This is a genomic window from Megasphaera sp. AM44-1BH (assembly GCF_003467125.1).
Lineage (GTDB): Bacteria > Bacillota > Negativicutes > Veillonellales > Megasphaeraceae > Megasphaera.
The window spans coordinates 240-57910 of sequence record NZ_QSFA01000016.1 but is presented as its reverse complement, the minus strand read 5'-3'; the positions used below and the strand labels follow the sequence as shown (position 1 = coordinate 57910).

Genomic DNA, 57671 nt, shown 5'->3' with positions numbered 1-57671 from the left:
TCCACATTATGGCCGAGATGAACGAGATTATCGATTTTTGTTCCCCGTTTGACAACGGTACTGTCCAGTGTCCCATTGTCGATGCAGGTGCAGGCCCCGATTTCCACGTCGTCCCCGATTTTTACATTGCCAATCTGGGGAATCCGCGTATGACGGCCTTCATTGGTAGCAAAACCAAAGCCTTCGCCGCCGATGACCGCATGGGCCCGGACGACAAGGCGGTCGCCAAGCTGGCAGTTTTCATGGATGACGGCACCGGGATAAATGACGGCGTCATCGCCGATGGTAACATTATCGCCAATGAAAACATAGGGATAAATGACGCAGTTTTTCCCTATTCTGACATTTCTGCCAATGACCGCATAGGCCATGACAGCCGCATTATCCCCCAGGACAGCGTTGTCATCGACAACAGCCGTAGGATGAATACCCCGGGCCACGGTCTGACGGGGATGGAAGAGTACCAGGAGCTGTGAAAAAGCCAGGCGCGGATTTTTTACCAATACGAGCGTATTATCTCCGGCGGGGACTTCTTTTTCTACAATGACGGCACCGGCGTGGACCTGAGGCAGATATTCCGTGTATGGATCTACTGCAAAGGTAATATCCTGCATTCCTGCTTCCTGCAAGCCTTTGATATCCTCAATTTCCCGTGTACCATCACCGATCACCATACCGCCCAGGATGGCGGCCAACTCCTGTACTGTCTTCTTCAACATAGTCAACCCCTTTATTGTAATTTCGCAATCAAATCATCGGTCACATCAACGCCGCCGTTGGGAACGACTTCTTTGTAGACGATGATGCCGACGTTTTTATCCTTGGCGATATCACCCAGTTTGCTCTGGATATCCGTCATGAACTGACGTTGCATGCTGGCTGCGAATATCTGCCGTTCCTGCAATGCCTGCTGCTGCTTTTTCTGGAAATCTTCAGCCGACATGGACTGCTGGGCCTGCTGCAGCTCTGCATCGAGAGATTTGCTCTTTTCTTCTATCTTCTGCTGATACTGCTGTACTGCCGGCGCTTCTTTCTGCACGCGGTTCATATCTACATAGCCTACTTTATCTTCACTGCCGCAGCCGCTCAGTACGCCAACTGCCGCAATCATGCACAAGGCAGCAGCCAATCGTTTACCTATCCGTTTCATTCGTATAATGCCTCCTGTTATGCCAGCTTGACAATAATATCATCGGTCACATCCAGCGCCGTACCGATGCCTTCATATTCAGAGAATATGATATCAATTCCCTGTTCTTCAGCAACATCCGCCGCTTTATCCCGGATATCTGCCAGGATGGCTTCTTTCTGATCCTTCATTTCTTTTTCTTTTGCTTCGAGTTTTTCTTTCCAGGCCGCATTCCAGACAGCCGGTTCCGGACGATGCCCCAGAGAATCCATTTGTTTCGTGAACAATTCCCGGCTGGATTGCTGCCGGGCCGTCAGTTCGTCTTTTACCTGAAGCGCATACGCCTGCAGTTCTTTCTGTGCTTTTTCCTTATCGGAAGCCATGGCAGATGCAATATCTGCTGCCGCAGCCGTGTCCGTCTGGTGATCACCGCCGCTTTTACGCAACAGTGCCTGCAATTCCTGTTCTGCTGCCTGCCGTTCTGACTGGGACAGTGCCAGCGCCGCCAGTTTCAGCCGGAGATTGACAATCTTCAGATTATCCTCATCGGAAAGAGACGGCTGGACCTTTCTGCGTTCCTGGAGAAGCGCCTGATACCGCTGTTCCAGCGCTGCATTCAACTCATTCTGTTTAATGGCCACCCGGGCCTGTAATTCCTGATCGAGAGCCGCTGATGACAAGGCGTCAGTCATAGAAAAGTCCTTCACCGCCTGCCCCTGGGATGCGGCCTGTTGTGAGTAATGCCACTGTTCAAACTGGTACTGGGCAACCATCGCATTATATTCCAGTTCCAGACGATGGTACTGGCTGTATGATGGATGACTCATCATGATGTGTTCCACATCGGCACAGGCAATGACCGGCCCCTTTTCTGTGACAGGTACTGCCGGCGTCCGGCTGTGCATCACCCAGAAGGCTGCAGCCAGACAAACGGCCAGCACTACGGCACCAGCAGCTGCCGCATATTTACGCTTCATGGTAATATCCTTACTTGGACTGGGATTCGCTCAATTTTTTAGAAACTTGTTCGGTAATATCCTGGCCGCCATAGAGAACAGCGCGCTTATCGACGACAAGGCTCAGTCCCTTCGTGCTGGCAACGCTGCCAACGGCTTCATCGACTTTATCCTTGACGCCTTTATAAATATCTTCCTGTTTCTTTGTCATTTCTTCCTGGATCTGCTGATAGAGCTGGCTCTTCTGTTCGTCCGTCATACCCTGGGACTGTTCGTCAAATTTTTTCTTGGCATCTTCTGAAGCCTGCTGCATTTCTTTCTGTGCATTGACTACATCCTGATTATCCGGCGGAATGACCTTGCTCATATCGACGACGCCGATATTGCTGGACGGCGCCGCACTGACGGGGTTCCCCATCTGCATGACGGCAATGCCGGCAACACTCAGTACAAAAATCGCTGCAATGACAGCGGAAAAAATCTTTACATTTTTTTTCTTACCCATTTCTGACATCATAGTAACATTACTCCTTTGCAATTCCTATAAATAGCCAATAACCCGCAGCCACGTATCGTGGCCGGAAATGATATATTCCAAACCGACGTATTCATGGAGACGGTACAAGAGTCCCGCCTCTTCATCATGGTTTGTCAGATCTTTATCGAACCGGAAGGACCAGCGGCCGCCGAGTTGCTGCCGCAGCCAGATATGATGACTGTCATCCTGGCTTTCAAAATCATATCCCAGCCAGGTCCCCTTGCGGGGCTGATACCCGTAACCGGGAATAAAATTCCAGTCTACCGAAGCCGGCATGAATTCCACATCGGTGTACAATTCATGATGTCTGCCGATTTTTCTGCCCACATGGGCCCTCAGGACCGTATTGTCTTCTTTGTCGTGGTGAGCATCACCATCCCTGCTGACATCGATATACGCCAGGGCACGGACATCATAAAAATCCGTTTCCGATTTCAGGTTGATGTCCATATTCTCTGCAAGAGAAAGACTGGGAAGAACGCGCAGTTTATATTTTTTTATGACCCACTGCTCATTCAGATGCTGCTGCAGGTCGCGTTCCACATCCTTCTGATGACGGCGCACAAATGCAACAGGCAGGCCATTCAGGCCTGCATAGCGGTCTTCCATATGCTTGCGCGTGCTGAGGAAAATGACTTTAGGGAGATTATCGGCATCGACGCGGACATTGACATTGCGCACGACGGGAAGTTTCGGCAGAAAATACACTTCTACTGTCGTATCTGCCCCGGGCGTAATGACAATATGGGGATAAAATTCCGGAAGTTCTGTCTCCAGTTCTGATTCCATTACCGATTTGACCGTACCGTTTGCCCAGTCCAGGGCATCGACAGGAAGACCGGTCAGCAGGTTTTCAATGAAAGATGCCGCTCCCGTCAGATCCGTATTGGCCATTTCCTGTCCCAGAGCCGGAAGAGATCCATAATCAAACCGGACGTGTACCCGGCGTATGGTATCCCCCCAGGGACGGATCTGTACGGCCAGCGTCGTTTCCGGCCCGGGCACGAGTTCGATATGTTCTACAGTATATCCGATGAGCACGCGGTCAATAATATCGTAAACCATGCGGGTATATTCATCGTGCCGGCTCCGCACAACGCCGTCGTCGGCACCGAGAAATACATGGTTCCCAATCGTCTCAATGCTGGCGCTTATCCTCTTCTCGACAAGAGGCGGTATGGCCTCTTCCAGAGAAGAGACGCGTACCGCCACGTGAGTTACGGGTGCCGCTATGGCACTACTTAGACTAGCACAGACAAAGAGAATCGTCAATAAACAAGTGCGAAACACGACGTATCCCACCTATCGTCTGCATGCATCAGAATTTACCACCAAAGCTGAAGTGGAATTTGCCGCCGTCATCACCGACGCCGTAATCCAGGCGGATAGGCCCGATAGGTGTCGTAATCCGGAAACCGAGACCGGTGGAAACGTGGATGCTGTCATCGTTCTGATACCAGGGGATATTTCCCGTGCCATCCCAGGCCGAGCCGGCATCGACGAAGAAGACACCCTGGATTTTCTTGGCAATCGGATAACGGTATTCTACGGTAGCCGCATACATCTTGTTGCCACGGAATTCGTCATCTTCATAGCCGCGCAGGTTATCGGCGCCGCCTAAGGTGAAGAGATCGTAGTAAGGCATATCGCCGTTGGCATAACCGCCCATGAAGCGCAGGGCAATGACGTGCTTGCGGCCTACTTTATAGTACAGACGGTTTTCAAAGGTCAGTTTATAGTAATCGAAGTCGCCGCCCAGGCCGTGGCCGGCAATAGCTGCCGTATAGGAAATCCGCTTGCCCCGGGTCGGATCATAGACATTATCGCGGTTATCGAAAACATGGGACCAGGTCAGGCTGTTTGTCCGGCCAAAGTTCTTGCCGAGGTAATCCATGTCTTTAAAGTTATACACTTTGCCATGACGAGTCTGGCCATTTTCTCTATAATCGAACCCGCTGTTCCAGTCGTCGTATTTCGTCTTCTTCGTTTCCAGTGTGACATAATCGCTGACGTATTCACTGCGGACACGGCCATAGGTGAAGTTGAAGCCCGTCGTTACCCGGTCATAGTCGGCAACGGAATTGCCTTTTTCATCATAGTCTTCGTAGTCGTAATCGCGGTTGAACAGGCTGAAGCCGATGGAATCGCCATGGTCATTGAGCCACGGATGAGTATAGGAGAAGGTATAGTTGTGATTGGAATCGGTTTCCCCGCCGAATTCCCAGTTGATGGCCACTTTATCACCGGTACCGCGGAAATTGCTTTCCGATAAGCCCAGGAGGCCTACGAGGCCGTTGGACTGGGAATAGCCGCCGCCGATGGAAATCTGGCCCGTCTTGGATTCGACGACGTCGATTTCCATAATGACATCATTGGGATTCTTTTTGCCCGGCAGCATGCGGACGTTGATATCTTCAAAGTAGCCCGTATTGTAAATTCGTTCCACGCTGCGGCTGGCTGCGGCACGGTTGAATACGTCGCCCTTCTTCATGCGCACTTCACGGGTTACGACGCGGGTCTTTGTCTTCGTATTGCCACGGACGACGACATCTTCCAGATGGCATTCCGTAATGCCGATATGGAGGATACCTTTGCTGTCCAGTGTCGCGTTGGATACATGGCTGTACATATATCCGTCTTTTGCATAGAGGTTATTGATATTGGCTACGTCTTTACTGATGATGGTGCTGTTCAGGGGAGAGCCCGGGACGAACTGGATCATCTGCTGGAGCGCATCCGTTTTATAGACTTTATTGCCTGTGATTTCTACGCCATTGATGACGGGATTGAGCTGAACGGCATAGTTCAGGGCCACCCCTTCCGGCACGTTGGTAAAAGCAGGCTGGACCGTCGAAAAGAGGCCTGTCGAACCGATGATATTGACATCATGACGGACGTAATCGGCACTGACCGTATCCCCGACACGCATAGCGAGTTTCGGCAGCAGATAGGCCTCAATAGCCGGATCCGGCACGGGGCCGACATTGACCGCCGTCGTCACTTTATTGGCGTAGGGAGCAATGGATTCATCCGTAACGGCATTGCCATAGGGCATGGTGCTTTCCTGCCCTGCTTCCAGTACAGCCATAGGATACTTGGGCACCGTCGTATCGATCTGTACATCGCCCAGGCCGGCCATATACGGTACGGATGCGCCGGGAAGGCCTTCTTCTTTAGCCGATTCGGCCGTGCCGACCGTCCCCTGTTCGTATCCCGTATTGCCGCTGATAACCGATTTGGCAACCTGATTCTTCCGTTCCTGTTCTGCCTGTTCGATTTTTTCTACCTGTTCTTTTTCTGCCGGTTTGCGTACATCTTCCGGATTCTGACCTTTGGCAATAGCTGCCAGTTCTTCATCCGTTTCATACCCTGTCAGGCCGGATTTTGCATTCTTCATGACGGCTTCTGTTTCCGGCGTCGAGGCACTGGTCACTACCGTATTGAGCGCCATAGGCTTTCCTTCGTCTTTTGCGGTCATGTCTGAAGCGGATACCTTTTTTTCTACAGTCTGTCCCGGATCGGCATCATAGCCGGTCGCCTGATCGGCAGCCCATACGGGACTAGTCACCATAGCACTGGTAATCATCATCAATAGAAACTTTTTATTCCGTGTTATCATAAGACCCTCCGTTGTCATTTCTTGGTTTCCGCACCGCGCAAACTATGACGCGCATCTTGTACGGCAGCCTGTACCTGCCGGTCTGATAAGACCTTTTTTTGTACAGGCTGTGTATATGGTACAGTTTCAGGAGCTGGTTCTGTCCGTTCCGTCTCCCGTCCTGTTTCCCCCTGTCGTACTTCCGGCAATGCATCGACATGATGTTCACTGCCTGAAACCTGCTGCATCGCTGGTGTCTCTTCTGCCGTTACGACTGGCTCCGGTTCTTTTTCTGGCTGTGGCTGCGGCATCGGCCGGGACGTATCTGCTGCCGTCTCACTGCCGGCAGGCCGGGTAAAATCAGATGACGGCGCTTCCAGACGCATGAACTGCCAGATGCCCAGGGCCAGTACCAATGCGGTCAGGACAGCTGCCAGCCTGCGGATTTTACGGCCTGTGCCGTGATTTTTCCGGAGATTCTTCATTTCTGCTTCTGCCAGCATGAGATTGAGTTCTCCCCGGACATCGGCCTTGTTATCAAAGGATTTTTCGGCTCGTTCCAGCCAGGCCCTGGCAGAACGGACACGTTCTGCCTGTTCGTTGTCTGATTTTGCCATTCTGCACAAGCTCCTTTCCCAGCATGTTTATAAAATCCTGAAAAAGAAAGCATCAGCGAACGGAGAAATAAAGAAAAAAGCAGCACTTTATCTGGAAAATACTTCTATATTCTCTTATTTTCTCCGGTTTATACCCTATTTACTTCTCCTTGTTGTCGTGAATAAAACGGCTCAGCATCCCCCGCACGCGGCGGATGCCCCGTTTCTGCAGCCGGTACACATAAGGCAGGCTGACAGATAAATCATGAGCCAGTGATTTCTGCTGCTGGTCTTTGAGATAGACGCCCTCCACGACAATCTGTTCCTTCTGGGGCAGACGCTGCAGTGTCTGCGCCACGTGTTCAAATAAAATCTGGCGGCCTGTGCGTTCGGCCAGATCCTCTGCCCGGTCCGGCAGCTGGTCCCGCAAGGTAACGCCGTTTTCATCGGGTTCATCCAGGGACAGGGAAGACCGTTTATTTTCTTTCTGCAGGAAATCCAGGATTTCCCCGCGGATACGATGGACGGCAAAAATAGGAAAGGCCACATTGCGCCGGTAATCATATCGTTCCACCGCTTCAATCAGCCCCAGTGTCCCTTCCTGCAGGGCATCCTGCAGCATATCCCGCGGGATATGCCAGCGCATCGCTTCCCGGAAAACCAGCGGCTGGTACTGCTCTATGAGGCGCCGCCGGCTTTCCTGGCTGCCCTGGTCTTTATAGGCCCGCCAGAGCGCTCTTTCTTCTTCCGGATCCAGAAGTTTTATCTGTTGTAATTCTTTTAAATAGGTCTCCAGCAACTTCTGTCCCCCCCTAATAGAAGCTATACTTATACATGCCGCCGACAAAGGAATCATCGGCCGATTTCCAGGCGGCCACACCAAACTTACTTCCCAAATTATACTGCATACCTATGCGGTTGTCATCATGATTCAGGCCAAAAGCAGCCGTCAGCATGAAATCATTGAACAAATATTTGCCCATTTCTATATTATAATAGTTATTTCCCACATCGGCAGTCTTGCTGTTGTAGTCCAGGGCCCCTGTCGTAATGTTGAGCATATCCAGATTCAGTGCCTTTTCCAGTGCCTGTGTCACGCCCAGACTGTTGAGGGTCATGCGGATGCCGCTCCCTATAAGAGTATTGACGTCTTCACTATTAAGGGAACTATCCTTTTTACCGTTGCTGTTCCGCAGGGTAATCAAAGAAATGATCTGGGCCTTCGTAAGAGGCGGATTGGACCGCAGCATGAGATCCATCGCATCGGCCGGACCGCGCAGATTGAGCAGGACATTGTACTGGCCGACGCGGGTATGTCCTTCCACATCCAGAGACGGCAGGAAGGTATCGGGCTGATTGAATTCAGCCTTTGCACGGGATACACGGAAGTTCGTGTCGAGATAGTGAATGGTGCCGCGTGTAGCTTCAAACCCACCGGTTCCATGAGGATGAGCCAGGGTACCTCCGAAATGGGCACTTCCCCGTACCATCAGGTCATACAGTGCGCCGTTATACAGCCGCACATTATCCCCCAGTGCGACCGTGATATCGAGAGCCGCATCGAGACTACTTTGCGTATCGCTCAGACTGAGCGGCAGATCCAGTGTCGTATCATCGATGGTTACCGTCCCTGCCAATAGCGGCATGCCGTCGCCAGGGGATACAGTCAGATTTCCTGTCAGAGGTCCTGTAAAATATGGGCAGATTACGCCCAGATGATCGAGTACGAGGGATCCTTTATACGAGGTAACCTCCCACCCCTGCCAGGAAGCATCGGCCTGTATCTGCAGCTTTCCCGGATTTTTTGCTTTGGCCTTATCCATAACGGCAGAACCGGAAAACGCAGCCTTGCGGCCCGTAAACTGAATCTGCCCCGAAATCTGTGTCAGCGGGTTCCGCACGGTTTTGATGGACAGAGAGCCGTTATCGACACTCAGTGTCCCGTATACCTGCGGATCTGCCGCCGTTCCTTTGAGCTGCAGCGAACCATCCAGTCCGCCCTGGGCATTGGTGACAAGGGGTGTCAGGAAGGTCAGTATATCCAGCCCGGCATGATCCAGTTTTACCGTAACGTTCATCGATTCGTCTGTCTTTTCCCCGGTCAGAGCCGCCACGGGAATCGTCCCGGAGGCACTCGCCTTATAAGGATCCTTTACGGCATATGCCTGATTGACCTTGATCATGCGGTCCCGAAGATTCAGCAGGGCATACATACTGGTAAAGGAAATGCCATTGACGGTGCCGCTCCCGAGCTGCAGCGAAACGTCGGCGCTGGGATGGTCCCCTGTGCCGCTCAGGTTGGCTACAAAATCGACAGGTGCATCAATCTGGATATTTTTCTGTCCCGTTATCGCCGTCAGCAGACGGGCCGGGAAATTGCGGGCGGCAATCTGCATCTGTACCGGTCCATGGAGGGCATAGGACCCCTGGGCGGCCAGTATGGCATCACCGGTTTTCAGTGTCAGCTCATGAATCTGTACGGCATTGTTTTCATACTGGACATCGATATGGGCAGGCTCGATAGCCGCATCATCGATGTATCCCTGGGTCAATGTCCCTGTCAGGCGTGCCCGGGGATCACTGGTCGTCCCGTCAATGGCCAGCTGCCCTTCCAGGCGGCCCTGGACGGACTGCATGGGAGCTCCCGCTACTTTCAGGATGCTGGCAAGGTCCGCCGCCTGAACGCGGGCCCGTGCCATAATCCAGCCATTCGCCGGATTATATCCGCCACGCAGTTCATAGGTTCCCCCATTCTGCTTGAAATGAAAATCCGTCAGCCGGAAAATACCGCCGTAATATCCGAGATTACCCTGTATATCGTCAAGAGCTATGTCATTAAACGTCAGCGAGTCCGATTGAAGCGAACCTTCAAAGACAGGACTGTCCATCGTGCCGCCAACGTGTCCTTTGACATTCATGATGCCCGACCGCTGTGGTCCTTTCTGCGGCACCAGACGGGAAATATCGAGATGGCTGCCATCCAGTGTCAGATCCATCTGCTGTCCCAGGGAACCGGCAACGCGGATAGAAGCATCATAGGCCGTAATATCGCCATTAGTAATATAAACCGTGCCATCATGCAGCGTATAATCGGCACTGACATTTTTGTACAAATACCCATATGCCGAACCGCTGGTCAGATGGAACGACCCCTGCGCCGAAGGCTGGTCCAGACTGCCCGTTATGGCAATGGTGTTATCAGCCCAGCCCGTCAGAGGAAGATTTCCCCGCCCCAGTGCCGGCAGCAGCCGTTCCAGCCGCATATGCTGTGTCGTAATCTGCAGCTGCACCTGCCGCGTATCCAGATCTGCCATGCCGCTGGCCGTATGGGTTCCATCGACGTAGCGCCAGACGACGGACGGAATGAGGATGCGCCCGCCCGTACCGGAAACAGAGCCATCAATCGTATCAAAAGGCATTCCCTGTACACTGCCGTTACGGGCCTGGAAAATCATATCCCAGTCCGGGCCGGGACCATACAGGTGACCGGCCGCAGAAAAGGTGCCCGTCACAGGCACTGCCAAATAGGCCGATACCATATCAAGGGGCAGGTTATCGGCAGTAAAGGAAAGATTGGTCTGTGCTCCCTGCGTATCATACACGCCATTGACCCGGACGGTACCGCCCTGTACCGATGCATTGAAATCCGTCAGAGAAAGCAGGCCATCTTCATAGTATATATCACCTTCTGCCCGGTCCGCTCCAATGCCATTATAGGAAAGGCCTACAGCGCTGGCATGACCGGAAGCCCGTAAAGAACCGGTTTGCTGATTGCCCGAAATGGCCAGGGAAGCAGACACCGTCCCCAGAACCGAAACAGGCAGCTGGCTTATTTCTTCGAGATGGATGGAATCGGCGTTGAGGGAAGCCTGAAAATCACCGCTGGTCCGGTCATACGTCCCGGAGCCTTCCACATGGCCTCCGGCTGCATCCGCCGCTATATGGGATATATCGGCCCGGCTGCCATCATAGGAAAAGACAGCCTCTCCCTGATGCAGCGTCGTTCCCCCATAGGTCAGTTCCGGTATGGTCAGGGTCCCGCTGCCATGTATATCACCGGCCGTCCCCCAGATACTGCCGGTAAAGGCGGCCGTACCGGAAAGACCTGCCGGCAGCATATCGGCAAAAGCCGAAAGATCCGCGCCAGGTACATTTACGTCCAGATTGAATACAGGCGAATCCCCATCGATGCGGATTTCTCCTGATACAGCTGCTTCCTGGCCATTGATGCGGCCTTTCAGCTGGTCAACGCGGACACTCTGTGAATCCAGGCGGACCGTTCCGCCGACCTGGTCATAGGAAAAGCCCGATGCCGTACCGGACAGATTATCAATAACAGCCGTCCCGGAAAAAGAATCCCCGTTATGCGTGCGGGCATACCGTACCCGTATATTACGAAGACTGCCATCTTCAACGGTGACATCCGTCCCGGACGGAATGAACGACGACGCATACGAAGCCCGGACAGCATCCCCGTGGAGCAGGACATCAAACTCCCGCGACGAGGTGTAGTGCCCGGAGGCCGTCAGTTTTTCCCCATCGACATACAGCGTCATATCCCCATAGATAGCAGGGTAGGATTTAAAATCGAGAGTCCCGTCTCCCCCATCGCCTGTGATAAGGGTGCCATCGACCAGGCGTGCCCTGATGGTACCGTCATGAAAGCGTACCATAGCCCGGAATCCACTGTCGGTCTTTTCTTTTGACGTCTTGATGAGAGTCGCTACATTCCACGTATTATCAGCCGGTTTCTGCCATACATGTACGACAGGCTTTGTAATATCCACTGTTTCAATAGCCGCAGCCGGATTCCCATCGGGAAGAGACGCCACTATTTTCCAGGGATTGACGAAAATCTGTATATCAGAACCGGAAAGTACCGTGCGGCCCTGCGTATCCCGGATGACCGGGTCCTGGATCCGTACCTTGCCGGATAGCGAAACATCCATGGCACTAAAAGTAAGAGAACCGTTTATTTTATCATTCACTGTACTCGTCACAGTCTCAGAAAGTTTTTGCATCAATGCCGGCCTTTCCATCCACAGGGAAAAGAACGCCGCCAAGAGGAATACAAAGACTGCACTTAAGACAAGCCATTTTTTTCGCACAGTCGTCCTCCATTCCTGTAAAAAAAGAAGAGAGAATCGTAGGATTACAATTCTCTCTTCATTGTACATAAGCTATTCATTAAAATCAAGAAACAGATGGTAAGATTCAGTTTCCTTTTCTTAAATTTACTTTAAACTGTGACAAATCAGCCTTTATATCCTGTTGCCGTCAGCGACGGATGGATGACACCGGAACGGACATCGACGCCCATGGCCTGTTCCAGTTTGGCAATGCCTACATTGTAATCATACAATGCCTGAATGTGGTTGACCTGCGCTTCGTTGAGGCTCAGCTGGGCATCGAGGACATCCAGGTTGATACCGACGCCGGCCTGATAACGGATGTTCTGGATACGGTAATTTTCCTTGGCCTGGTCAATGACCGCCGTCGTTTCTTCTACTTTCTGGGCTGCACTGCGGATATTGAGATAGGCCTGCTTGACTTCCAGCTGTACCGCTTCCCGTGTCTTCTGTTCTGTTTCCCGGGCAGAAAGGAGCGCTTCTTTGGACTTTTTGATTCTGGCATTGGTAGCGCCGCCATCCCATAAGCTCCAGGAAACGCCGCCGGTTATGCTCCAGTTATGGTCATCGACGCCGGGGAAATCATCATCAGTCCAGCCGCGGCCGGCCCCTACCGATACGGTCGGGCGGTTGCCAGCCTGGGCAATGCCAATATTGTGTTCCGCTTCCTGTACGGCAACGGCTGCCTGTAGGACTTCCGGACGATATTTCATGGCATAATCAATGGCTTCCTGAAGAGAAATGTCATACGTATCAAAAGGCAGCTGATGATCGGCCAGATTCAGCTTGGTCTGCAGCGGCAGGCCAAGGATGTTATTCAGATTCGATTCGGCAATGGCAACATTATTGTCTGCCGTCACGGCTGTCGTCTTGGAATTGGCCAGGGATACGTTGGAGGACAGGACATCAACTTTGGCCTTGGTGCCCACATTGTACTGGGCCGTTACATTATCCAAGTGACCCTGCAGGTTATCGACGGCTTCATGGTATACGTCCCGCAGTTCCTGATAGGCCAGAAGGGCATAATACCCTTCTACGGCGGAATACTTCGTCGCCTGCTGGACGCGGAGCATTTCTTCCTGGGCATTGGTCTTGCTCAGTTTGGCGTTGGCAATTTCATTTTCCACCTGTCCGCCTGTATACAAGGGAATGCTGACGCTGAAGCTGTTTCCGAAACTGTTCGCAATGACGTCTCTTCCATTGGCCTGCCCCATCTTGCGGGCACCGCTCCAGGTATAGCCTACCTGGGGCATCTTACCGGCTTTGGCAATAGCGATATCAAAATCCGAGCTGGTCAGGGCATAATGGGCCACCTTGATGTCCCGGTTGTAGTCGAGAGCCATCTGCACCGTTTTGGGCAGTGTCAGATCAACAGCCTGGTCGGAAGCGACACGGCCGACGACGATGACCGGGTCGTCATCATGTCTGGCAGCCGCCCGTTTTGCACTGGCTTCCATATCGGAAGTGATTTTCTGCGCCAGTTCTTCCCGCAGCTGCGGCGTCACATCCGACGTGCCGATAGCTCCAGTCCGGGCCACGGTGGTCTGATTCTTTACAGCACGGACTGCCTTTTTACTGGTCCGGGAAGCCTTCTGGCCGGCTGTATCCCGGGCCGCATCGGTAACGGCTGCCTGAGCCAGATCGACAGGAACGACGGCTTCTTCTGCTGCCCATGCAGACACCGTCCCTAAGGTTGAAATCATCAGGGCAACAACAATTTTTTTATACAAGTTTTTGTCCATTACGGGTACCCCCATTGATCGAATTGCTATCTATTGCAGAATGCCTTTTAAAAGACATAGTCAATACCATAATAATTGCCGCCGTCACTGCGGTTCATGGGCCGCGTGAACTGGCCAAAAAGAAATACATTGTCTGTCAGGCGGTATTTCGCTTTCAGGCGGTACCGCCAGTCATCGGGATCATACCCTTCCAGGCTGAGCCGGAACGGTTTATCCTGGAAAAAATCCAGCCCCATTCCGAGTTCGCCGCGGATAAGGCCGGCCCGGATATCAAAGCCGGGATGTCTGAATCCATACTGAAAATTCATTTTCGTACCGTTGCCTATATTCTCAGCCCCGAGGAGCCCGAATGTATGGTTCCGGTACACCCTAAAATTTACAGCGGCACCCGTTTCACTTTTGCTGTCATTATATAAGATATTGGCATCGCCTTCTGTTTTGAGTCCGCCTCCGCCGCCGAGGACCTTATTCAGTTTCCCCGATATTTCTGCGGTGTTGTGGAGGGTTTTCTGCAAATCTTTCTGGCTCTGCTCGTCGGTCGTGATTTTCTGTACGGCCAGCGCCGTCTGTTCAAAACTGTCTGTAATGCGTTTCATATTGGCTGCCGTATCGCGGACATTTTCCGAAATAGCGCCATCACTGTTCATGGCAGCCAGCTGGGCGGCAGCCGCATCGAGAGATGCCGTTACCGACGCCATATGTGCCGTCATTTCCTGGATATTGCCGGCATTGGCATCCATCAGGCCGTTGACCCGCCCGGTCATGCCTTCTATATTCTGGAAGGTCCCTCGCATCGCTTTCTGCGTATCCGGATGACCGATGACACTATTTATGTTATTGATCATATCATTGGCACTGGCTACCAGCTTACCCGTACTTTCCATCATATCGTCCATGGTCTTGCCGTCATTGCCGTTCAGGTATTCCCCATCAGCCACAAGCTGGGTCGAATCCTTGCCGGGCGTAATGGAAATAATCTTTTCACCCAGAAGACCGTCTGTCGTAATCGCCAGTTTCGAACCTTTGGGAATTTCCGTTCCCTTATCTATCTTCATGGCAACGTCTACCCCGTTCTTGGAAGGCGTCACATCCTTAACCTTGCCGACGTGAACGCCGACATAGCGGACGGAATTGCCTTTCTGCAGGCCATTGGCATCACGGAACATGGCATGAATGACATAGCCCGGCTTGCCAAATATTTCCGCGTGGGCCAGGTTGATGACTACATAGGTAAAAACCAGTACGCCAACAATGGTTACCAGGCCGACTTTTGCTTCTGCACTCCATTTCATGGCGCATACCTCCCATCCTGCCGCATCAGACCGCCGTGGATGAACCGCTGTATATGTTCATCCGGCGAATCCCGGAATGTATCCTTATCTGCTATAAGCCGGAAAACACCGTCTTCCAGATACGCCAGCCTGTCAGCTACAAAGAAGGCCGATTCCATGTCATGGGTAACGATGACAGACGTCGTATGAAGCTGACGCTGTGTCGTAACAATCAGCCTGTTGATATCCATGCTGCGCAGCGGGTCCAGACCTGCCGTCGGTTCATCATAGAGTATGACCCGGGGTTCCAGCGCAATAGCCCGCGCCAGACTAACTCTTTTTTTCATGCCCCCCGAAAGGTCATTGGGCATCATATCCTCTGCATGGTCCAATCCGACAAGATGCAGCTTTTCCCGGACGATATTGCGGATTTCCTCCTCCGGGAGCTTGCGGTGCTGTCTGAGGCCAAAGGCCACATTTTCACCGACACTCATAGAATCAAACAAGGCAGAGTACTGAAAAACCATGCCCATATGGAGCCGTACCTGATCCATCTCATCTTCTGTAAAATCCGTGATGTCCTGGCCGTCTATAAAAATATGGCCGCCGGAAGGCTTCTGAAGTCCGATGATCAGGCGCAGAATGGTACTCTTGCCTGAACCACTGGCTCCCAGTATGCCCAGCGTTTCCCCATCATGGATATCCAGGTTGATATGATTCAGAATGACCCGTGGCCCGTAAGCCACAGTAATATCCTGTAAACGGATCATAAGCCAGACTCCTAATACAAAATAATAGACAACAGATAATTGCAGATAAAAATAAAAATAATCGATGTAACGACAGAACGCGTCGTCGCCTGACCGACTCCCTCTGCCCCGCTTTTGGCTGTCATGCCTTCATGACAGGCTACGAGGGCAATGATGCCGCCGAAAAACATGGCTTTGATGAGGCCGTAGACAACATCGGATACGTCGGTGAACATTTCAATGGAGTTCATATACGTAAAATGTGTCAGGCCGGCACTGAGAATGGCGACGGCATACCCGCCGGCTGTGCCGATGATATAGCCATAAAAAGCCAGCAGCGGCACCATAGTGACGCAGGCTGCAAACCTGGGGACTACCAGATAAGCGACGGGGTTGACGGCCATGCACCGCAGGGCATCGATCTGCTCCGTCACCTTCATCGTTCCCAGTTCCGCTGTCATGGCTGCCCCTACGCGGCCGGCTACGACGACCCCGGTCAGGATAGGCCCCAGTTCACGGCCCATGGCCACGGACATAATGCCTCCCAATGTAGACTGGGCCCCATAACGCAGCAGGATATCGACAATCTGCAGGGTCATGACCATGCCGGCAAACAACAGGGTCAGACTGACAATTGGCAGGGAATTGACGCCAAGGTGAGCCATCTGGGCGATGGTAAGCTTTCGTTGTATTTTTGGCATCTGACGCAGCGTTTCCAGAAATAATAGGGACAGTACGCCTACTTTTTCAAAAATATGCAGTGTAAACGATCCTACCCGTTCTAATAGTCCCTGCACAGGCGCACCTCCCCCTTTTCAGTCAGCGTACGTATTGTTACTATACCATTAATATCGAGAGCCTGCCAAACGCGGACTGTCAATTGTTATAAAACTGTGAGAAAACTCAGATTTCCTTTTCAGTTTTCTACAAGTAAGATAATACCATGTTATGCTTCAAATATCAAGGTTGAACATGTTCAAATCCCATTTTTATTACCGTGCTTATATAATTAAAGCAGCTGCATACCATATACACGGTGCAGCTGCTTTAATTAGTCAGCGGGAAAGGAATATGCTTTTCTTGTCTTCCCCTGATGACTTCTCTTTATCCTGATTAGTTCCTTTATCCTGGTCTACGGCTTTGTCACTATGTTCCACCGTCTGGGCGGCGTCTTCCGTTTCAGTACTCATGACAGCCTTGCCGGAACGGAGCGTGTGATGGCCAGCCAGGAATTTATCCCGTTTTTCCGGGCTGACAATCTTGATGGTGATCTGTCCGTCTCCCTTGACGATGTACGGCGTCGGCAAAGATGATTTCTGGTCCTCATCGGTGTCTTCATGAAGGCCTTTTTTCTTGGGCTGAAGCACGTCTTTCGGATTTTCTCTGGGTTCCCTGGCCTGCAGTTTGACCTTGGCCGTCTTCTTGCTGTCATCATCAATCATGCTGACATTCTGGTCAAGGATTTCGATGACCAGATCGTTATTGGCATCTTCTTTTTCTATGGCTTTCTTCAAGTCGTCAAAATCCTTATAATGACGCAGCCGTTCAATGATTTCATCGGTCAGATTATAGCGCTGTTTTTCAATCAGATAGGGCAGAGGGATGACGCCGCCGCCACGCACTTCCAGCACCATATCGCCATAAGGCTGGTCTTTGGGAACGGTAAAGGTCATAGTCTTGACTTCATCGGCCCCGCGATAGGGATGAAGGGTAATTTTGAAATAAATCGTATCACCCGGGCTGGCCACTACCGGAGCCGCCGTCGCGTCGATGATACGGGCCTGTTTGCGGGCCTGGGAGTAATCGGCATTGACCGTAATGTCCAGAATGGGATAATCGATGAATTCATTATGCTTTAAAATGTCGAGGACATTATATAATTCATCGATGCTCTTTTCGTTGATATTGTCTTCTGAATAATACATATTATGCCGCGTAATGTCCTTATCCCGTCCATTGGACGAACGGATCGTATAGTCGAGAGTTACCGTACCACCTCCCATGCGGTCAATGGTCTTATTGGCCGTATTATACACCGTCGTCGCAGCCAGGACCGGTGTCAGTTCATTATCTTCCACGATTTTGACACGTTTCAGGTTCGTTGCCGCCGTATCGAGATCCCGTATATGGATGACGACAGGAATACCCGGTGCCAGGCGGTAATTCCCGGCAATACCGGCGCCGCGGTCCTGATCAATCCGTCCGATTTCGGCCCCCACCGAGCCGAGTTTAAACGAGCTGGCCATATTATTGACAATGGTAAAAATATAGGCATTATGCATGAAATAATTGATGCTGCCCTTCTTCAGGAACGGATGTCCAAAGGCGACGATCTGGTCCTTATCGACATAGGTAACAGTCCCGATAGCACCGAGTTTCATATCGCCATTGACAAATGCGGCTGCCACGGAACTGCCCGCTTCCAGAGGCATGGCCTGGCTGTCTTCTGCCGCCGTAGCCGTATCGACGGGCATAAACTTGTACTGGGGCAGCTTCTGTTTCATCCAGTCCATCGATACCGCATCGAAGCCGCTGGCCATGAGCGGCGTATTGACGGGGATCAGTGATGATTCCCGGGCATTAAAGGGACGGATTTCTTCCCGTACGGGCACATTCCAGAGCTTGACCATATCTTCAATAGGCGTTATCATGCCCACTTTGGAATTGGTAAAAGACCATCCGTAGGCTACGGCTCCCAGCAGTTTGCCATCGACATATACGGGGCTGCCGCTCATCCCCTGGGCGATACCGCCGGTCTGTTCAATGAGCGGGCCGGAAAAACGGGCCAGAATCAAATCGCCGGAAGGGCCGCTGTTTTTCATGACACCCAGGATTTCTACAGGAAATGTTTCGATTTCCGTACCTCTGGCTACGGTCTTGGCGTACCCCGTCATGCCCGGTCTGACTTCACTGACAGGCATAAATTGTTCTGCATATACAGAAAAGGAAACGGCACAACAAAGAACAGCCAAACAGACTTTTCCCGCCATGTGCCGTAATTTACGTAATCGTTTCATAAGCTCCTTCTTATTTTTCTTCTACTACAACGACGACAGTACCTTGTGCTACCGTTCCGCCAGTACTTACCTTTACTTCTTTGACGGTACCACTGCTGTTCGCCCGGGCAGCCGCCATAGGGCCGGCCAGGGAATTGACCGTCAGCAGGACATCGCCTTCATGGACATCGGTACCCACAGAAACGACACTGGTCACGGTACCTCCGATAACTGCCGTATACGGGACATCTGCAGCCAGTACAGGTGCTGCAGCCAGTGCACTCATAACGCCCAGAGGCAGCAGTACTTTTTTCTTCAGGGACATGATGCTCACTCCTTTATAAATCATCAAAACTATCTTTCAGCCGGTTCATTTCATTCAGCGATTTTCCCGCCCCATTGGCTACGCACAATAACGGGTCATCGCAGAGGAAAGCCGCCATACCTGTAGTCTGGGAAATCAGTCGGTCCATGCCATCCAGCAGAAGGCCTCCCCCGGTGAGGACGATACCGTGATCGGCAATATCGGCAGCCAGTTCAGGCGGTGTTTTCTCCAGGATTGTAACGATGGCACGCAGTATGGCTTCTATTGGTTCCGACAACGCTTTTCGTATTTCCTGGGAATCGATATCAACCATAGCCGGAAGCCCCGTTTCTGTACTGCGTCCCCGGACATCGGCCGTCAGCTGCCGTCCGTCCGGAAGGGCCGTACCGATGAGGATTTTCAGTTCTTCTGCCGTATGCTGTCCAATGGTAATATGCTTGATTTTTTCAAGATACCGGATAATCGCTTCATCGAAGGTATTACTGCCAATACGGAGCGATTCGCTGATGACGATCCCGCTCAGGCTGAGTACGGCTACATCAGTCGTACCACCGCCCATATCGACTACCATGGAGCCATTGGAACTGGCTACGTCCAGGCCGGCCCCGATAGCGGCAGCCAGCGGTTCTTCCATAACGACAGTCTTGCGGGCCCCGGCCTGCATAGCTGCTTCGATGACGGCGCGCTTTTCTACATTCGTTGCTCCCGAAGGAACGCAGATAATAATCCGCGGCTTGAAAAACAGGGATTTGCCAATAGCCCGGCGGATAAAATACCGCAGCATATATTCGGTTGCGTCATAATCGGCAATGACTCCCCGGCTGAGGGGATGATACGCCTGGATATGCTGCGGGGTCCGCCCCAGCATGGCCTGTGCCTCTTTGCCAATAGCCACGACACGATGACTATTCGTATCAAGGGCGATGACAGCCGGTTCATTGACGACGATTCCCTTTTTCCGGACATAGACAATGATATTGGTCGTGCCCAGATCAATGGCAATATCACTGCCAAACCAGTTTGCCAGAAAAAAAGAATGGGAAGAATGAACCGTTTTAGCTGGCGTTTCTTTTTTACGCTTCTTTTTTTTAGTCAATATTGACCCGAACAATGTCTGCACCTAACCTTTGTAACTTCTGGACCAGGTTATCATATCCCCGGTCTATATGATATAAATAACCGACTTTTGTTTCCCCTTCTGCCACCAGACCGGCCAGCACCAGCGCAGCGCCGGCACGCAGATCCGTGGCGTTCACGTCGGCGCCTTTGAGGCGGGGCACTCCTTCTACAATGGCACTCCGGCCCTCGATGCGTATCTTGGCGCCCATGCGTTTGAATTCATCGACGTGCATGAAACGGTTTTCAAATACCGTTTCCGTAATGACACTCGTTCCCTGGCAGATAGTCGTCAGGGCCATGAACTGGGCCTGCATATCTGTAGGAAATCCGGGATACGGCAGCGTCTTGATATCAGCCGGGCGCAACGGTTTGTGCCCGATGACGCGGATGCCGTCTATATCTTCTTCTACTGTAGCTCCGACTTCTTTCAGCTTGGCGACGAGCGGTTTCAGATGTTCTGACAAGGCATTTTCTACATATACATTGCCGCCTGTCATAGCGGCGCCTACCATAAATGTGCCCGCTTCAATACGATCGGGGATGACAGAATGATTGGCCCCGTGCAATTCCTTTACGCCTTCAATACGGATGACATTAGTACCGGCACCGCGGATATTGGCCCCCATACTGTTCAGGTACGTAGCCAGATCGACGATTTCCGGTTCTTCTGCCGCGTTTTCCAGTACCGTGCGGCCTTCCGCAAGGGAAGCTGCCATCAGTACGTTTTCGGTTGCGCCGACACTGGGGAAATCCAGATATATCTGGGCTCCTTTCAGGCCGTTTTCTACGCTGGCTTCGATATCTCCGTTTTCCAGGTTGATGACCGCTCCCATGGCTTCAAAGGCCTTCAGGTGCAGGTCAATCGGCCGGGCACCGATGGAACAGCCCCCGGGCAGAGAAATTTTAGCATGACCTTTGCGTGCCAGCAGAGGTCCCATGACGAGAAAAGAAGCGCGCATACGGCGCACAAGGTCGTACGGGGCTGATGTAGAAGTCAGATGGCTGGCATCAATGACCAGCGTCCCTGCCTGCGGCTGCTCTATCTGTACGCCCAGTGAAGTAATGACTTCACAGACCGTATGTACATCGTCGAGTTTCGGTATTTCCGTAAGCACACTTTGTGTCGTTCCCAGCATGGATGCGACAATAATAGGCAGCACAGCATTTTTAGCTCCGCTGACGCGAACAGTCCCTTCTAAGGGTTTTCCACCATGAATAACAAGTTTCTCCAATTCTGGTGCCTCCTAAACAGATTGCAAGTATATAGATGTAACAGCCGGGCAGGACCTGGCCGCCAATTTTTAGTTGATTCACTATCAAGATATTGTATCATAAAAGGGATAAATCTGAAAGGGGGGAGATACAGACTGTTTAGGAAACCTGTCAGGAGAATGATGCTTATCCCCTGCAGCACATCAGCCCAGGCCGGCTGCCTTCTGTAAAAGCAGTCTGACACCTGAGCTGAACGGGTATGCCCGCGGCTGTACCGCCGGGCCTGTTTTTTTCTATGGATTATTTCCGCACGCTCCATCTGGAAGAAGCATTGAGCCGGTGTACCGTATCGATGAAGCGGATAGTACCCGTCTTGTAGCGCATAACGACAGACATAGTACGGGCACCGCCGCCAAAGTACCGCACGCCCTGCATGAGCGGCGTAGGCGTGACCGCCGTAGCGGCAAAGAAGCAGTCGTCTCCCCGGACCAGGTCAGACAATGTCAGAATCCGCTTGAAATCATGGATTCCCAGTTCTTCTCCCTTTTGCCGTTCCCGTTCCGTATACGGTATGAGCCGGGCCTGCATATCTCCACCCAGGCAGCGCAGAGCTGCCGCGGCCAGCACGCCTTCGCGTGCTCCGCCAATACCAAGCAGCACATGAGTGCCCGAACCTTCAATGGCCGCATCAGCTGCCGCTGTCACATCACCGTCATGAATCAGCCGGATGCGGGCTCCGGCAGTCCGGCATTCACGGATCAGGTCCTGATGGCGCTGCCGGTCCAGGATGGCTACGGTCACATCGTCAATGCTCCGTTCCAGTCCCTCGGCGATATGGCGCAGATTGTCCTGTACGGACTGATTCAGGTCGATGCGCCCTTTAGCCCGCGGACCGACACAGATTTTTTCCATGTACATATCGGGAACGCGCAGGATATCTCCCCGTCCGGCCATAGCCAGTACGGAGACGGCGCCGGGCTGTCCCTGTGCGACCAGCTTCTGTCCGTCCAGCGCCGCTACGGCAATATCGACGGGGACACGGCCTCTTCCGATTTCTTCTCCATCAAATAACGCCTGTCCGTCAGCCATATGTCCCTCGCCAATAACGACGCGGCCACTGACCGGCGCTGCAGCCAGTTCCTGATGCATTCCCGTCGCGGCCAGGTGATGGGCTGCTTCGGCATCGCCGATTCCCATCATGCGTCCGGCACGCATAGCCGCCGCTTCCGTAGCCCGTACTAATTCCAGTGTCAGTACTCTGTCCATACCTCATCCCTCCTCTATAAGAAATCATTATATACAGATTCGCAGCGATACTTTCTATATAATAATAATTCGACAAGGAAACAAAAAATTCCTGCCGGGCCGGGATTGGGAACGGATACGACACAACGAAAAAAGCCGCCCCATGAAACACATTCTGCTTCATGGGGCAGCCTCAGGGTTACAATATTAACGGCCGGTTACCCTATTATTTTTCTTTCGTAATGACATCGCAATGCATGTACGGGCGCAATACTTCCGGAACCACAACGGAACCGTCAGCCTGCTGATAGTTTTCCAGAATAGCCGCAACCGTACGGCCTACAGCCAGACCGGAGCCATTCAGTGTATGGACGTATTCCGGTTTTGCCTTCGGAGAACGGCGGAAACGGATGTTGGCCCGCCGTGCCTGGAAATCTTCCGTATTGGAGCAGGAAGAAATTTCGCGGTATTTCCCCTGTGCCGGGAACCATACTTCTATATCATAAGTCTTGGCAGCGGAGAAACCGATATCACCGGTGCACAAGGTAACGACATGATACGGAAGGCCCAATGCTTTCAGGATGTCTTCGGCATTGTTCGTCAGTTTTTCCAGTTCGTCATAGCTCGTTTCCGGCGTCGTATACTTGACCATTTCTACCTTATGGAACTGATGCTGGCGGATGAGGCCCCGCGTATCGCGGCCGGCAGATCCGGCTTCGGCCCGGAAACACGGTGTCAGGGCCGTAAAGTATACGGGCAATTTTGCCCCGTCGATGATTTCACCGCGGTAATAGTTGGTCAGGGGAACTTCTGCCGTCGGGATCATGTACATTTCTTCCCCTTCTACGTTGAGGCGGTACATATCTTCATAGAATTTCGGCAGCTGGCCTGTACCGGTCATGGATTCACGATTGACAATATATGGTGGGATGACTTCTGTGTAGCCGTCTTTCTGCGTATGCTGATCCAGCATGAAGTTGTAGACGGCCCGTTCCAGGCGGGCACCGGCACCGATATAATAGTAAAAACGCGCCCCCGTGACTTTAGCTGCCCGTTCCGAATCGAGAATGCCCAGATTTTCCCCGACATCCCAGTGATTGAGCGGCTGAAAATCAAATTCCGGCAGCTGCCCCCATTTACGTACTTCCGGATTTTCGCTGTCATCCTTGCCGACGGGAACAGAAGGATGGCACATATTCGGTATCATAAGCTGGATAGCCAGCATGTCTTCTTCTACTTTTTTTACTTCCTTATCGAGGGCATCGATGTCATCGCCGAGTTTTTTCATGGCGGCGATTTTATCATCGGCATTTTCCTTGTTCCGCTTCAGCTGGCTGATTTCTTTTGTGACCGTATTGCGTTCATTTTTCATCGCTTCGACGCGCTGCAGCAAATCACGGCGCTGTCCGTCCAGGGCGACAAAGGCATCGACATCAGCCGCCTTCGTGTGACGGTTCCTGATGTTTTCCTTGACTTCTTCCACATGGTCACGGATAAATTTCGTATCTAACATGATAATCTTCTTCCTTCCTGTATAGTCATCCTAACTATTATACACGTTAAAGGCCTTTCTGTTCAATACCGCTGTACAGATAACCCATATGATTCGTAGAATTGAGTAATACGAGACGCCATACACCGTTCTGGCATTCGAGGACATTGATGCATGTATTATCCTGTTTGATCTGCCAGAAATGACTCATATCAAGGCCCAGCAGGTCGCAGATGATAGCCTTATTGACGGCATCATGAGCTGCGACGAGGACCGTTTTGCCATCGTATTTCCGGGCATAGTCATCGAAAGCACTGCGCGCGCGGCGCCGTACATCGTCGAGATTTTCGCCGCCTGCGCCGGGCATGGTCACTTTTTCCGGCTGTGTATGCCAGAGGTGGAAGGCTTCGGGATACTGGGCTTCGATTTCATCAGCCAGCCGTCCTTCCCAGTCTCCGTGATTGATTTCCAGCAGCCGGTCATCCTTGGCAACAGGGAGGTGGTGAAGTTCTGCACAGAAGGAGCAGGTCTGATAGGATCGTTCCAGGGGACTGGAAATGCACAGGTCGATGGGGATATGGCGCAGTCCTTCGGCCAGCATGTGTCCCTGCTCTAATCCCCGCGGGCTGAGATGGGTATCTTCCTGTCCCTGATAGCGTCCTTCTATATTCCATTCCGTTTCTCCATGGCGTACGAGTATAATACGTATCATGTGTGCCCTCCTTAATGGGTATCGACATGAATGAGCTTCATGTCCAGAATGCCTTCAATACCGCGCAGCTTCAGCATAATGTCATTGGGAATATCATCCTGTACGGCAATAGCCATGATATTCGTTCCTTCTTTTGTCATCTTGGCCAGCTGCATCCCTGTAATATTGATATGAGCCTGCCCAAGAATCGTGGAAATCTGACCGATCATATTCGGCTGGTCGATATGAGGTGCCAGGAGCAGGTAGCCTTCGGGCGTGAAATCCAGGCGGTATTCATCGATCTGGACGATTTTTGCTTCCTGGTGGTTGAACAAGGTCCCTACCAGCGAATGTTCCCCTTTATTGGTCTTGATTGTAACCGTAACCGAATCGGTAAAATATCCTTTGTCCTGTGTCTTGATTTCCTTGACAGAAATATGCCGTGTCCGTGCCACGTCCGGTGCATTGACGAAATTGACCGATTCCTGCAGGATCGGGTTCAGGGCGCCTTTAAGGACAGCCGTCGTCAGAAGGCCCGTTTCCGTCTTGGCCAGTTCGCCTGAATATTCCACGCGGATTTCTTTCATAGGCCCTTCGGACAGGTAGACGCCGATGATGCCCATGCGTTCCATGAGGTCGAAATAAGGCTGGATCGTAAGATATACATTTTTGGGCAGCGGTGCCATATTGACTGCCGTCGGGACCGGTTCCCCGTTGAGAGCGGCAATGACCCCTTCTGCCACGTCTACGGAAACGCCGATCTGCGCTTCTACCGTCGAAGCTCCCAGGTGCGGCGTAATGACCACATTATCCATTCCCTTGAAGGGGTTGATATCCGTCGTGAGCGGTTCCGTCGGGAATACATCGATAGCCGCGCCGGCTACATGGCCGCTCTTGATGGCATCGGCCAGGGCATTGATGTCCAGCACAGCACCGCGGGACACGTTGATGACGCGCACGCCGTCTTTCATCTTGGCGATTTCTTCGGCACCGATCATACCGCGCGTTTCTTTCGTCAGAGGCGTATGCATCGTGATATAATCAGACCGTTTGAGCAGCGTATCGAGATCGACCGGTTCTACGCCGAGCTGTTCGAACCGTTCTTCCGGAATATACGGGTCATAGCCGATGGTGTGCATTTCCATAGCCTGCATCCGCTTGGCAATGCGCGAGCCGATACGGCCGACACCGATGATGCCGATGGTCTTATTCTGGAGCTGGATACCCGTAAAGCGTTCCCGGTCCCATTCACCGGCCATGAGCGAATTATGGGCCTGGGGGATGTGACGGGTAATCGCCATGATCATGGCACAGGTGTGTTCCGTCGCGGCAATCGTATTGGCCGTCGGTGCATTGACGACGATAATCCCCCGGGCCGTTGCCGCCTTGATATCGATACTGTCCACGCCGACGCCGGCCCGGCCGATGACTTTCAGCTTCTTGCCGGCAGCAATGACCTTTTCAGTCACATGGGTCATAGAACGGGTTACCATGCCGTCGTATTCACCGATGCAGTCAATCAGTCCCTGTTCATCGAGATTCGTCTTGACATCTACTTCATATCCGTGCTGGCGGAGCAGCTCTACCCCTTTTTCCGATACGTCATCACTTACGAGAATTTTCATTGTATATACCCTCCTTGGTCTGATACCATAACCCCAATATATATTGATTAATGTTGTTTTCTGAATTCATCCATGAAATCTGCCAGTGCCTGGCAGGCTTCTTCTGTTACGGCGTTGTAAATCGATGCCCGGCAGCCCCCCAGCGACCGGTGACCTTTGATACCTATGAGATTCCGTTTTGCGCCGGCGGCGACGAATTCTTTTTCCAGATCCGCATTGTCCAGATTGAACGTGACATTCATGAGACTGCGCGAATCCCTGGCCGCATGGCCTGTATAAAATCCCTGGCTGCGGTCGATGGCATCATACACAATGGCCGCTTTCTTTTCATTGCGCTGCCGTATCGCCTGGAGACCGCCCTGGTCTTCGATCCAGTGCAATACGCGGTTGACGAAATAGATGCAGAATACAGGCGGCGTATTATACGTCGAGTCATGCTTTACAAACGTGCGGTACGAAAGCATATCCGGCAGATCTTCCCGTGCCTTCTGCAGCATGTCATCCTTTATGATGCCGACGACCACACCGGCCGGACCGACATTTTTCTGCACGCCTGCATAGATATAATCGAAGTTGCTTACATCGACGGGACGGGAGAGGAAATCACTGGACATATCACAGATAAGCGGCACGTCAAAGTGGGGAAAGGTCTTCCATTCAGTCCCATGAATGGTATTATTACTGGTCATATAGACGTAATCCGTCCCATCTTTGACCGCAAAAGTACGTTCATCGGGAATGTAAGAAAAATGGTCTTCCTTACTGGAAGCGACTTCGTAGACTTCACCATAATACGCTGCCGCCTTCATAGCCTTATCCGACCAGACACCTGTATTCAGGTATCCGCCCCGGTTCTTCAGGAAATTGGCACCGTGCATGAGGAACTGCATGCTGCCACCGCCCTGCATGAAAATGACGTGATACCCTTCAGGAATCTGCATCAGCCGTTTCAACGCGGCTACGGTATCATCCTGCATATCCTGATACGCCGCACTGCGATGACTGATTTCTACAATGCTCATACCCGTATGATTGAAATCAAGGAATTCTGCCTGGACTTCTTTCAATACATCCAGCGGCATAGCCGAAGGCCCGGCATTAAAATTGTACACTCTTTCCAAACAAATCACTCCTCACGGCAAGGGAAAAAAGACACAAAAGGAGAAGCTCTCTTTTGGGACGAGCTTCTCCTTTCTCGCGGTACCACCCAATTTGCCGCCGGCTGGAAAACAAAAAACTCCCGTCCCAATCAAGGGACGGGAGTCTGAATCCCGCGTTGCCACCCAACTTGCCATACGGCCAACTCTGACCGCTGTACCGGGCGGACCCGTCAAATTCGTCATTTGCAGCTCCAGAGCGGAACGCCCTGCCAGCCTGCTGCCTCGCACCATCCGGCAGCTCTCTGAAAAACTGTACAGTTTGCTTCTCTATCATCGCCTCTGTGAAATTGAGTTCATTATAAACACAAACGCCCAGTCTGTCAAGACATTTTTCATCTGAATATGCATCGCAACCGGCCGCCGGTCTCCTGGCTGGTTCAGAAGCTCCACGACTCTTGCCGGGAATGTTCTCTGCTGGCACGCTGAAACTCGCTGTGCTCAAACAAAACAGCGTGCCGGACGCAGATAGCATTCCCGGCATCCGATACGGTCCATGATGACCGTACCGGACCGAATCGTTCCCGCAATGTCACCAGACCGGAGACCGGCGGCCGATGTTTTCTCCTTTAAACTCACAGCCCAGAGTCTGATTCAGGCTATTGGGAGAGGAGCATCATCAATAGCACTTGCTCCAGCCACAGTTCTTACAGGTATTGCATCCTCCTTCAAAGACCAACGGTTCGCCGCACTGGGGACAGAAAATATTTTCTGCCCGTACCTTGTCCCGGGCTCTCGGCTTGACAGGCTTTACCTTTTTCGGCTTTTCACTGCCAGCGTGGAGTTCATTCTGTACTTCATTGTACATATCGAGGAGGGCATTGCCTACTGCCATGGGGCAGCAGGACCCCTTACTCGTATCGCCGCTGGTAGAACGGCGGACCGAATAGCTCGGGCAGTTCCCTGTCGAATTGAGCTGGTCAATGATAGTATAAATATCAATTCCAGCCCGGGCGCTGATAGAAATCATGCGGGACAGGCCGATCATGAAGTTATTGCAGCCGCCTGTCGAACCTTTACTGAGATACGTTTCCAGCAGGGCCCCTGTTTCCGTATCGAAGAAGGCAATACAGTGGAGACTGCCACAGCCTGTGACGAGTTTGCGTTTTTTGCCGATGACATCATCATCAATAGCGACGATTTCACCGCGGCCCAGTCCGTCCCCGGCGACAGGTACCGTCTTTTCATCGACGTGAGTCGATAGGATACCGGCCCGTTTGCAGCCATCGCGGAAAATCGTCACGCCTTTGCAGCCGCTTTCATAGGCCAGCAGGTACAGGCGTTCTGTATCTTCGACAGTAAAACTGTTGGGCACATTGACGGTCGAACTGATCGACGCATCGATGTGTTCCTGCCAGGCCGCCTGCATGGCAATCCGTTCCTGGTACGGAAGGGTCAGGGCCGTAACAAAATATCCCGGAAGCTGTCCGTCATCAGTCAGATGATGTTCTTTCATGTACGCTTCTACAATAGGCGTATACACTTTATAGTAGACATCGGAACCGTGGAGCGATTCCGTTTTCCGTTCGTAATAATTTGCATAAATCGGTTCGATACCGCCGGAAATCCCCAGCATCGTCGAAAGAGTCCCTGTCGGCGCAATGGTCAGGAGCTGGGAATTGCGCAGCCCGTACTGGCGGACCAGGGCCGCCGTTTCTTCCGTCGTATTGGCCTGGAAATAGGGCGTGCTCATGATTTCTTTCACATGGCACATGTCGTAAGCGCCCCGTTCGCTGGCAAGCTGCGCCGAAGCGGCAATAGCTGTATCGGCCATGGCAAAGCCTATTTCATGACAGAAGGCCACGGCTTCCGGACTGCCATAGGTCAGACCCAGCTTGATCAGCATATCACCGAGACCCATGATGCCCAGACCGATCTGGCGCCATTGCTGCACACTGTCACGCTGTTCCTGCAGGGGATGCAGGGGCAGGCCTTCTTCCAGCACGTCATTGAGAGCCCGGACGGCAATGGTAACACACCGCTTGAATTCCGTAAAATCAAAGGCCGCATCGGGCGTAAACGGATGCTGTACAAACTGAGCCAGATTCATACTGCCCAGGAGACAGGACCCGCCTGCCGGCAGCGGTTCTTCTGCACAGGGATTGACACCGGAAAAAGAAAATTCCTTTGTATTTGCCAGAAGATTCCAGTTCTGGATGCGGTCCCAGAACAAGGCACCCGGTTCGGCATAATCCCAGTTCGTTTCTGCCAGCAGATGGAAGACATCGGCGGCCTGGACCATCGTTTCGATAGTCTGCCCCGTTTCCTGCCGCGTAAAATGGAGACGGAATGTCTTGTGTTCTTTTACGGCCTGCATGAATTCATCGCTCAGGCGGACGGAAATATTGGCTTTGGTCACCTTATTCAAATCGGTCTTCAATTTGATGAAATCGATGACATCGGGATGGCTGCAGTCAATGGAAATCATGAGGGCGCCGCGGCGGCCATTCTGGCCAATCAGTTCCGTAACCAGCGAATAGAGGGTCATAAAAGATATGGATCCGCTCGTTTCCTTCGCCGCATTATTGATGCGCGCTCCTTTAGGGCTGAGGCGGGAAATATCGATGCCGCAGCCACCGCCGTAGCTATAGGTCCGGGCCAGTTTTCCTGCCCGGTCAAAAATACTTTCGATATTATCTTCCGGCGGCATCATGACGTAACAGTTGGACAAGGTAATTTTTTTCCCTTCATATTCCAGCCCTCTGTTGGCCAGGATACGGCCGCCGAACAGAAATTTCTGCTGCTTCAGCAGTTCTGCCACTTCTGCATCATGGCCGCTGACGCGGTCCAGCCAGTGATCAAAGGTTTCTCCATCATTGCAGTACTTATTCTTCCAGATATCGAGGCCGAGCTGGTTATCCGCACCGAGCCATTCTTTTTCATCCATAGCGATTCCTCCATAAAACACCGTATGTCATCGATATATTGTCGTCTATTGCCAATTTACATACTATATATAGTATGTAAAAGTCTGACTCTATGATACCAGAGCACCTGCATACCGTCAAGACAGAAAGACCGTATATATCATACTGTTGCTGCAAAACCCGCTTTCTGCATCACTTGACATGGCTTTCCCTGCGTCGTATGTCACACGTTTTCTTCTAAAAAATTCGTCACAGTCCGCATGTATTCCCGGCGGTCTGTTTCGATAGCGGCAGCATGGGGCGAATCCTGGAAAACATGAAGATATTTATGCCCGCTGCCACACTGGTCATACAGACTCTGCGCCGTTTTGACCGGTACGAGCGTATCGGCACTGCCATGGAGGAACAGGACCGGCACTTTGATGAAGCGCACGGCATGAGCCGGTTCGATGGAAGATACCATTTTGTGTGTATGCACGAGCATTGCCGCCTGGAAAAAGGGATCGAGCAGATCATATCCCAGTACGAGATTTTTATCGCCTGTCCAATCCAGCAGTTTTTCCCGGCCCATAGAAATGATATTCCCATAGGAACTGTCAGCTATGACAAAGGCCGCCTGCTGCCGGTCACTGCCAGCGTACAACAAGGCCATGGCCGCCCCCAGGGAGATACCGTGCAGGCCGATGACAGCCTGGGAATCCCTGTGGCGGAGCCACTGCATCCACATGTCCATATCTTCCATTTCAGACAGTCCCCAGTCGGTGTGTTCTCCTTCACTTTCTCCGTGGCCACGCTGGTCAATGAGCAGGATATTATATCCCAGATTCTGGTATATGGGAACATACCCGAGACACATAGACCGGTTCTGGTACAGGCCATGAAGCAGAATAACCGTTTTATGGGAATGGCTGGCACTGGCAATATAGGTTCCCCGTAAAATAGTCCCATCGGGCGCGTTGACACGGACCGCTTCCCATCCCCGTTCCTTTTCCATCACGCGGATGGGCGCTACGTGACGGGAATTATTCCGTATTCCCAGAATCTGGTCCCAGGGAGCTTCACGGAATTCATTGTAAGCCAGATTGCCTGCATAGGCCCCGGCTGCAGTGGCAAGCACAATAAGGACAGCCGCTAACCCGGCTATCCCTTTTATTATACTGCGTATCATGGGTCATTGCCTCCTTCTGACGGCAGAGGCATCGCCCCTCCGTTATGACATATCATACGCCATGAAGTTCACTTCAGGTCAAGGACATGTCATCAAAAAAGGCGCAGACTCAGCTGCGCACTTCTTCCCGTAATACCACCTGATTGCATCCATCCACTTCCGAAAGCTGCACCGAAATATCTTCATGGCGCGACGTAGGAACATTTTTTCCGACATAATCGGCCCGGATAGGAAGTTCCCTGTGTCCCCGGTCTACCAGGACCGCCAGTTCGATAAAGCGGGGCCGTCCCAGTTCCATGATGGCGTTGAGTGCTGAACGAACGGTCCGCCCTGTAAACAAGACATCATCGACGAGGATAATAGTCCTGCCATCCGCATCAAACCGGTTCTGACCACTGCTGACCGTATTGATGCTGTCCTTGCGGTGATCATCCCGGTACGCAGAAATATCAAGATCGTAGACAGGGACCGGCACCCCTTCAATAGCGGCCAGTTCCGCAGCCAGCCTCTTGGCCAGTGGTACGCCCCGCGTATGGATGCCGACGAGGAGCATATTGTCCAGACCTTTATTGCGTTCAATGATTTCATGAGCTATGCGGCGGATTGCCCGGCCCATAGCCTTTTCGTCCATTAAAACCGTCTTTATCTTCCACATAGATGTTCCCTCACTTCAATGACGTTCCGCCTGCTGAAGACAGGCCATAAAATCAGCCGGTGCCGGCGCTTCGAAATGCATTGCCTGTCCGGTGACCGGATGCACCAGATCCAGACAATGAGAATGCAGTGCCTGTCCTTCAATGGGAAAATGATCTTTTTTGAATCCATACAGCGGGTCATTGACCACGGGATGGTGGATATACGCCATATGTACGCGGATCTGATGGGTCCGGCCCGTTTCCAGCCGGCATTCTACCCACGTATAGTCCCCGAAGCGCTTCAATACCCGGAAATGGGTCACCGCTTCCCGGCCGCCTTTAACGACTACGGCCATTTTAATGCGGTCTTTCGGATGCCGTCCGATAGGCGCGTCGATGGTTCCCCGTTCTTCCACGATATTGCCATGCACGAGTGCCCAGTACGTCCGGTGAGCCGTATGGGCCTTGATCTGTTCCGCCAGGCCCCGGTGTGCTTCGTCCGTCTTGGCCGCCACCATGACACCGGACGTGTCCTTATCCAGCCGGTGTACGATGCCCGGCCGTATGACGCCGTTTATGCCGGATAATTCTCCTTTGCAATGAAACAGAAGAGCATTGACCAGCGTCCCGTCGGGATTGCCGGCCGCCGGATGGACGACCATGCCACGTGCTTTATTGACGACGATGATATGGGCATCCTCGTAAATAATATCGAGGGGAATATCCTGCGGCTCCGCTTTCAGTTCTTCCTGGACGACGAGCTGTACGGCTATGGCATCACCGGGATTCAGGCGGTAATTCGGTTTGACCTGCCGGCCGTTGACAGTCCCGTCACCGTCTTCAATGAGCTGGCGGGAAAAGCTGCGGGAAAGAGAAAGTTCTTTCGACAAATAGGCATCAAACCGCTTACCCGCATCAGCAGCCGATGCTTCCAACAACCGTGTTTCCATGAATACCTCCGTCAATCCGAATGATGGGTCCAGCAATACCATAACAATAAAGCCACCCCGGCAACGATACCGATATCGGCCACATTAAAAACAGGCCAGATACGGAAATCAAAGAAATCGGTAACAGCGCCGCGCAGAAACCGGTCCAGGGCATTGCCCAGGGCCCCGCCCAGCAGCAGGCCGACTCCCGTGTATACCCAGCCGTTTTTCGGCAATTTTTTCCGGAACAGGCCGTACAAAACGAATAACAGCAGGGCAATGGCCAGAAAAACCCAGCGCTGATTTTCCAAAATGCCAAAAGCCGCTCCTTTATTCAATATATAAGTAATATGAAAAAATCCCGGCAGAACCGGAATCGATTCGTGAAGTTCCATGCACTGGCGGATCCATATTTTGCTGCCCTGATCCAACAGGGTTACCAGCAGCGCAATCATAAAAACGTACACAAACACCCTCCTGCCGCAAAACTGCAGGCAATATATGAAATCTGACCGACATTATCCTATCATAGAAATGTCCCACTAGCAAGAAGGGACTTCCGCCATCCCGTACAGAAAAAGACCGCCGCACCTGGGCGCGGCGGTCTTTTGAACGGGCTACCAGCTTATTCAGCGGAGATAGCACCGGTCGGACATACGGATTCGCAAGAACCGCAGTCGATGCAAGCGTCAGTAACAACGTACTTCGTTTCGCCTTCTTCGATAGCACCGGTCGGGCAAGCGCCTGCGCAGGAACCGCATTTTACGCATTCATCAGAAATTACGTGCATGGTTTTCACCTCCAGAAAATTATGAGCAGGGAGTAAATCCCTTCATCTCGTTCATTATTACACGAATGATTTAAAATGTCAATCAACACCGTAACAGTGCAGTTTCCCGCCATTTCGGGCAGATTCCACCTGATGGGCATTTTAAAATTTTTTCTGCACGTTTTGCCCATATGTAGAAAAAGAACCGGCGAGGGGAGCCGGTTCTCTTCTGGTAAAGCATCATCGGGGGAAGACGATACTTTATGGTCAAAGATATAAGATAGGGGTGTTCGAGGGGTATATGAACAACTTATATCTTCAACAAGTCGTAGATTCTTTCTACACATATATAATACCAAGTTTTTTTTAAAAGTAAATGAAAATAAGATTAAAATTAGATTAAATTTTACATTTCTCCATTTTCTTTCCAATTGTAAACATCATGTATATGAGTTAAGGTCAAATTATGGTACAAAAAATAGCATATGTAATGTATAATATAGAAAGCAGAGATGTTCGCCTGAAAGGGGCTGATAGAATGAGCGGAAGATCTCATATATTGATTGTAGAAGATGAAAAACAAATTGCCCGCTTCATCCAGATGGAGCTGGAGCATGAAGGGTATGAATGTGATATCGAATATAATGGTACCAAAGCCATGGAACGCATCGGCCAGGACCACTTCGACCTCATCCTGCTGGATATCATGCTGCCCGACGTAGACGGCCTGACCCTGTGCCAGCGTACGCGGGAAATTTCCAATGTCCCCATCATGTTCCTTTCGGCCAAAGACGACGTGGAAACAAAAGTCGCCGGGCTCGACATGGGCGGCAACGATTATCTCACCAAACCATTCAACAGCAAAGAACTGCTGGCCCGTATCCGCGTCCTGCTCCGCGACCGCAATACGGACAAGGCATCGGAAAATTTCCTCCATCTCCAGGATATGACCCTCTATCTGGACCGCCATGAAGTGGAAGTAGCCGGCCGCAAGCTGCTGCTTACGAAAAAAGAATTTGAACTGCTCACGTATCTTCTCCGAAACAAGAACATTGTCCTGACGAGGGAAAAGATACTGGAAGAAGTCTGGGGCTATGATTATGCCGGCGATACCAACGTCGTCGATGTCTATATCCGTTATATCCGCGGTAAAATCGGGCAGACGGACAGCAAAAAATATATTCATACAGTGCGCGGGGTAGGTTATGTTGCAAAAGATTAAAGAAAAAATACACCGGCTGCCGCTGTTCACCCTGCCTCTCTTTGCCAAAATGGTGCTCCTCTATTCGTTTATCGTCTTTATCATCCTGCTCATCGTTTCGGTCATCACCGTCACGAGTGTGCATTTTATCATGGGGCGTTCCATTGAACGGGATTTATACTCCAGTGCCCAGTCGGCTATGGAATATCTCGATAAGAGCGGACAAATCGATTCTTCGGTTTTCACCCGGTCCAACCTCCAGCCGTTCGTCAATCTCCAGGTATACGATGCTGCCGGCCGGCTGATTCTGGACAACGGGCCGGCACATACCATCAAAAATCTGAGTGACCGTTACATCGATGACACGGTGCGGAGCAATGGCGAAATTCCCCTTCCCGAGTCCATCCAGGGAAATGAGACGAGCTCCTACGCTTATTATAAAAAGTGGTACAGTACCGATAACAAGCTATATTATCTGCGATTTTCCCGCGTACCGGATAAAGAAAATGCCTTTATATCCTTATTATCCAAGCAGCTCGTGGCCTCGGTCCTCCTGAGTCTGGTCCTCACCATCTTTTCCGGCATGTACCTCATGCGCAAGTCACTGGCTCCGCTGAAGCTGATCAATGAAACACTGAAAAGCATCGAAGTCCATAAACTGAGCCAGCGTATCGTCATTCCGAAAGAAGCGGAAAACGGCATCGAAATTCACAATCTGGCCCAGTCCATCAACCAGGCGCTGGACCGCATCGAATACGGATACAAACAGCAGCAGCAATTCATCAGCAATGCGTCTCATGAACTGCGCACCCCCCTTACGGTCATCAGCGGCTATATCAATCTCCTCGACCGTTGGGGAAAAGAAGACCCGAAAGTCCTCGATGAAAGCATCCACGCCATCCAGTCTGAAACGGAATATATGCGCCAGCTCATCGAACGGCTCCTGTTTTTTGCCCGTTCGACGACAGGTACGCTGGAAGCGCATTTCATGGTCACCGACGCATCAGAATTACTGGAAGAAGTATATAACGGCGTCCTGCTCATCGCCGAAGACCGGGAAATCCTCCTCGGCCGCAACGACAAAGCCTCCATCTACGCCGAACCGGGCAGCGTCAAACAGATGCTGCGTATCTTTATCGACAATGCCATCAAATATACGCCGGCCGGCGGCTACATCTATCTGTCCTGTGAAGCCGACGAAACGCAGGTTTGTTTCAAAGTCCGCGATACGGGCATCGGGATTCCCAAAGAAGACCTGGAACGGGTCTTTGAACGGTTTTACCGGGTCGATTCGTCACGTACCAAGGAAACGGGTGGGTCCGGTCTGGGCCTTTCCATCGCCAAATATATCGCTAAAGGCAATAACGCCAGACTGGAACTGACCAGTGAGCTCCATAAGGGAACGACGGTCACGGCCATCTTCCCCCGCAATCATGAAACAAAAGAAGAACCAGATAAAAAAATTTCATCCTGACAATCGCAGGGGCTGCCTCATAAAGGCAGCCCCTGCTAGTCGTATATGGCGTTATAAAATTTCTATTTCTTTATACCGGGGCCGGATCAGCCATTCTCCTCTGCTGTTCATGATACCCCAGACATCACCGGACCGGACGGCACTGACGCCATGACGGAATGACGAGACTTCATGTACTACGCCTTCCGGAGCCGTATATATCACCTGACCTTCCGTATCAACGATTTCATAAGTCATCTTGCCTTTCCGGCACCAGGCGTACGATTCCGCCAGATAGGGCACGAATTTCACTGGTTCCTGCCATTCGTGGACGGCCTGCCCTGTTTCCTGATTTAACAGAAAGCATCGCTCCCCACGCTTCAGAAATATGCGGTCAGCCCCTAAAAAATCGACGGCATCGTATTGGAAAGGAAGAATCTGTTTCCCATCGGACAGACTGAAAACGCCGAGCCTGCCCGTTTCTTTATCCTTTAATGAGACCATGCCATTCCAGTCATCCATCATACCCGGCCCTACGTCATACCGTCCCGGTTCAATGATATACCGGCCATCTCTGCCGACAAAGGCCAGGAGGCCTTTATCTTTGATGAAAGTCCCCCAGGCCGTCATGGGATAGACTTCATCTAAACGGCTGTCGATGACTACCCGGCCTGTCCGGTCTATATATCCCCGTTTCACACCATCATAGGTCAGCGGCTCTATTTCACCGCCATAATAGCCACTGTTTACGGCTGAGCCGACGAGCGCTCCTGCCAGGAGTCCCCAGTTAAAATGATTGATTTTACGCTGGTATTCTGCCAGTCCGTCATGATACGGGAATATCCGGTCATAGGGCACGGCAAACAGTTCCTTCCCGGAGCGGTCAATGGCAATCCTGCGGCCATTTCCATCCCGTACAAAGGCGATGCCTTCGCTGAAAGGTGTCAGAATTTCCTTATATACCGGCTCCGATACCACGATGCCATTGGCGTCACGGATACCATACCGGCCTTTTTCCTGAAAAAATACGGGCTCACCGCTTTCGCTTTCTGGTACCGGCAAGGTCACAGCAGCTCCCGTCTTATCGATATAAGCTGTCTTGTTCCCTTTTACCAATAAAAAGACGCCCTGCCCGGCATAAGATAACTTCTTATACGACGCAGGCAGTAAAACCGTACCATCCGTTCCTAACAGGCCCCATTTTCCCTTTTCTTTATAGCGGGCCAGGACGCCCTGTTCATAATTGAGGCTGTATTCATTGCGTATGGTTTCCCGTAAAGACTGCACAGGAGCAGGCAGTTTGTTTTTCGCTATATAGGGGAAAAGGACAGCCCCTGTTCCCGAAGCCGACGGCGTATGTATGCTTACATCGGAATGAGTGGTCGTGCGACTGCTTTTTTCATGGGTCTCTTCCACTGTCACTGTCGATGATGACGACTCCCTGTGCACCCGGGTATAACTTTCCACAGGGCGTTCCGCCGCTTGGGCGGGAGACAGCAGTCCGCTGCTGATACTGGCCATGATGGCAGCCGCTATGAGTGTTTTATTCAGTTGTATAATCATAAACTCTCCTCTCTGTTCAAAACTAATACATATATAGTGAAAATGCCTGTCATAATTACAACAATCAGTATATCAACAAATTTTCTTTTAATAAAGACCGGACATAGTGTTTACCTATACCAAAACAGGCATACGGATATTGTCTACCCGTATGCCTGAAACACATTCAATATCTATCAAGCTATCTTATCAGAAATTCCAGCGGATGCCGGCATCCCAGGACCAGTCTTTACGGAACTGGCCGCCACTGCTCCGTTCTACGTCGGCGTAGAACTGGGTTGCCGGTCCGATCTGTGCCGATGCACCCAGACCGTATTCAAACCACGTATCGCCGTAATCCCGGTCCAGGAACAAATCCCCTTCGTCATCGCTGAGATGTACCTGTCCGGAACCGCCGAATTCATGGTACCAGTCTGCCTTGAGGAAAACCTGGGCTCTGCTGCCTTCGTATCCGGCCCGGAGTCCGGCCCGGCCGACAGCGCTGCGTATATCCTGTTCATCGACGGTTACACCATTTTCCATGGTCCACGATGCCCCGCTCAGCCAGCCGAGAGTACCCTGTATCTGGGGTTCGACGAACCAGCCATGGCCCAGCTGCTTTTTGTATCCGTATTCTGCCCCAAGGGAAAGGCCCGTATTATCGCCGTGACCGCTGATGCCATCATGGGCAATCAGTTTGTTGGTCAGCCGGTGCAGACGCAGGGCCAGATCGAGATAGGTTCCGTCTTTGCGGATCCGCGTATCATACCATCCCAGAGCGTAACTGTTCGTATCGCTGCGGCCGCCAAAATAAGACGCCTTGCCTTCCGTATAGCCAAAGCCGATTCCCTGATAGTGGTCCTGTGTATCGCTGTGGCCTGCCAGCTGGTCATAACCTACTTCATAAGTCTTATACCGGTCTTCAAAGGGGAACTGTCCGTTGCGGCGGATGGATGTCCCTTTTACCCGGGCCCAGATACCTTCCTGCCCCGGTTCCCCTTTACGCAGATCACCCATGCGGCGGAAGAGCGTGTCCTGTTCCGTGCGCCAGATATGGTAATTAATCCCGTCGGCTCCCATGATGCCCTGCACCGTATGGGTATAATTGCCGTGGTCATCAGTGGGCATCTTCCGGAAGCCCTTGATGTACCAGTCGGTGTTGTATCCGTCCGTCACATCGTCTCCCCGGCTCGTTTCATGCGTATCCAGAAGAGTGCGGTGGAAGAACAGCCGGTCCTCCGTATCGGGCACATAAAAGCGTCCCTGTTCATCGCCCACACTGGCCAGAACAGACCCGATAGCGCCATCGGTCCAGGTTCCGTTCACGGCATGGAGCTGCAGCTGTGTCGTACCCGTGTGAGTGCCTTTGACATAGAGACGGTCATTCTGTGTCGTATTGCCTTCATGGCCCATATAGACAGTGGCTCCGTCCCCGGCGAAGTTCCCTGTATACAGGCTCTGATCAGTCGTATCCTGATTCAGATGGATAATCCCCTTATCAGCCTGAAGGCTGGTAACTTTGGAATCGCCATCCAGATGCCAGACGGCACCGTCGTTGAGATGAAGGGTAACCCCTGCATCAGAACTGATGCCATAATCGAGATTTTCATCCTCTATGGTTCCATCCAGCCGGGACCCGTTTCCCTGAAGGTACGCTTCCAGAGAACTGCCAACGTCGGCTGTCAGATTTCCGTCGATACTCCCGGTGCTGCCATCATGGCCGATGGTGATGGAACCGCCTCCGGAAGAGCGGGCCGCATAGGTGCTGCCGTTGGCGGAAAGGGCGTAACTGTTGGCGTCGAGAGTAATGGGAGCCTTATTGGAAACGGACCAGATTTCTCCATTCACCACGGCATGTTCCGTAGCATTGTCGCCGATGGTCACAGGCATGGCATTGGCCTGTACGGCCCGCATGCCGCTGGCCGGGTCGATGAGGATGTTCCGGCCCTGAAAATTCACGGCATGGGTACTGTCCCCTAATGCCCAGATGCCGCCGTCAATCTGAAGCAGACTGGTCCCGTCATGGCCCAGGTTCACAGCACCACCGGTGGTGAGGACCAGGTTCTGATTTTTATTGGTTCCTTCATAGATATGGATGATATCGCCATCCACGGAGTACCCTCCGTTTAGCCCAACCAGCCGGCCGTCGATGTTCACGTTGGAATCGGCTTCCCCGATGACCAGGGCATTATCCGCCGCACTCTGGATTACCAATGCATCGTGAGTGTTGCTGTCCGGGTCCGTGGAAGTGCCGTCCTCCTTGGTCTTTACCGTGGTACCCAGGGTCCCGCTGTCAGGAGCCGCTCCGTCGCTGAGTGTGATGTTCTTCCCCACTACGTCCATGCGGGAAACGCCGTTGACCAGCAGCCGCCCTTTGATAGCAACGGAATCAGACGTGTTTCCTTCGGGAGTCGTCCGGCCGATTTCCACAGATTTACTGTTGGCATTGGCATAGAGAGCCGTATGGCCGGCGTTATCGAGGAGGACATTCTTCCCACCTACATACAGGACCGTATCCACGCCCGTGACGATTTCCCCGTTCACCGTGGTCTGGGCCGTATCTTCATCGCCTATCTGGATGGAAGAGCTGCCCCGGTCGGTGAGGGAAAAGGCATTCTTATTATTTTCGAAATCTCCTTTCAGGCCGTTTATCGTAACGGCCTTGCTGCCGTGGAGTACGAAGGCATTAGATCCGTTGGTGAGGATATGGCCGTTTACGGTAGTCGTTTCCGTCGTGTCGTCATTGCCGGACCAGAACTGGGAATCCGTAAAATCCAGTGCTACGGCATTATACAAATCGCTGTAGGGATTATCACTGAGCGAAGGCATCTTAGTTGCATTGAAAATCAGATTCTTCCCGTTGAACCAGGCAAGTTCATCCTGATTAGAGGTCCCCACCACGGCCACAGAGCCGTTCACCGTCACATCGGTCTCATTGCCGCCCGCATAGAGTTGCCCAGTGCCGTGTGTTCCGTACCCGCCGTAAGTAAGGCGGATGGCGCTGGTATCGTAGGAATTTTCATTCAGGGCATTCCCGATGGTCAGCTTACGGGCAGCCTTCAGATCCAACTTTGCTGTCCCGTTGAACTGGATTCCCGAAGCCAGATTGATTTCATCGGCATCCATGTTCACGTCACAGTCCGTCACGTGGAGAGACCGGTGGAAGTAACTGCCATCCGCATCCGGGGCCAGGGTGATGGTCTTCCCCGTAAGAGATGCGGTCCCACTGTTATCTACCTGAAGTTCCTGTGCTTTGATATCGCCCTTATTTCCACTGGAATCTTCTGCGATGAGGGTCAGGCTGGCATCTTTCCCGGTGGCATGGAGCAGACCGTCCGAAGAGATATTGGCGGCCTTCACACTGATACTGCCATCGCCAGTCACGGAGAAATCGCCGAACGCATCCACATCTCCTCCTGCCGTTATGTTGATTCTGGCATGGCCGCCCACAGCGGCCAAATCCGCATTCCGGTTCCAGGGATTGGTGGTCTGGCCATATTTCCCCAATTTCACATTTCCCCCGGCGTTCACCGTGACGGAGGCATAGGGAGCGGAGCTGGGAAGGTAGGACCCGGTCATGACCAGCCCGTTTTGGGCAGTCACATCGCCCCGGGCGTTGAAGGTCACCTGGGCATTGGATTCAGAAGCCTTTGTATTCCCGATAGACAGATTATTTCCGAAAACAGTGATGGTGTTCAGAATAGGTTCTCCCGTGGAAGCAGTCTGGGTCCCACCTACCCCGAATTCATCAATAGTGATGTCCCCGGCATTGGCGTTACCGATATTCACCGTACTGGAGCCGGACACGCCGAGGGATTGGATATGAAGGTCCCCGGTCATATATTGGGTTCTCAGGTCAATGGTACTGCCTCCTGTGGCATTGACTCCCTGACTGCCGGTAACAGAGATAGTCCTGCCATCCATATTCACCGTTCCGCCTGCACTCTGTCCCCACAATTGCACGGCATTGATGGTTACCGCCGAAATACTGTCCGTAGCGGCATTTCCGGCCGTGATGGTACCTCCAGTAGTAAACCCGCCCGCAAAGGCAATGTTTTTTCCGAAGACCGTGGCATCTCCGCCATTGCCACCTCCGTAGTCTTCAATGGTCACCTGATTCGTAGTATCCGTCCCGACTGTCACCTTATCCTGATTCCAGCCCTGAAGATGATTTACCGTAATGGGATCCCCTTCTGTGGCATCTCCACTCCATTTATTCACATAATCATAAGTCCTGCCCGTATCCTGTACAGAAGTATCTGCCGCCAGAGATACACTTCCTGACAGACTCAGACACACGAGCAAAGCCAATATGGCCTGTTTTTGACAGGTATGATTTCTTTTTTTGCTCTTATTATAACTATTCGTTTTCATTTTATATCTCCTTTCAGGCCGTTCTTGCCGGGCAAGGACAGCTTTGTTATTATCAAATTTTATGCACGTATTATCGATTATTAATAATCAAATTTTATTGTCATGTCATTATTATATCACACCTGCCGTGGCATGCAATAAATCAGTCCGCTCCAATAATATTATATATTCTTTACGTCTTATTATCGTTTTTTATAACAAAATATCATGTATACAAAACAAGGCTGTCGCACCCATATAGGTACAACAGCCCTGTTCAGACTGGCTATTCTATTGTTTTGCCGCTAATTGCTGAACCATGGCCTTTAATTCAGCGATTTCTTTATCTTGTTTTTCTACCTGGGCACGAAGGGTATCATTTTCCTGCAGTTTTTCATTCTGCTGTTCGACGACGGCTTTCAGTTTCTGAATTTCTTTTGCCATCGCTACCCGCGATGTCGTTATCGTCGTGCCCTTGCCGATTCTCCAGGCTACGCCGGCATTGAGCATGTTTTCCCCGCCGCCGAAGCTGCCTCCGATGCTGACCATCGTATCTTCATTGGGGCGGTAAAAGGCGCCCAGTGCCGCTGCATTGGCATTTTTATAATGACCAAATCCGGCTGCAAAATCCCATTTTTCATCGGGATCGAATTCCAGCGGATGCAGGGCCGCCAGTGACGATGCCCCGGCACCGACACGGTTCATGCGGTTGCCCAGCGTATTGATGGCATTGGTGACGCCATTGACTACGCCGCCGAGCTGGCTCACATTCACCGCATCGGTCGCACCCGTTCCCGGAGCTACGTCATGAATCTGCTGTCCGCCCATAGAAACGTTGCTGTTACTGATTTCCACAGCGTGAGTATTGTCTCCATTGGCGGCAATCTTGATGCCGCTGCTGGTTACGGTGGTTCCTGCCATACTGGTACTGTTATTGATGGTGAGGCCATCATTATTCAGGGTACTGTTGCCAGTCGTAACGCTGGTAAGGCCGGAAAGCGCCTTGGACAATTTAATATTCAGGCCGTCGCCATCAGCGTTCTTCACGACACCGATATTGCCGTCCGTGAGTTTCGCCGTATCGGTCTGACCACCAGTGAGCTTCAGGGACGTTCCCATGCCTACAGTAACTGTATTGTCAGCCCCATCGTCACCCTGGAAGACACGGCCGCCGGATACGGCTGCATTGGCCGCATCACTGGCAATACTCTTCACATCGCCGATGTTGGCGGCGTTGGTGTTGTCGCTGGCATCGTGGTTGATGATGCCGCTCTTCACGTTGGTGATGTTCTTGCTCCCTGCATCGATGCCGGAACTGTCTATAGTTACGCCGCCGGCCTTGATGGAGCCGTCATTTCCTAAGTCCACATCCTTGTTCAGGCCGACATTGACAGACTTGCCATCAGAGGAAACAGACGTAGTAATATTACTGTCCCCATGGATACCTACCGTACCACCTAAGTCTGCTTTTGCCGCCTTCCCATCATCAGCGGTAAGGCCAAAGCCGCCGCCTTTGGATGCATCGGTGACACCGGCCACTGCCGCCTGGAGCTGGTCTTCCGTAGCCGCCCGGCCAGATACTGCCGTTCCGTTCCAGGTGGTATTGGACAGACCCGTGATGTAGTTGGCCCCGGCGGTACTGCCGCTGATCGTCAGCCCGCCAGTCATAGTAATCGTGTCTATTCCGGTGAGGTCTTTGGCCAGTTTGATGTCGAAACCGTCACCGGATGCATTGGCCACTACGCCGAGATTGGCCCCGTCAGAAAGTTTGTCTTTGTCCGTTACACCTCCCGACAGCTTCAATGTACTGTTCAGGAGGCGGGTCACAGTGCCATTGTCTCCCGTAAGGAGCAGGCCATCATCCATAGTGGCTACCTGGTGGGTCTTGCTGCTCTGGTCGGTGTAAGTAAGGCGGGTCATGCCCGGTTCCCGTGCCGTACCGCCTGCAGACCAGTAATCATTTTTGCTGTCGGTCAGGCTTTTATCTCCGTACTGAGCTACCACATCGGCTGCAGCACCCTTGCCATCGGCATTTCGTTCCGCATTGACAGGGTCCACATCATTCAGCAGCAGATGACCTTTCCCGGCAGTGCCATAAAGGCCGGCAGCAGTTGCCGTTCCATTCATAATGGACAGCGTACCATCCACCTGAGAAGCTGCATTGGGACCAGTGATACGGACACTGGACGTGCCTGCCGTTCCGTTGACCACCTGATTCAGGGTGATGCCATTATCCCCACTGATGTTCACTTCAGAAGCGCCAGATCCTTTGAACTGCATAGTGCCGTCCACGCCCTGGGTGGTCACATTGCCATCGGCATCGGTGACCTGATGGGCCCCCACTTCCAGATGATCCTGGAGTTCCACGGATACATAGCTGTTGTTGGCACTGTCATATTTTACCTTGGTGAGGATGTTGGCCTTGCTCCGGTCCCAGCCGTCCCCGTCACCGCCGCTGGTCACCACCGGCGCATCACCGAAGATGCGGATAGTGCCGGTCCCCAGTTTGGCCGTCACCGTATCCGTACCTGTATTGCCTTTGTCTCCGGCGGTGATGCTGTAGGTGCTGTTGGCCAGACTGTCCTTCAGCTGGGTACTCAGCACATTCAGCTGGTCTTCCGTAGCCGCCCGGCCGGATACATAGTCCGTGCCATTCCAGGTCAGGTTGGTAAGGCCGGTGACATAATTCCCGGTTTCCGCAGACTGGTTCACCTTTGTGACAGCCGTCTGATAGCCTACTTTGGTACTATCCGCCGTCAGACTGCCCTGGCTGCCCAGATTGATGTCCCTGGCCAGCTGGAGGGCCAGGCTGCCGCTGGTGCCATCGCTGTTTTCCGCAGCTACCACGCCGATGTTTCCGGTAATCAGGTTCCCGTTGGCATCTTTAGCCAGCTTATCCTGGGTGGCACCTCCCGTGACTGCAAGCGTACTGCCCAATGTCACCGCCGCCGTATTGCCATTGTCACCACTGAACTTCAGCCCATCGCTCATGGTGGCTACCGTATGGGGCGCATCATTTTCCCCATCTTTGTATACCAGCCGTTTATCCCCGGTGGACGTGGTATTGGTCAAGTAGGGCTTGCCGTCCATGTACTGACTTTCCACAATCAGGTTGGAATAGGAGTTGTCGCTGTTTGGCCCGTACAGAAGCAACTGGCCCTGTATGTTGTTGCCATTTTCCCCATAGCCCACCTGCATGGACCGGGCTTCCAAATCTTTGTCCAGTTCCACATAGAGGGCATTGTTCTTGTTGATGACCTTCACATTCCGGCCGGAATAGTTGTCATCCTCATCGGTTCCCGTCCCCAGGATGGAGATAGTTCCCCCCAGATTGGCATGGAGGGCTATTGTGCCGCCAGTGGTGCTGTCCACAGGGTTGCTGTTCCCCACAAAGTTCAGCCCCTTGGCATCGGAAGTATCCGTCACTCCTTTGGCTGCCGCCTGAAGGTCACCGATGGTAGCAGCATGGTTCAGGGTATCCCCGGTGGCATCGGCCAGTTTCGTCGTGCCCAGGCCGCTGGCTACATCCACAATCTGGTTGTCCCCGTTGTCCAGGCCGGCAGTGGTCAGGGACACCTTCCCTGCATCGGTGGAACCAGCCTTGGCAATAGTGATTCCCGTGCCAGTCACAGACGTGGTGTTCCCTGCTGTATCTGTATAAGTAGCCGAAGTCAGCTGCAGGTTCTTGCTGAGGGCCAATTTGATGGCCGTATTGGTGGCATCGGCTGTGGTGGTCAGGTTGTCATCATCTTCTGCCGTAATCTTGATGGTCTGCCCCAAACTCTGCTTCACATCTTTACTGCCGGTAGTGCTGTCCGCCATGTCCGCCGTGAGGCCAAAGCCCCCGGTGGATTTCGTCCCATCGCTGAGGCTGTCGCTGACCAGTTTCAGCTGGTCTTCTGTCGCCGCCCGGCCACTGACTACCGTACCACTCCAGGTGGTGTTGTCCAACCCGGTAAGATAGTCCCCGGTATCCGAGCCGCTGGTCTGGTTCCCCAGGACCATGTTGTTTCCTAAGGCGATGGAGGTGAGCCCCGTAAGCTGTTTGGCCAGCTGAATTTTCAGAGCTCCATCCTTTACATTGACCCCGATGTTGCTATCAGTGAGATTCGTGCTATCTGCACCACCAGTAATGGAAAGAGGCGTTGTCGAATTCAACGTCTTGGCAATAACCGTATTACTGTCTGTACTCTGATAATTATCTCCAGCATAAGTCAATCCGTCTTCCAACGTAGCCAACGTATGAAGAGTCTGGGAAGCGTCGCTTTCCGACTGGCCGGCACTGGCCGCCCAGTACTGGATCCGGGGAGAACCGGCCGCCGTACTGTTCAGGAATTTGGGCCCTCCGTAGTTCTGGACCATGGCAGCAAAGTTCCCACTGGCATCGCCCATGCGCAGGGAACCATCGGCCCCGTTCAGTTTCAGATAGGCTCCACCCTGGCCGGTAGCCATGACGCTGCCATCTACTCCGGCAGCATCTTCGGTAGTCTTGGAACCGGCAGTAAGGCTGGTGGCCGTCAGGTTGTCGTCCAGCAGCACCCGGATATCCCCTTTATCACTAATGGTGGTAGTGATGTTGTTGGTATTGTAGGTATGCCCGTCCTGTTTATTGCCACCGTAAATGCCGATGGTATCTCCCAGCTGGGCCGTGTGAGTCAGGGACGTAGCCCCATCCGCCATGGCGCTGGCAGTAAAGGTCAGCCCCTGTTCCAAAGCTGTCTTGCTGGCCAGGCCGGAGATGGTAATTTCCTTCCCCACCGTATCCGTAGGACTGGCCACGGTGAGCTTCACATCCCCGTTGGCATCCACGGAATAAGCTCCATTGGAACCGGACGCAGAGTTTTCCACCAGATGGTAATCCATGTTGGACAGGCCGGTCAGATCTACATCCACGCTGGTACCGTTGTTTTTGTTCAAGGTCAGGGTGGCTGTAGTAGATGTAGTCCCATCATCTGCCGTAGTGGTTGCCGTAGAAACACTGCCCCCGTTTACATAATAGTCGTGGAGACCGGAAACATTCACCGTATTTTTGTTCCGTTCTGTCAGTGTCACTTTCATGGAACCGGGATTATCCGCATCATCGGTGGCTGATCCGTCCGTTACATAGTTGTCATTGGCAACCGTCCCTTCATTCACGTCATTGATGGCTTTCTGGAGCTGATCTTCCGTAGCCGCCCGGCCGCTGACGATAGAATTTGCGTCCCAGTTGGTGTTCTGGAGCCCTGTAATGTAGAATCCCGTGCCGCTGTTGGCTCCGCCGCCGGCCTGGCTTCCCATGTAGATGCCGCCAGTATAAGCGCCGTCGGTTCCTTTGGTGCCGCCAATACGTGCAGTATTGAAATTCACATCCTGTGTTGTAGAAATCTTGATATCACTATCACTGGAAAGGGAAATATTATCTCCTGCCACAAAATTTAAGGTGTTGTCAGACGGAGTAATAGTCTTGACATCGGTCCCGCCAATTTGGGCTTTCCATCCCGAGTTCACTGTGGTGGAAACCGCCGCCAGTTCATCTTCCGTGGCCGCCCGGCCGCTTACATAGGTGGGGTCTGTTGTAGTCCAGGAAGTGTTGGTGAGGCCCGTGAGATAGGTACCCGTTCCGGTCACCGCATTCCCCTTGTTATCTGTAAGAGTCCAGGTGTTTCCCGTATTTCCGTAATTTCCCAGGGTAATTCCGCCCAGGGACCCCCAGCCTGTAGTGCCATTCCAGTTAAAAGTAGTTCCAATACTGAAAATTCCTGTTGTTCCATCAAGAATAATTGTTTTATCCGAATCTGAACCCAACGCCACTTTATCATTCAGGGCCACTTCGTAATCTACGGTACCATCATCCTTGGTGGTCCTGGTGACTTTCGTATTGTTCTTGGTGCTGTCCTTGCTGACCGTCACCATCTGGGAAGCGATGGTCTTCACATCGCCGATATTGGCGGCATTGTCCGTCGTACCATAGACGGCTTTCCCGGCTGTATCCACACCGCTGGCTCCACTGGCCACTTTAGTGATTTGTTTGCTGCCACCGCTGATGCCGCTGGTGGTGAGGCTGGGGCCATCAGTGATTGTGAGCCCGGTGCCATTCAGGGTAGAAGAGCCGGTGGTCAGGGTGCCGTTGCCCCCATCCAGAGTCAGGGCATTGCTCCCCGTCCCCACGGTCACTTTATCCGCCGTCAGCTGGGTATCCATGGCAATGGTGATGTTCCCGCTGTCATCGATGGAAGTAGTCAGGTTGTCCGTCTTGTAGGTGTGACCACTCTGAACATCATAGGCCTTGATGGATACCGTATCCCCCAGAGCCTTGTTCACCACTTTGTAGCCCGTGGTGCTGGAAGCATCGGTGGTATTCGTGGTGAAATTTAGGCCTTTGGCGATATCAGCAGTATTAGTGGCAATATTGGTCCGGTTGGTATCCACCACATCAGACACGCTCTTCAGCTGGTCTTCCGTAGCGGCCCGGCCGCTGACAGCTTTGGTGGTTCCTACGGTCCAGGTCTTGTTGTCCAGGCCGGTGACATAATTTCCAGTTTTGGTTGCATCAGCACCGTCAACCTGACTGCCCATGACCACGGTCCCGGCGGTGACGGAATTGAGTCCCGTCAGGTCTTTGGCCAGCTGGAGCTTCAGGGCCCCGTCACTGGCGGTGACGCCGATGTTGTTCCCCGAAGCCAGATTGGCAGAAGATGTTTCCCCGCCGGTAACACTCAGGGTGCTGTCCAGTTTTACCGTTCCGGTGCCCGCATCCCCAGCCAGTTTCAGCCCGTCATCCAGTGTGGCTACGTCATGTCGGGTGTTGCCGTCCCCATCAATATACTGGAGCCGGTTGATATTGGTGCCGTTGACGTCTGCCGTCCCGTAGCCCACCCCCAGAGAGGTAGCTTCATATTTGGTACTGTCAGCGCTGGGGCCCACAATCTTTACAAAGCCTGCATATCCCTGTACGGAATCTGTCGTAGCCTGACCGGCTGTGACGCTGTCCACGCGGATGTTCTTGTCCAGTCCGATGTTCAGTTTGGTCGTGACGGTCTTCCCGTCATCAGCCGTTTCATTGACCCCGGTGACCAGAATGTTTTCCCCGGAATATTCCGTGGCCGCCTTGGTGCCCGTGCCCTGGACCTGAAGAGTGCCTCCCTGATTCATATGGACAGTAGTATCCGTATTGTTCCCCTGGAAGTTCAGCCCCTTGCTTTCCACTGCTTTCAGCTGAGCCACGTTCACGGCATCCGTATCGTTGGTGCCGGCAGCCAGGTTGGTAATCTGCCGGGAAACCGTAATGGCTTTGCCCTCTTCATCGGTGGTTTTCCCTCCCAGGGACACGGCGCCGCCGATGGAAACCCAGGCAGGGGACGTATCGGTGGTTTCCGCCAGGTAACCCTTGACTCCTTCTGCCGTATTGGCCACAGAATGAGCGCCCAGGGCCACGCCCCCTTCCACGCTGGCAATGGAAGCCACGCCAAGAGCCGTACCTTCATCGGCCGTAGCCTGGGCGTTGTAGCCGTAGGCGGAACTCCCGGTCCTGGTGGCTAAAGCCGTAAAGCCCACAGCTACCGCTGCCCCGTTGGCGGTGGAAGAAGAATCTGTATTGGCGGTCCCCGCATTGGCCCCCACCCCCAGGGCCACTGAGTAATTTCCGCTGGCATTGTTCTGGGTGCCCACAGCCACGGATTCCGTACCGGAAGCCGCAGAATTATACCCTACAGCCAAGGCTCCCAGGCCGCTGGCGGTGGAATTGATGCCCATGGAAACAGCAAAATTGCCGCTGGATTTTGTCCCCACCCCGAAGGCCATGGAGTTAGTCCCAGTGGCCCCGTCATTGTAGTAGTTGGCCAGAGTATTTTCCGCCACCGTCGTTCCGATGCTCAGGAAATGGCGTCCCGCCTGTTCCAGTTCATCTTCCGTAGCCGCCCGGCCGCTCACATAGTTTCCCGGTGTCCAGGTGGTGTTGGAAAGGCCCGTGACAAAGGTGCCGCTGGTCGTTGCAGAAGCATCGGCCAGGCTCATTTTGCCCGTTGCGTCATAAGTGGGAGTTTTGTAGGTATAATCAAAAGACTGCTGGCCAATAGCAATTTTGCCGATTTTTGCCGTTCCAGCCGTACCATCCAGTTTAATGGCAGTCGTGCTGTTGGCATCCCCTGTATCGCCAAGAGAAACCGTGCCCTTGGTTCCGTCCAGAATCACCTGTTTGGCCGCATCGCTGCCCAGGGTCACCGTATCATTCAGCTTCACCGTGGTGGTCCGTATATTGGTATCTTGATTCGTAGTGGAAGTGGCCGTAATATTTTTATTGTCCCCTTCAATATGGATTTTTTCCTGGGACACGCGGATGATGTCGTTGATGTTAGCTCCATTGGTGCCAACATCTCCTCCAGAAGCCACGTTGGTAATCTGATTGCCTCCCATAGAAATCTGGCTTCCCGTAAGGATCACATTATTGCTGGCCCCTGTACTGTCCGTATGGGCAATGGTCAGGCCATTGGTATCGATTTTCGTATTCCCCACAGTCAGGGACCCGGCATCAGTGAGATTCACATCTTTGGCCAGCTGGACCTTCAGGGTACTATCGGAAGCGTTGACCCCGATGTTGTTATCCGTCAGTTTGGTGCTGTCCGCCCCGCCCAGGATGTCCAGTTCTTCACTGAGATTTTTGGTGATGGTAGTAGTGCTATGGTTGTCCCCGCCAAATTTCAGTGCCGTTGTATAATCCTTACCGTTGATGGAGAGGCTCTGCAGTTCACTGGACCCGGTGGAAGCCGTATTGGCCACTACTTTAGAACCGGTGGTAAAAGTCTGGGACACATTGGCTCCATTGGTGGTGTTGGACAAAGTTACCGTAGTATCCTGCCCGTTAGTACCGCCCCCGCCGGCGACGGTAATGGACCCGTCCACTGCCTGGGCCGTGCCGTTTCCGTTACGCATGGTGGTAATGGTGGCCGTAGGCGCAGTAGTCGTGCCTCCTTTGGTCATATCTACGGATTTGATATCATTGTGATACAGGGCTACATCGTTGTCTTTCAGGGTAGCCAGATCCTTGTTGTAGTCCGATACCCGGTAGGTTTCCATCGTGGCATTAGGATCGGTAACTGGAGCCGCCCAATAGCTGTAGTAGGTCCCGTCCTTCATGGCCGTCATGAGGATTTCGTTGTTGGCACCGTACCTTCGTAGACTTCAGACTTATCATAATTGGTGAACACGCCCAGCTTTCCACCGATTACATACAGGTAAGACGTATCCACGGCCTTTCCATTATAAGTATACTGGTTCAACGTTCCATTCCACACCAGCTTGGAATTGGCATCGGTGGTGGTCACAAATCCCAGAGGGGAACCAGTGGCACTGGCAGAACGATTGTACATATCTGCATAGCCGTCCTTGTAATACGTGCGGGTGGAGGTATTGGCCTGGGTATGGCCTTCCCATGAAGGGTCGTAGATGATGTAATCCCAGTTCCCGGGTACCTGGGTACCGCCACCCTGGCTCAGGCCTTCAAAGGCGCTGGCCGTGACCTGATTCAGTGTTTCTCCTGCATTGGTGGAGACTCCCGTAGAGGAAACAGCTGAAGTGGCACTGGAGAGGATATCCGACGGCTGCTGACCACTTCCCGTATACGCCACATCATATCTTTTATCCGATTGGGATAGAGAAGTGTATTTTTGAGCGTCCTGTTCGGTCAAGGTATAGCCGTCCCGGACCCAGTAGCGGGTCTTCCCATCGGAAAGGGTCACTTTGTGATAGGTGGCTCCATTAAACGTATTCGTATCCCGTCCATTATCATTGCTGTTCTGTACTACAAGAAACGCCACATACTGATTCTGGGTCGTACTGGCTGCAGCAGGTTCTGCTGCCTCCGCCAGTTGAAAAGTCCCCATTCCCAAAGACAGCGCACCTGCACAGATAACAGCTGCCGCCAGGCGGGCAACCACCGTCAGATGCCGCGATTTTTCTTTTCCCGACCGGGTGGCCAGTTCAGAAACAACCACATAGCAGTGGCGGGCTCTGTTCCAGATTACCTTATATATGCGATTCATGACAAATCTCCTTATGACATTACAAACATTCGTATTTATTTATTAATATGATATATATATACAGTATGCATCTGTATGATACATGTAGTTATATTCTACACCATTGTAACCAAAAATCAATATTGCTTCTTTCAACAATGAAAAAAATCCGCCATATTCACTTATAATTTCATAATGTTCCAGACTAATTGGTCATTTTATTATGCAAATGACACATAAAAAAGCTTCCTCATTCTCATATTCTCTTTTTTATTTTCAAATCGGCCCACTTTTTGTGTTCCTGTGTTTAGATGAATTTTTATTCATTTATATAACATAATAACTTATTCAATTTGTGTTACTCCGCTCGCTATTGACGATACATCCTGTCTTTGTTATAATATACAAACATAAAAGAACACTAATTACCATATTTATTGTTCATTTTTGTTAATACAACAAGGAGGTGTGTAAAAATAGTACCGGTTCAACGCCGTCAGTGCATCATGGATGAATTGTATGCCCAGCAGATCGTAACCGTGCAGGCACTGGCTGAGAAACTACAAGTTGCACCCATGACCATACGCCGTGATTTGCATGTATTGGAACAACAAGGACTGGTCAAAAAAAGTCATGGCGGGGCCGTACTGTCCGAATCGTCTGTACAGGAAGCCGCCTATCACAACCGCCAGCAGGTACACCGGAAAGAAAAACAGAAGATAGCTGCTGCCGCGCTGGCAGAAATAGACGATGCCATGTGTCTGTACCTGGATGCCGGAACGACCAATTATGAACTGGCGTTCCTCATGGCCCGGAAGAAATGGAATACGCTCACTGTCGTGACAAATGATCTGGTCATCGCCCAGACACTGGCAACCGCCCAGGGCATGACTGTCATCCTGCTGGGCGGGAAAATAGATGCCTCTTCCGGTGCCGTCTGCGGGCCTCTGGCAACTCAAATGGCCGGACAGTTCCATTTTGACATTTGTTTTCTGGGTACGCAGTCCATCACTCCCGACTGGCACATCATGACTGCCAACGCCGAAAAAATCGCAGTCAAAAAAACCTGCATGAATGGATCTGACGAAGTCATCCTGCTGGCAGACCGTTCAAAGTTCAGGAAACATAAAATATATACGATTGCCAGTATTCTCGACATAGATGCCGTTATCAGTGATTATCTTCCCACCAGCCAGGAACTGGCTTTGTTTGAAAAACACGGTCTTACCTTTCATCACGTCTGAAGGAGGAAATGAAATATGCACGAATTTGTCATTCTGGCCGATGATTTTACCGGGGCTAATGACACAGGAGTCCAGGTCGCCAAACGGGGGCTTCCCGTATCCGTCATACTCCGCGCCGAAGACATCCGGCCGGGATCAGAAAGTATGGTCATCGACAGTGAAAGCCGCGTTATCAGTGAAACCGATGCCTACAACCGGGTCTATGCCATGGCCTCTGCCGTAGAACAGACCGGTGGCTGCCGCTTCTTGTACAAAAAAGTAGATTCTACGCTGCGCGGCAATATTACGGCAGAAATCAAAGCAGTCATTGCCGCCTGCCATCCCGACATCATCATCTTTGCCCCATCACTGCCTGCACAGGGGCGGACTGTACAGAACGGCCGTCTCTATGTTTACGGCGTTCCTCTGATGGAAACGGAGATTGCCCGTGACCCCCGCAATCCCTTGAAAACAGACCAGCTTTCCGACCTGTTCGCCCCCTGTCTGGATTCGCCGATCCATACAGAGATACCGGAATCCGGCTGGGAATGTGGTGGATACATCTTCGATGCCGCAACGGATGATGATCTGTACGCCATTGCCCGTCAGGGAATGGCACAGAAACAGAAGATTCTCTGGATTGGTTCGGCCGGCCTTGCCAATGCCCTTCTCCAGATCTGCTATGCCCCCTCCCCGGCTCTGGCCGTCGTCGGCAGTGTCAGTACGCGCACGATGGAACAGCTGGCCTATTGCCGGAGCCATGGCGGCATCATCCACCAGCTTCCCATGGAGCATCTCTATGAAGGTGCTTCCCTCGTGCCATATCTGGACGCCGTCAGAGCATCTCTATCAGGAGGAAAGGACGTCCTGATCACGGCTGCTGCAACGCGGAAGGAATACGAAACGTTCCTGGACTACGGAAAAAAACGGGGCCTTTCATCTGATGAACTGGCTGGTTTTACAAAACACATACTCAGCCAGACCGCTACGGCCATCGTCACTCACTACGCCCTGTGCGGACTGTTTCTCACCGGCGGTGACACGGCTATCGCCGTCGTCGAACAACTTCAGGCCCGCGGATTCCAGATCGAGCGGGAAATTCTTCCCGGTTTCGTCCAGGGACGCCTGCTGGAAGGGCTGTGCCCGCAACTGCCCGTCGTGACAAAAGCCGGAGCCTTTGGTAAAGCGCCGGATATATGGAATGCACTTCAATGTCTGAAAAAAATCCCCCGCCAGGCCTAGAGCGGGGAAACAGGAGGAAATCATATGAATCAATTTGTCGGTATAACCATGGGGGATCCTGCCGGAATCGGTCCGGAAGTATCGTTGAAAGCTATTGATGCCAGACCGGAATATCAGCAATCAGTCCTGATTTACGGAAGTTACGGCGTACTTCAATATTACCATCAGCTGCTCCATCTCAAAACGCCGCTGGCAGTCATTTCATCACCGTCAGAGTTCCGGCCCGGCCATATCAACATTATTTCCGTCACCGATCTGGAAATCGGAAAGGATATCGAAATCGGCAAGGTATCACCGGTCGCCGGCGATGCTGCCTATCAGTATATTGCCCGCGCTATCAGCGATGCCATGGAAGGCCGGATCCAGGTCGTCACGACGGCGCCTCTTAATAAGGAAGCCCTTCATAAAGGGGGCCATAATTTCGACGGGCACACGGAAATTTTCGCTACGCTTACAGGGACAAAGCACTACACGATGATGCTCTGGAGCCAGAACATGTCCGTCGTCCACGTTTCCACCCACTGCTCTCTTCGCGAAGCCTGCGACCGGGCTAAAAAGTCGCGGGTCCTGGAATGCATTCACCTCGCCCATGACGCCATGAAGCGTCTGGGACTGGGCCGCCCCCATGTTGCCGTCGCCGGCCTCAATCCGCACAGTGGGGAACATGGCCTCTTTGGCCGGGAAGAAATAGAAGAAATCATCCCGGCTGTCGAAGAAGCCCGGGCAGAAGGTCTGAACGTTGACGGACCGGTACCGCCCGATACGGTCTTTCTGAAAGCATATAACGGAATATACGATATCGTCGTGGCCATGTACCATGACCAGGGTCATATCCCCATGAAAATGATGGCTTTCGATACAGGAGTCAACGTCACACTGGGCCTGCCTATTATCCGCACCTCCGTAGACCACGGTACGGCCTTCGACATCGCCGGCAAAGGCATTGCCAAAGAAGACAGCATGTTCAGTGCCATTGACCTTGGCATCCGCTTCGCCAAAGGAATATGCCTATCATCTTCTGATAATAAATAAAAATAACCCCGGATTCCGCCAAAAGTCGAATATGGACTGACGGAACCTGGGGAATTTTTGATTCCTATTCTACATGAATTTTGTACGTGGAGACAGGATCACTACGCTCAGCGCTGAATCCCGAAGGCCTGGAAGCCGGGATAGATGCCCTGTCCGTGCAATTCATCTTCAATTTGTAAGAGGCGGTTGTATTTCGCTACGCGTTCGCTGCGGTTCGGCGCGCCACTCTTGATCTGGGCTGTATTCAATGCGACGGCCAAATCGGCAATGGACGTATCTTCTGTTTCACCGGAACGATGGGAGACGATGGCCCGATAGCCGGCGCGGTGTGCCATCTTGATAGCTTCCAGCGTTTCCGATACGGAACCGATCTGGTTGAGCTTGATGAGGATGGCGTTGCCACAGCTCTGGGCAATCCCTTTGGCCAAACGCTTCGTATTGGTTACGAATAAATCGTCGCCTACGAGCTGTACACGCTGACCTAAGGCTTTCGTCAAGGCTGTCCAGCCATCCCAGTCTTCTTCATCCAGTCCGTCTTCAATGGAATAAATGGGGTATGTCTGGGACAGTTTCTGCCAGTGGGCAATGAGTTCGTCCGTCGTGAAGGACTGGCCGCTCTTGGGCAGGACGTAGACGCCTTGTTTCGGTCCCTTCCATTCGCTGGCAGCGGCATCGAGGGCCAGGACGAAATCCTTGCCCGGTTCATAGCCGGCTTTTTCGATGGCCTGAAGAATATATTGGATGGCTTCTTCGTCGCTGGCTAAATCGGGAGCAAAACCGCCTTCGTCACCGACGGAAGTCGCCAGGCCTTTCGCTTTCAGGAGATCGGCCAGGGCGTGATAAACTTCGGAGCACCAGCGCAGGCCTTCCCGGAAAGAAGGAGCACCTGCCGGCATAATCATAAATTCCTGGACATCAACCGTATTGGCCGCATGGGCACCGCCGTTCAGGATATTCATCATCGGTACGGGCAGATAATTGCCATTGACGCCGCCGAGGAAGCGGTATAGGGGAATCCCCAGAAACGCAGCTGCCGCACGGGCGCAGGCCAGTGATACGGCTAGAATGGCATTAGCACCGAGCCGCGACTTGTCAGGCGTACCATCGGCATGGATCATCAGACTGTCAACACCGTATGTATCAAAAGGATTCTGTCCTTTCAGGACATCTTGTAAAATTGTATTGATATGACCGACAGCCTGGGTAACGCCTTTGCCCCCAAAGCGCCGGGCATCCCCATCACGCAGTTCCAGAGCTTCAAACTGTCCTGTCGAGGCGCCGCTGGGGGCAGCACTGCGGCCTAAGGTCCCGTCAGATAACAACACATCGGCCTGCACCGTAGAATTGCCACGTGAATCAAGGATTTCCCGGCCCACGACTTTTTCAATACGAATATCTTTCATAATAATAAAACCTCCTCTGTCAATATATCCTGCATAGCAAATACTGCATTGTGTTTATTATAGAAAATAGCCAGATTTTTTCTCATCATACCTCGTCAGCCTTTGTGAATCACCTCCTATATGATATATTCTAACATATTTTCCTCGTCAGACAAAAAGGGCCACAGAAGGAAAGGTCGCAGGCCCAGGTCGCCTCATTCCCTACTAGCCACTTGTCACTAACAACAAAAAAAGCACTAGCGTAAGCTAGTGCTTTTTCACTTAATCAGCGGCTTCCTATCCTCCCAGG

At 52.3% G+C, this 57671-nt stretch carries 40 protein-coding genes (1 of these 40 only partly in view); 6 read left to right on the top strand and 34 right to left on the bottom strand.

What is annotated here, in order from left to right:
* The 29 genes from lpxD to DW949_RS10315 all read right to left on the bottom strand — a co-directional run.
* On the bottom strand, nucleotides 1–716 hold the 5' portion of the coding sequence (gene lpxD, locus DW949_RS10455) for a UDP-3-O-(3-hydroxymyristoyl)glucosamine N-acyltransferase (protein ID WP_118023168.1). 313 nt of this gene lie to the left of the window's left edge; only the first 716 of its 1029 coding nucleotides appear in the window; the start codon lies at nucleotides 714–716; the stop codon falls past the left edge of the window.
* Between the two features lie 14 nt (nucleotides 717–730).
* Complete coding sequence (locus tag DW949_RS10450) at nucleotides 731–1150, bottom strand: OmpH family outer membrane protein (protein WP_118023160.1); 420 nt, start codon at nucleotides 1148–1150, stop codon at nucleotides 731–733.
* 17 nt (nucleotides 1151–1167) lie between these two features.
* Nucleotides 1168–2106 carry an OmpH family outer membrane protein gene (locus DW949_RS10445; protein ID WP_118023159.1) on the bottom strand — a complete coding sequence of 313 codons (939 nt, stop codon included), beginning with the start codon at nucleotides 2104–2106 and terminating at the stop codon, nucleotides 1168–1170.
* A 10-nt stretch (nucleotides 2107–2116) separates the two neighbouring features.
* Nucleotides 2117–2602 carry an OmpH family outer membrane protein gene (locus DW949_RS10440; RefSeq protein ID WP_118023158.1) on the bottom strand — a complete coding sequence of 162 codons (486 nt, stop codon included), beginning with the start codon at nucleotides 2600–2602 and terminating at the stop codon, nucleotides 2117–2119.
* 24 nt (nucleotides 2603–2626) lie between these two features.
* Complete coding sequence (locus DW949_RS10435) at nucleotides 2627–3913, bottom strand: hypothetical protein (protein WP_233539577.1); 1287 nt, start codon at nucleotides 3911–3913, stop codon at nucleotides 2627–2629.
* 28 nt (nucleotides 3914–3941) lie between these two features.
* Complete coding sequence (locus DW949_RS10430; protein ID WP_118023156.1) at nucleotides 3942–6242, bottom strand: outer membrane protein assembly factor; 2301 nt, start codon at nucleotides 6240–6242, stop codon at nucleotides 3942–3944.
* Between the two features lie 14 nt (nucleotides 6243–6256).
* Nucleotides 6257–6838: a hypothetical protein gene (locus DW949_RS10425; protein WP_118023155.1), complete on the bottom strand. Its 582-nt coding sequence runs from the start codon at nucleotides 6836–6838 to the stop codon at nucleotides 6257–6259.
* A 139-nt stretch (nucleotides 6839–6977) separates the two neighbouring features.
* Nucleotides 6978–7616: a sigma-70 family RNA polymerase sigma factor gene (locus DW949_RS10420; RefSeq protein WP_118023154.1), complete on the bottom strand. Its 639-nt coding sequence runs from the start codon at nucleotides 7614–7616 to the stop codon at nucleotides 6978–6980.
* Between the two features lie 13 nt (nucleotides 7617–7629).
* Nucleotides 7630–11925, bottom strand: a complete 4296-nt coding sequence (locus DW949_RS10415) for a translocation/assembly module TamB domain-containing protein (RefSeq protein ID WP_118023153.1) — start codon at nucleotides 11923–11925, stop codon at nucleotides 7630–7632.
* 146 nt (nucleotides 11926–12071) lie between these two features.
* Nucleotides 12072–13688 (bottom strand): TolC family protein, encoded by a 1617-nt coding sequence (locus tag DW949_RS10410; protein ID WP_199595860.1) that lies wholly within the window; start codon nucleotides 13686–13688, stop codon nucleotides 12072–12074.
* Nucleotides 13689–13735: 47 nt separating this feature from the next.
* The gene (locus DW949_RS10405; protein ID WP_118023152.1) at nucleotides 13736–14980 is read right to left on the bottom strand and encodes an MlaD family protein; all 1245 of its coding nucleotides are present in this window, start codon (nucleotides 14978–14980) and stop codon (nucleotides 13736–13738) included.
* Nucleotides 14977–15729 (bottom strand): ABC transporter ATP-binding protein, encoded by a 753-nt coding sequence (locus tag DW949_RS10400; RefSeq protein ID WP_118023151.1) that lies wholly within the window; start codon nucleotides 15727–15729, stop codon nucleotides 14977–14979. Before DW949_RS10400 ends, DW949_RS10405 begins: the two co-directional genes overlap by 4 nt.
* Nucleotides 15730–15740: 11 nt before the next feature.
* Nucleotides 15741–16505 carry an ABC transporter permease gene (locus DW949_RS10395; RefSeq protein WP_118023150.1) on the bottom strand — a complete coding sequence of 255 codons (765 nt, stop codon included), beginning with the start codon at nucleotides 16503–16505 and terminating at the stop codon, nucleotides 15741–15743.
* Between the two features lie 258 nt (nucleotides 16506–16763).
* Nucleotides 16764–18725 carry a SpoIVB peptidase S55 domain-containing protein gene (locus DW949_RS10390; RefSeq protein ID WP_118023149.1) on the bottom strand — a complete coding sequence of 654 codons (1962 nt, stop codon included), beginning with the start codon at nucleotides 18723–18725 and terminating at the stop codon, nucleotides 16764–16766.
* Between the two features lie 10 nt (nucleotides 18726–18735).
* Nucleotides 18736–19029: a biotin/lipoyl-containing protein gene (locus tag DW949_RS10385; RefSeq protein WP_199595858.1), complete on the bottom strand. Its 294-nt coding sequence runs from the start codon at nucleotides 19027–19029 to the stop codon at nucleotides 18736–18738.
* 13 nt (nucleotides 19030–19042) lie between these two features.
* Nucleotides 19043–20125 carry a rod shape-determining protein gene (locus DW949_RS10380; RefSeq protein WP_294000881.1) on the bottom strand — a complete coding sequence of 361 codons (1083 nt, stop codon included), beginning with the start codon at nucleotides 20123–20125 and terminating at the stop codon, nucleotides 19043–19045.
* Nucleotides 20118–21380, bottom strand: coding sequence for a UDP-N-acetylglucosamine 1-carboxyvinyltransferase (gene murA / locus DW949_RS10375; protein ID WP_118023148.1), 1263 nt, complete (start codon nucleotides 21378–21380; stop codon nucleotides 20118–20120). Before murA ends, DW949_RS10380 begins: the two co-directional genes overlap by 8 nt.
* A 280-nt stretch (nucleotides 21381–21660) precedes the next feature.
* Nucleotides 21661–22626, bottom strand: coding sequence for a class II fructose-bisphosphatase (gene glpX, locus DW949_RS10370; RefSeq protein WP_118023147.1), 966 nt, complete (start codon nucleotides 22624–22626; stop codon nucleotides 21661–21663).
* Between the two features lie 205 nt (nucleotides 22627–22831).
* Nucleotides 22832–24118, bottom strand: coding sequence for a serine--tRNA ligase (serS, locus tag DW949_RS10365; RefSeq protein WP_118023146.1), 1287 nt, complete (start codon nucleotides 24116–24118; stop codon nucleotides 22832–22834).
* Nucleotides 24119–24164: 46 nt separating this feature from the next.
* Entirely contained in the window at nucleotides 24165–24809 is a 645-nt protein-coding gene (locus DW949_RS10360) for a histidine phosphatase family protein (RefSeq protein WP_118023145.1), read from the bottom strand.
* An 11-nt stretch (nucleotides 24810–24820) separates the two neighbouring features.
* Complete coding sequence (gene serA / locus DW949_RS10355) at nucleotides 24821–26413, bottom strand: phosphoglycerate dehydrogenase (protein WP_118023144.1); 1593 nt, start codon at nucleotides 26411–26413, stop codon at nucleotides 24821–24823.
* Between the two features lie 47 nt (nucleotides 26414–26460).
* A complete protein-coding gene (gene serC, locus DW949_RS10350; RefSeq protein ID WP_118023143.1) occupies nucleotides 26461–27534 on the bottom strand; it encodes a 3-phosphoserine/phosphohydroxythreonine transaminase in 1074 nt (357 codons plus the stop codon).
* A gap of 477 nt (nucleotides 27535–28011) precedes the next feature.
* Nucleotides 28012–28149 carry a hypothetical protein gene (locus DW949_RS13660; RefSeq protein ID WP_158570670.1) on the bottom strand — a complete coding sequence of 46 codons (138 nt, stop codon included), beginning with the start codon at nucleotides 28147–28149 and terminating at the stop codon, nucleotides 28012–28014.
* Nucleotides 28150–28189: 40 nt separating this feature from the next.
* Nucleotides 28190–30457, bottom strand: coding sequence for an adenosylcobalamin-dependent ribonucleoside-diphosphate reductase (locus tag DW949_RS10340; RefSeq protein ID WP_118023141.1), 2268 nt, complete (start codon nucleotides 30455–30457; stop codon nucleotides 28190–28192).
* Nucleotides 30458–30660: 203 nt separating this feature from the next.
* Nucleotides 30661–31605, bottom strand: a complete 945-nt coding sequence (locus tag DW949_RS10335) for an alpha/beta hydrolase (RefSeq protein WP_118023140.1) — start codon at nucleotides 31603–31605, stop codon at nucleotides 30661–30663.
* 109 nt (nucleotides 31606–31714) lie between these two features.
* The gene (pyrR, locus tag DW949_RS10330) at nucleotides 31715–32260 is read right to left on the bottom strand and encodes a bifunctional pyr operon transcriptional regulator/uracil phosphoribosyltransferase PyrR (protein WP_118023139.1); all 546 of its coding nucleotides are present in this window, start codon (nucleotides 32258–32260) and stop codon (nucleotides 31715–31717) included.
* Nucleotides 32261–32275: 15 nt separating this feature from the next.
* Nucleotides 32276–33190: an RluA family pseudouridine synthase gene (locus tag DW949_RS10325; RefSeq protein WP_118023138.1), complete on the bottom strand. Its 915-nt coding sequence runs from the start codon at nucleotides 33188–33190 to the stop codon at nucleotides 32276–32278.
* A gap of 11 nt (nucleotides 33191–33201) precedes the next feature.
* Entirely contained in the window at nucleotides 33202–33636 is a 435-nt protein-coding gene (gene lspA, locus DW949_RS10320; RefSeq protein ID WP_118023137.1) for a signal peptidase II, read from the bottom strand.
* A 158-nt stretch (nucleotides 33637–33794) separates the two neighbouring features.
* Nucleotides 33795–33959, bottom strand: coding sequence for a DUF362 domain-containing protein (locus tag DW949_RS10315; RefSeq protein WP_059075522.1), 165 nt, complete (start codon nucleotides 33957–33959; stop codon nucleotides 33795–33797).
* Nucleotides 33960–34476: 517 nt separating this feature from the next.
* Between DW949_RS10315 and DW949_RS10310 the strand changes: the two genes are divergently transcribed.
* Together DW949_RS10310 and DW949_RS10305 are read left to right on the top strand one after the other, a co-directional pair.
* Nucleotides 34477–35160, top strand: a complete 684-nt coding sequence (locus tag DW949_RS10310) for a response regulator transcription factor (protein ID WP_118023136.1) — start codon at nucleotides 34477–34479, stop codon at nucleotides 35158–35160.
* Nucleotides 35144–36613: a cell wall metabolism sensor histidine kinase WalK gene (locus DW949_RS10305; protein ID WP_118023135.1), complete on the top strand. Its 1470-nt coding sequence runs from the start codon at nucleotides 35144–35146 to the stop codon at nucleotides 36611–36613. Before DW949_RS10310 ends, DW949_RS10305 begins: the two co-directional genes overlap by 17 nt.
* Nucleotides 36614–36664: 51 nt before the next feature.
* Here the strand turns inward: DW949_RS10305 and DW949_RS10300 are convergent, their stop codons facing one another.
* The 4 genes from DW949_RS10300 to DW949_RS10285 form a co-directional block, all read right to left on the bottom strand.
* Nucleotides 36665–38155, bottom strand: coding sequence for a WG repeat-containing protein (locus DW949_RS10300; protein WP_118023134.1), 1491 nt, complete (start codon nucleotides 38153–38155; stop codon nucleotides 36665–36667).
* 189 nt (nucleotides 38156–38344) lie between these two features.
* Nucleotides 38345–42508, bottom strand: a complete 4164-nt coding sequence (locus DW949_RS10295; RefSeq protein ID WP_118023133.1) for an autotransporter outer membrane beta-barrel domain-containing protein — start codon at nucleotides 42506–42508, stop codon at nucleotides 38345–38347.
* Between the two features lie 270 nt (nucleotides 42509–42778).
* Nucleotides 42779–51607, bottom strand: a complete 8829-nt coding sequence (locus DW949_RS10290; protein WP_118023132.1) for a YadA-like family protein — start codon at nucleotides 51605–51607, stop codon at nucleotides 42779–42781.
* Complete coding sequence (locus DW949_RS10285) at nucleotides 51604–52503, bottom strand: ESPR domain-containing protein (RefSeq protein WP_118023131.1); 900 nt, start codon at nucleotides 52501–52503, stop codon at nucleotides 51604–51606. The genes DW949_RS10290 and DW949_RS10285 overlap by 4 nt, the downstream gene beginning before the upstream one ends.
* Before the next feature lie 416 nt (nucleotides 52504–52919).
* Between DW949_RS10285 and DW949_RS10280 the strand changes: the two genes are divergently transcribed.
* Genes DW949_RS10280 through DW949_RS13960 form a run of 4 tightly spaced genes read left to right on the top strand, consistent with a single transcriptional unit; the run spans nucleotide 52920 to nucleotide 56096 of the window.
* Nucleotides 52920–53726 carry a DeoR/GlpR family DNA-binding transcription regulator gene (locus tag DW949_RS10280; RefSeq protein WP_255417822.1) on the top strand — a complete coding sequence of 269 codons (807 nt, stop codon included), beginning with the start codon at nucleotides 52920–52922 and terminating at the stop codon, nucleotides 53724–53726.
* 15 nt (nucleotides 53727–53741) lie between these two features.
* A complete protein-coding gene (locus DW949_RS10275; RefSeq protein ID WP_118023130.1) occupies nucleotides 53742–54947 on the top strand; it encodes a four-carbon acid sugar kinase family protein in 1206 nt (401 codons plus the stop codon).
* A gap of 24 nt (nucleotides 54948–54971) precedes the next feature.
* A complete protein-coding gene (gene pdxA, locus DW949_RS10270; protein ID WP_118023129.1) occupies nucleotides 54972–55979 on the top strand; it encodes a 4-hydroxythreonine-4-phosphate dehydrogenase PdxA in 1008 nt (335 codons plus the stop codon).
* 12 nt (nucleotides 55980–55991) lie between these two features.
* Entirely contained in the window at nucleotides 55992–56096 is a 105-nt protein-coding gene (locus tag DW949_RS13960; protein ID WP_118023163.1) for a winged helix-turn-helix transcriptional regulator, read from the top strand.
* Here DW949_RS13960 and eno read toward each other — a convergent pair.
* On the bottom strand, nucleotides 56087–57382 hold the full coding sequence (gene eno / locus DW949_RS10260; RefSeq protein ID WP_118023128.1) for a phosphopyruvate hydratase: 1296 nt from the start codon (nucleotides 57380–57382) through the stop codon (nucleotides 56087–56089). The genes DW949_RS13960 and eno overlap by 10 nt on opposite strands.
* Between the last annotated feature and the right edge of the window lie 289 nt (nucleotides 57383–57671).

Coding starts and splice junctions, on each gene's coding strand:
- DW949_RS10450 (WP_118023160.1), bottom strand. CDS start 1,150: ATGAAACGGATAGGTAAACGATTGGCTGCTGCCTTGTGCATGATTGCG.
- DW949_RS10445 (WP_118023159.1), bottom strand. CDS start 2,106: ATGAAGCGTAAATATGCGGCAGCTGCTGGTGCCGTAGTGCTGGCCGTT.
- DW949_RS10440 (WP_118023158.1), bottom strand. CDS start 2,602: ATGATGTCAGAAATGGGTAAGAAAAAAAATGTAAAGATTTTTTCCGCT.
- DW949_RS10430 (WP_118023156.1), bottom strand. CDS start 6,242: ATGATAACACGGAATAAAAAGTTTCTATTGATGATGATTACCAGTGCT.
- DW949_RS10425 (WP_118023155.1), bottom strand. CDS start 6,838: ATGGCAAAATCAGACAACGAACAGGCAGAACGTGTCCGTTCTGCCAGG.
- DW949_RS10410 (WP_199595860.1), bottom strand. CDS start 13,688: ATGGACAAAAACTTGTATAAAAAAATTGTTGTTGCCCTGATGATTTCA.
- DW949_RS10405 (WP_118023152.1), bottom strand. CDS start 14,980: ATGAAATGGAGTGCAGAAGCAAAAGTCGGCCTGGTAACCATTGTTGGC.
- DW949_RS10400 (WP_118023151.1), bottom strand. CDS start 15,729: ATGATCCGTTTACAGGATATTACTGTGGCTTACGGGCCACGGGTCATT.
- DW949_RS10390 (WP_118023149.1), bottom strand. CDS start 18,725: ATGAAACGATTACGTAAATTACGGCACATGGCGGGAAAAGTCTGTTTG.
- DW949_RS10385 (WP_199595858.1), bottom strand. CDS start 19,029: ATGTCCCTGAAGAAAAAAGTACTGCTGCCTCTGGGCGTTATGAGTGCA.
- glpX (WP_118023147.1), bottom strand. CDS start 22,626: ATGGACAGAGTACTGACACTGGAATTAGTACGGGCTACGGAAGCGGCG.
- serS (WP_118023146.1), bottom strand. CDS start 24,118: ATGTTAGATACGAAATTTATCCGTGACCATGTGGAAGAAGTCAAGGAA.
- DW949_RS10360 (WP_118023145.1), bottom strand. CDS start 24,809: ATGATACGTATTATACTCGTACGCCATGGAGAAACGGAATGGAATATA.
- serA (WP_118023144.1), bottom strand. CDS start 26,413: ATGAAAATTCTCGTAAGTGATGACGTATCGGAAAAAGGGGTAGAGCTG.
- DW949_RS10340 (WP_118023141.1), bottom strand. CDS start 30,457: ATGGATGAAAAAGAATGGCTCGGTGCGGATAACCAGCTCGGCCTCGAT.
- DW949_RS10335 (WP_118023140.1), bottom strand. CDS start 31,605: ATGATACGCAGTATAATAAAAGGGATAGCCGGGTTAGCGGCTGTCCTT.
- pyrR (WP_118023139.1), bottom strand. CDS start 32,260: ATGTGGAAGATAAAGACGGTTTTAATGGACGAAAAGGCTATGGGCCGG.
- DW949_RS10325 (WP_118023138.1), bottom strand. CDS start 33,190: ATGGAAACACGGTTGTTGGAAGCATCGGCTGCTGATGCGGGTAAGCGG.
- DW949_RS10315 (WP_059075522.1), bottom strand. CDS start 33,959: ATGCACGTAATTTCTGATGAATGCGTAAAATGCGGTTCCTGCGCAGGC.
- DW949_RS10310 (WP_118023136.1), top strand. CDS start 34,477: ATGAGCGGAAGATCTCATATATTGATTGTAGAAGATGAAAAACAAATT.
- DW949_RS10305 (WP_118023135.1), top strand. CDS start 35,144: ATGTTGCAAAAGATTAAAGAAAAAATACACCGGCTGCCGCTGTTCACC.
- DW949_RS10300 (WP_118023134.1), bottom strand. CDS start 38,155: ATGATTATACAACTGAATAAAACACTCATAGCGGCTGCCATCATGGCC.
- DW949_RS10295 (WP_118023133.1), bottom strand. CDS start 42,508: ATGAAAACGAATAGTTATAATAAGAGCAAAAAAAGAAATCATACCTGT.
- DW949_RS10290 (WP_118023132.1), bottom strand. CDS start 51,607: ATGACGGCCATGAAGGACGGGACCTACTACAGCTATTGGGCGGCTCCA.
- DW949_RS10285 (WP_118023131.1), bottom strand. CDS start 52,503: ATGAATCGCATATATAAGGTAATCTGGAACAGAGCCCGCCACTGCTAT.
- DW949_RS10275 (WP_118023130.1), top strand. CDS start 53,742: ATGCACGAATTTGTCATTCTGGCCGATGATTTTACCGGGGCTAATGAC.
- pdxA (WP_118023129.1), top strand. CDS start 54,972: ATGAATCAATTTGTCGGTATAACCATGGGGGATCCTGCCGGAATCGGT.
- eno (WP_118023128.1), bottom strand. CDS start 57,382: ATGAAAGATATTCGTATTGAAAAAGTCGTGGGCCGGGAAATCCTTGAT.